The organism is Pseudomonas sp. 13B_2.1_Bac1 (genome assembly GCF_025466155.1).
Classification (GTDB): Bacteria; Pseudomonadota; Gammaproteobacteria; order Pseudomonadales; family Pseudomonadaceae; genus Aquipseudomonas; species Aquipseudomonas aylmerensis.
In genome coordinates this window covers 1-57,671 of the sequence record NZ_JANLOH010000018.1, presented here as the reverse complement: position 1 = coordinate 57,671, position 57,671 = coordinate 1, and the positions used below count along the sequence as shown (strand labels likewise).

48 protein-coding genes and 2 pseudogenes are annotated in these 57,671 nt (G+C 58.9%); 40 read left to right on the top strand and 10 right to left on the bottom strand.

Features of this window, described 5'->3' with window-relative positions; all coding sequences use genetic code 11:
• Window positions 1–140: 140 nt before the first annotated feature.
• Entirely contained in the window at window positions 141–902 is a 762-nt protein-coding gene (gene chbG / locus NTD80_RS04335) for a chitin disaccharide deacetylase (RefSeq protein WP_262132301.1), read from the top strand.
• Window positions 903–944: 42 nt separating this feature from the next.
• Entirely contained in the window at window positions 945–2,771 is a 1,827-nt protein-coding gene (locus NTD80_RS04330; protein WP_262132300.1) for a hybrid-cluster NAD(P)-dependent oxidoreductase, read from the top strand.
• 747 nt (window positions 2,772–3,518) lie between these two features.
• Here the strand turns inward: NTD80_RS04330 and NTD80_RS04325 are convergent.
• Window positions 3,519–4,121, bottom strand: a complete 603-nt coding sequence (locus NTD80_RS04325; protein ID WP_262132298.1) for a helix-turn-helix domain-containing protein — start codon at window positions 4,119–4,121, stop codon at window positions 3,519–3,521.
• A 160-nt stretch (window positions 4,122–4,281) separates the two neighbouring features.
• Here NTD80_RS04325 and NTD80_RS04320 point away from each other — a divergent pair, with 160 nt between their 5' ends.
• Together NTD80_RS04320 and NTD80_RS04315 are read left to right on the top strand one after the other, a co-directional pair.
• Window positions 4,282–4,977 (top strand): B3/4 domain-containing protein, encoded by a 696-nt coding sequence (locus NTD80_RS04320; RefSeq protein ID WP_041021433.1) that lies wholly within the window; start codon window positions 4,282–4,284, stop codon window positions 4,975–4,977.
• A 29-nt stretch (window positions 4,978–5,006) separates the two neighbouring features.
• A complete protein-coding gene (locus tag NTD80_RS04315) occupies window positions 5,007–5,900 on the top strand; it encodes a dihydrodipicolinate synthase family protein (RefSeq protein ID WP_262132297.1) in 894 nt (297 codons plus the stop codon).
• 55 nt (window positions 5,901–5,955) lie between these two features.
• On the opposite strand, the gene NTD80_RS04310 is transcribed toward NTD80_RS04315, so the two are convergent.
• On the bottom strand, window positions 5,956–6,438 hold the full coding sequence (locus NTD80_RS04310) for a DinB family protein (RefSeq protein WP_027616437.1): 483 nt from the start codon (window positions 6,436–6,438) through the stop codon (window positions 5,956–5,958).
• Window positions 6,439–6,676: 238 nt separating this feature from the next.
• Between NTD80_RS04310 and thrC the strand changes: the two genes are divergently transcribed.
• From thrC to NTD80_RS31280, 13 genes and pseudogenes are all read left to right on the top strand, one after another.
• Complete coding sequence (thrC, locus tag NTD80_RS04305) at window positions 6,677–8,080, top strand: threonine synthase (protein ID WP_262132294.1); 1,404 nt, start codon at window positions 6,677–6,679, stop codon at window positions 8,078–8,080.
• Between the two features lie 14 nt (window positions 8,081–8,094).
• A complete protein-coding gene (locus NTD80_RS04300; RefSeq protein WP_262132292.1) occupies window positions 8,095–8,532 on the top strand; it encodes an Lrp/AsnC family transcriptional regulator in 438 nt (145 codons plus the stop codon).
• 117 nt (window positions 8,533–8,649) lie between these two features.
• Window positions 8,650–9,699, top strand: a complete 1,050-nt coding sequence (locus tag NTD80_RS04295; RefSeq protein WP_262132291.1) for a homoserine dehydrogenase — start codon at window positions 8,650–8,652, stop codon at window positions 9,697–9,699.
• 2 nt (window positions 9,700–9,701) lie between these two features.
• Complete coding sequence (locus NTD80_RS04290) at window positions 9,702–11,120, top strand: aldehyde dehydrogenase family protein (RefSeq protein WP_262132290.1); 1,419 nt, start codon at window positions 9,702–9,704, stop codon at window positions 11,118–11,120.
• Between the two features lie 51 nt (window positions 11,121–11,171).
• Window positions 11,172–12,374, top strand: coding sequence for a trans-sulfuration enzyme family protein (locus NTD80_RS04285; RefSeq protein ID WP_027616441.1), 1,203 nt, complete (start codon window positions 11,172–11,174; stop codon window positions 12,372–12,374).
• A gap of 142 nt (window positions 12,375–12,516) precedes the next feature.
• Window positions 12,517–12,834, top strand: a complete 318-nt coding sequence (locus NTD80_RS04280; protein WP_027616442.1) for a DMT family transporter — start codon at window positions 12,517–12,519, stop codon at window positions 12,832–12,834.
• Window positions 12,835–13,007: 173 nt separating this feature from the next.
• Window positions 13,008–13,790: a transporter substrate-binding domain-containing protein gene (locus NTD80_RS04275; RefSeq protein ID WP_027616443.1), complete on the top strand. Its 783-nt coding sequence runs from the start codon at window positions 13,008–13,010 to the stop codon at window positions 13,788–13,790.
• 51 nt (window positions 13,791–13,841) lie between these two features.
• Complete coding sequence (locus tag NTD80_RS04270) at window positions 13,842–14,570, top strand: ABC transporter permease (protein ID WP_027616444.1); 729 nt, start codon at window positions 13,842–13,844, stop codon at window positions 14,568–14,570.
• A complete protein-coding gene (locus NTD80_RS04265) occupies window positions 14,567–15,277 on the top strand; it encodes an ABC transporter permease (RefSeq protein ID WP_027616445.1) in 711 nt (236 codons plus the stop codon). Before NTD80_RS04270 ends, NTD80_RS04265 begins: the two co-directional genes overlap by 4 nt.
• A gap of 52 nt (window positions 15,278–15,329) precedes the next feature.
• On the top strand, window positions 15,330–16,091 hold the full coding sequence (locus NTD80_RS04260; protein WP_027616446.1) for an ABC transporter ATP-binding protein: 762 nt from the start codon (window positions 15,330–15,332) through the stop codon (window positions 16,089–16,091).
• 12 nt (window positions 16,092–16,103) lie between these two features.
• The gene (locus tag NTD80_RS04255) at window positions 16,104–16,607 is read left to right on the top strand and encodes an Lrp/AsnC family transcriptional regulator (RefSeq protein WP_051550466.1); all 504 of its coding nucleotides are present in this window, start codon (window positions 16,104–16,106) and stop codon (window positions 16,605–16,607) included.
• 32 nt (window positions 16,608–16,639) lie between these two features.
• Window positions 16,640–17,674 (top strand): annotated as a pseudogene (locus tag NTD80_RS31285) (cache domain-containing protein); the annotation flags it as partial.
• Between the two features lie 93 nt (window positions 17,675–17,767).
• Window positions 17,768–18,532 carry a methyl-accepting chemotaxis protein gene (locus NTD80_RS31280; protein WP_373682479.1) on the top strand — a complete coding sequence of 255 codons (765 nt, stop codon included), beginning with the start codon at window positions 17,768–17,770 and terminating at the stop codon, window positions 18,530–18,532.
• 27 nt (window positions 18,533–18,559) lie between these two features.
• Here the strand turns inward: NTD80_RS31280 and NTD80_RS04245 are convergent, their stop codons facing one another.
• Window positions 18,560–19,195: a LysE family translocator gene (locus NTD80_RS04245; RefSeq protein WP_027616449.1), complete on the bottom strand. Its 636-nt coding sequence runs from the start codon at window positions 19,193–19,195 to the stop codon at window positions 18,560–18,562.
• 371 nt (window positions 19,196–19,566) lie between these two features.
• Complete coding sequence (locus NTD80_RS04240; protein WP_262132278.1) at window positions 19,567–20,481, bottom strand: LysR substrate-binding domain-containing protein; 915 nt, start codon at window positions 20,479–20,481, stop codon at window positions 19,567–19,569.
• Between the two features lie 247 nt (window positions 20,482–20,728).
• Between NTD80_RS04240 and NTD80_RS04235 the strand changes: the two genes are divergently transcribed.
• From NTD80_RS04235 to pgm, 4 genes are all read left to right on the top strand, one after another.
• Window positions 20,729–21,751: a zinc-dependent alcohol dehydrogenase family protein gene (locus tag NTD80_RS04235; RefSeq protein WP_016975808.1), complete on the top strand. Its 1,023-nt coding sequence runs from the start codon at window positions 20,729–20,731 to the stop codon at window positions 21,749–21,751.
• Window positions 21,752–22,456: 705 nt separating this feature from the next.
• The gene (locus NTD80_RS04230) at window positions 22,457–23,881 is read left to right on the top strand and encodes a hypothetical protein (RefSeq protein ID WP_262132277.1); all 1,425 of its coding nucleotides are present in this window, start codon (window positions 22,457–22,459) and stop codon (window positions 23,879–23,881) included.
• A complete protein-coding gene (locus NTD80_RS04225; protein WP_262132276.1) occupies window positions 23,878–25,284 on the top strand; it encodes a PLP-dependent aminotransferase family protein in 1,407 nt (468 codons plus the stop codon). The genes NTD80_RS04230 and NTD80_RS04225 overlap by 4 nt, the downstream gene beginning before the upstream one ends.
• A gap of 104 nt (window positions 25,285–25,388) precedes the next feature.
• Window positions 25,389–27,032, top strand: a complete 1,644-nt coding sequence (gene pgm, locus NTD80_RS04220; protein ID WP_120448547.1) for a phosphoglucomutase (alpha-D-glucose-1,6-bisphosphate-dependent) — start codon at window positions 25,389–25,391, stop codon at window positions 27,030–27,032.
• 66 nt (window positions 27,033–27,098) lie between these two features.
• On the opposite strand, the gene NTD80_RS04215 is transcribed toward pgm, so the two are convergent.
• Window positions 27,099–27,794 carry a pirin family protein gene (locus tag NTD80_RS04215; RefSeq protein ID WP_262132275.1) on the bottom strand — a complete coding sequence of 232 codons (696 nt, stop codon included), beginning with the start codon at window positions 27,792–27,794 and terminating at the stop codon, window positions 27,099–27,101.
• Window positions 27,795–28,012: 218 nt separating this feature from the next.
• Here NTD80_RS04215 and NTD80_RS04210 point away from each other — a divergent pair, with 218 nt between their 5' ends.
• Window positions 28,013–30,466, top strand: coding sequence for a UvrD-helicase domain-containing protein (locus NTD80_RS04210; RefSeq protein ID WP_262132274.1), 2,454 nt, complete (start codon window positions 28,013–28,015; stop codon window positions 30,464–30,466).
• 60 nt (window positions 30,467–30,526) lie between these two features.
• On the opposite strand, the gene NTD80_RS04205 is transcribed toward NTD80_RS04210, so the two are convergent.
• On the bottom strand, window positions 30,527–30,799 hold the full coding sequence (locus tag NTD80_RS04205; RefSeq protein WP_065905103.1) for a DUF1652 domain-containing protein: 273 nt from the start codon (window positions 30,797–30,799) through the stop codon (window positions 30,527–30,529).
• 257 nt (window positions 30,800–31,056) lie between these two features.
• Here NTD80_RS04205 and NTD80_RS04200 point away from each other — a divergent pair, with 257 nt between their 5' ends.
• The 4 genes from NTD80_RS04200 to NTD80_RS04185 are packed head-to-tail and all read left to right on the top strand — an operon-like array spanning window position 31,057 to window position 34,830.
• Complete coding sequence (locus tag NTD80_RS04200; protein WP_065905104.1) at window positions 31,057–31,866, top strand: helix-turn-helix transcriptional regulator; 810 nt, start codon at window positions 31,057–31,059, stop codon at window positions 31,864–31,866.
• A gap of 49 nt (window positions 31,867–31,915) precedes the next feature.
• Window positions 31,916–33,322: an NAD(P)/FAD-dependent oxidoreductase gene (locus NTD80_RS04195; protein WP_262132271.1), complete on the top strand. Its 1,407-nt coding sequence runs from the start codon at window positions 31,916–31,918 to the stop codon at window positions 33,320–33,322.
• 26 nt (window positions 33,323–33,348) lie between these two features.
• Window positions 33,349–33,690, top strand: a complete 342-nt coding sequence (locus tag NTD80_RS04190; RefSeq protein WP_120448550.1) for a cupin domain-containing protein — start codon at window positions 33,349–33,351, stop codon at window positions 33,688–33,690.
• A gap of 60 nt (window positions 33,691–33,750) precedes the next feature.
• Window positions 33,751–34,830, top strand: coding sequence for a polyamine ABC transporter substrate-binding protein (locus NTD80_RS04185; RefSeq protein WP_065905109.1), 1,080 nt, complete (start codon window positions 33,751–33,753; stop codon window positions 34,828–34,830).
• Window positions 34,831–35,145: 315 nt separating this feature from the next.
• Here the strand turns inward: NTD80_RS04185 and NTD80_RS04180 are convergent, their stop codons facing one another.
• The gene (locus NTD80_RS04180; protein WP_262132269.1) at window positions 35,146–35,931 is read right to left on the bottom strand and encodes a helix-turn-helix transcriptional regulator; all 786 of its coding nucleotides are present in this window, start codon (window positions 35,929–35,931) and stop codon (window positions 35,146–35,148) included.
• Between the two features lie 199 nt (window positions 35,932–36,130).
• On the opposite strand from NTD80_RS04180, the gene NTD80_RS04175 reads away from it, so the two are divergent.
• The 9 genes and pseudogenes from NTD80_RS04175 (at window position 36,131) to NTD80_RS04135 (ending at window position 47,174) form a co-directional block, all read left to right on the top strand.
• Complete coding sequence (locus tag NTD80_RS04175; protein ID WP_065905113.1) at window positions 36,131–37,495, top strand: APC family permease; 1,365 nt, start codon at window positions 36,131–36,133, stop codon at window positions 37,493–37,495.
• Between the two features lie 9 nt (window positions 37,496–37,504).
• Complete coding sequence (locus NTD80_RS04170; RefSeq protein WP_262132265.1) at window positions 37,505–38,608, top strand: P1 family peptidase; 1,104 nt, start codon at window positions 37,505–37,507, stop codon at window positions 38,606–38,608.
• 366 nt (window positions 38,609–38,974) lie between these two features.
• A complete protein-coding gene (locus tag NTD80_RS04165) occupies window positions 38,975–40,408 on the top strand; it encodes a serralysin family metalloprotease (RefSeq protein ID WP_065905116.1) in 1,434 nt (477 codons plus the stop codon).
• Between the two features lie 49 nt (window positions 40,409–40,457).
• Window positions 40,458–40,826, top strand: coding sequence for a protease inhibitor Inh/omp19 family protein (locus tag NTD80_RS04160; RefSeq protein ID WP_262132263.1), 369 nt, complete (start codon window positions 40,458–40,460; stop codon window positions 40,824–40,826).
• Window positions 40,827–40,927: 101 nt separating this feature from the next.
• On the top strand, window positions 40,928–42,679 hold the full coding sequence (locus tag NTD80_RS04155; protein ID WP_201144375.1) for a type I secretion system permease/ATPase: 1,752 nt from the start codon (window positions 40,928–40,930) through the stop codon (window positions 42,677–42,679).
• Window positions 42,676–43,977 (top strand): HlyD family type I secretion periplasmic adaptor subunit, encoded by a 1,302-nt coding sequence (locus tag NTD80_RS04150; protein ID WP_262132262.1) that lies wholly within the window; start codon window positions 42,676–42,678, stop codon window positions 43,975–43,977. Before NTD80_RS04155 ends, NTD80_RS04150 begins: the two co-directional genes overlap by 4 nt.
• A gap of 2 nt (window positions 43,978–43,979) precedes the next feature.
• A pseudogene (locus NTD80_RS04145) lies at window positions 43,980–45,305 on the top strand (TolC family outer membrane protein); the annotation flags it as partial.
• Between the two features lie 188 nt (window positions 45,306–45,493).
• Window positions 45,494–46,924, top strand: a complete 1,431-nt coding sequence (locus NTD80_RS04140) for a lipase (protein WP_262132259.1) — start codon at window positions 45,494–45,496, stop codon at window positions 46,922–46,924.
• A gap of 85 nt (window positions 46,925–47,009) precedes the next feature.
• A complete protein-coding gene (locus tag NTD80_RS04135) occupies window positions 47,010–47,174 on the top strand; it encodes a hypothetical protein (protein WP_162946084.1) in 165 nt (54 codons plus the stop codon).
• A 42-nt stretch (window positions 47,175–47,216) separates the two neighbouring features.
• Here NTD80_RS04135 and NTD80_RS04130 read toward each other — a convergent pair whose 3' ends face one another.
• Window positions 47,217–47,441 carry a YgdI/YgdR family lipoprotein gene (locus tag NTD80_RS04130; RefSeq protein ID WP_065905126.1) on the bottom strand — a complete coding sequence of 75 codons (225 nt, stop codon included), beginning with the start codon at window positions 47,439–47,441 and terminating at the stop codon, window positions 47,217–47,219.
• A gap of 185 nt (window positions 47,442–47,626) precedes the next feature.
• On the opposite strand from NTD80_RS04130, the gene NTD80_RS04125 reads away from it, so the two are divergent.
• The 3 genes from NTD80_RS04125 (at window position 47,627) to NTD80_RS04115 (ending at window position 52,669) form a co-directional block, all read left to right on the top strand.
• Complete coding sequence (locus NTD80_RS04125; RefSeq protein ID WP_262132256.1) at window positions 47,627–49,276, top strand: VRR-NUC domain-containing protein; 1,650 nt, start codon at window positions 47,627–47,629, stop codon at window positions 49,274–49,276.
• Window positions 49,273–51,537 (top strand): ATP-dependent DNA helicase, encoded by a 2,265-nt coding sequence (locus NTD80_RS04120; RefSeq protein WP_262132255.1) that lies wholly within the window; start codon window positions 49,273–49,275, stop codon window positions 51,535–51,537. Before NTD80_RS04125 ends, NTD80_RS04120 begins: the two co-directional genes overlap by 4 nt.
• A 190-nt stretch (window positions 51,538–51,727) precedes the next feature.
• The gene (locus tag NTD80_RS04115) at window positions 51,728–52,669 is read left to right on the top strand and encodes an alpha/beta fold hydrolase (RefSeq protein ID WP_262132253.1); all 942 of its coding nucleotides are present in this window, start codon (window positions 51,728–51,730) and stop codon (window positions 52,667–52,669) included.
• Here the strand turns inward: NTD80_RS04115 and NTD80_RS04110 are convergent.
• Entirely contained in the window at window positions 52,632–54,098 is a 1,467-nt protein-coding gene (locus NTD80_RS04110) for a sensor histidine kinase (RefSeq protein WP_106803900.1), read from the bottom strand. The two genes, NTD80_RS04115 and NTD80_RS04110, sit on opposite strands and share 38 nt — an antisense overlap.
• Window positions 54,095–54,805 (bottom strand): response regulator transcription factor, encoded by a 711-nt coding sequence (locus NTD80_RS04105; RefSeq protein ID WP_065905138.1) that lies wholly within the window; start codon window positions 54,803–54,805, stop codon window positions 54,095–54,097. The genes NTD80_RS04110 and NTD80_RS04105 overlap by 4 nt, the downstream gene beginning before the upstream one ends.
• Before the next feature lie 453 nt (window positions 54,806–55,258).
• Here NTD80_RS04105 and msrB point away from each other — a divergent pair, with 453 nt between their 5' ends.
• Complete coding sequence (gene msrB, locus NTD80_RS04100) at window positions 55,259–55,759, top strand: peptide-methionine (R)-S-oxide reductase MsrB (protein ID WP_262132252.1); 501 nt, start codon at window positions 55,259–55,261, stop codon at window positions 55,757–55,759.
• 35 nt (window positions 55,760–55,794) lie between these two features.
• Window positions 55,795–57,558 (top strand): cytochrome c biogenesis protein DipZ, encoded by a 1,764-nt coding sequence (locus NTD80_RS04095; protein WP_262132250.1) that lies wholly within the window; start codon window positions 55,795–55,797, stop codon window positions 57,556–57,558.
• Window positions 57,559–57,671 lie beyond the last annotated feature (113 nt).

Sequence of the window (57,671 nt, the reverse complement as noted above, 5' to 3'; positions counted from 1 at the left end):
TCAATTAACGACGGCATCAAAAAACGCTGACGATTTCAAAACATCAGCGGTTGCCCCCTGATAAATCAACCCCCCTAGACTCTGCCTCTCCACCTTGGCCCGCTATTCAGAGGAATATCGAAAATGATGAGAGGAGCAAAATGAAAAAAATCCTAATCGTTAATGCTGATGACTTTGGCATGAGCAAAGGCCAGAACTACGGGATCATTGAGTCCTATAATAACGGCATCGTCACGTCGACAACCGCCATGGTTACCTCTCCTTATGCGTTACACGCAGCGGAACTGAGTCAGCTGAACCCAGGTTTAGGTATCGGGCTTCACTTTGTTTTGACCTATGGACGTCCGTTAACGGCGATGAAAAGTCTGGTTAATGAAGTCGGAGAGCTAGGTAAATGGTTGTGGGAATATGCAGAAAAGGGATTGCTGGAACCCGCAGAAATAGCAGTCGAATTAAATGCGCAATTTGAGCGGTTTATAGACGTTTTTGGGAAAGTCCCTACACATTTGGACAGCCATCATTTTGTGCATATGCTGCCAGAAATTTACCCCGTGGTTGAGCGCTTCGCCAGCAGTAAGTCATTGCCTATACGGATAGGCCGCGCCGAAGCTAAAAAATTTAATATTCAAGTCAATACTTCCCGCAGTACCCATTATTTCGATTCCAGTTTTTATGGAGAGGCCGTTTCAGAGGCGCTTATTCTGCAAATACTCGAAAATGCCGATAAGAGAGGTGATAGGAGTCTTGAGATAATGTGTCATCCTGCATTTTTAGATGATGTCATTCTAAAGAGCTCGTATTGCCATCCTCGAATTAAAGAAGTTGATATTTTGACCTCCCCGACGCTGAGGAAAGAAATAATATTCCGCGGATATAGCTTAGAAAGCTACTCCTCCATCTAACAGTCTCATTGCAGCCTAAAATATCCGGAGGATCAGGTAAACATGACAAACAAACCTTTTTTAACTGGAATAACATTTTATCCTGTTAAATCGGCCGGTGGAATCAGCCAGTCACAGGTGTGGGTTGAGAAGCAGGGGATTGCGTTCGATCGCCGCTTTATGGTGGCGCGTGAAGATGGCGCGATGCTAACAGCCCGCGAATTTCCACAGCTACTTAATATAACCGTCACGCTATTTGCGGAGGGGTTATATTTAACCTGTGCGCAATGCCAACGTCTGGTTCTAAAGTATTCAGATTTTATGATGCTCGAGGCTAACACCAATGTGTTCAAAGATAACTTTGTTGCCTTTACTACCACGGATGAGGCAAATCAATGGTTTTCGGCTATTTTGGGTGCCCCGGTGCAACTGCTTTATACCGGTGAACAATCAAATAGAACGCGTGAAGCTATTCCATTCAATATCAGTTTCGCTGACGGTTACCCTTTACTCATTATCAGTGAGGCCTCTCTGGCGGCGCTGAATGAGCGCAGCATTGAGCGTTTCTCAATGACGCATTTTAGACCTAACCTAGTAGTCAGTGGAACGCACGCTTTTGATGAAGATAGCTGGAAGCGAATACGTATTGGTGAGGTTGTTTTTGAAGGGGTTAAACCCTGCACGCGGTGTATTCTTACAACCATCGATCCGAAAAGCGCAACCTTCGATGCAAAAAAAGAGCCGCTGAAAACACTGGCTGAATTCAGAAGCGATGACAAAGGAAATATTAAATTCGGACACAATCTTGTTGCTCTCAACGAAGGAGTTATTAGGGTAGGGGATGTTATCGAGGTTTTAGAAGAAAAGCCCCGGGAGGTATTTAACGCCAGCGCCAGTAAAAACCCAAGTCTGATGTGTGTTAAGCGGGAGAACATCTCTCACGATATTTGTACCTTCTGGTTTGAATCTGGGAATGGCAATTCACTTCCCTCATACCTTCCAGGACAACATATTCCTATAACGCTTAAAATAGACGGTCAGTATTTCACGCGTCGCTATACGCTATCGTCAACGCCTTCGCGCGCAGGATTATATGCAATATCGGTAAAGCGAGCACCCGATGGACGTATCTCGAACTGGTTACATGACCATTTGCAGGTGGGGCACAAGCTAGCGATGGAATCACCGACCGGTGAGTTCTATCTCGATATTACTGCTGATAAGCTGTTATTGCTTGCAGCGGGCAGCGGCATCACACCGATGATTTCTATGCTGCGTTACCTTCATGATAATAAAAGGCATATCGATATATGTCTCTACTATCAATGCCGCACTCGGGAAGATATTGCTTTTAAATCAGAGATTGATCATTTTCAAAGTGTTAATCCTAATCTAAAGGTTATTATTGCATTAACCCGGCCTGATGCGTTGTGGGGTGGCCCAAAGCGACGCTTGGATGCTCAGATGCTCAGCGAGATCCCTCAGATAAACGATCGGCAGGTATTTGCCTGTGGTCCTGATGGGTTCATGAAGTGTGCTAAGCACGAATTGAAAATGCTCGGTATGCCTGAGGCGCATTATCATCAAGAAACGTTCAATGTTGCTATTACTCCTCAAGTCGAGTTCAGGCCTGTTGATTTGATAGTCAATGGTGCTGCCTTCTTAGGTGACAATCAGCATCCTTTATTGCGTCAGGCTGAGCAAGCGGGCGTACAACTACCTTATGGGTGTCGTGCAGGGTTTTGTGGGCAATGCAAAGTTAGAGTCATTTCTGGCCGCGTTGACCAACAAAGTGCAACAGCGTTATCTGCAGAAGAACAGCTGAGCAATCATGTGTTGGCCTGCTGTGCGGTTCCATTAACAGACTTGGTAGTAGAATTCGTGACTTGATGTATAGGAATCTTAAACTACCAGTTCATGGAGCAAATACTGCTTTTTGCGCATGTCGAACACCGACTACCACGCGTTCATTTGCAACGAACTCTTGCTCCAGGTGCGGCGCTTCGATGGTGTGTGGTACCGCACGTAAAGGGAAGCCCTCAGGGAGTCAGTTCTGGGCGGGCTCCAAGTTTCCTGCCTGTAAGGGCACACGAAGCTAGCCCTTCGTTTTGTAGTCAGCCTCTGTCGGCGGTACCAGGTGCCAATTTCGAATATGCCTACCGTCGTAAGACTTCACGCCAGCTACAGTCGATGAGAGGCATGCGGCTTATTAGCCGATACTTTAGACGCCAGAACTTGGAAGGGGGGCGCTCTTGCTCGACATCCTCTCTTCCAAGTAGAGACCAGGGACTTCTCCATCGCCGTGTTTGCCGGGTTCGGTCAGCAAGCGGATGAGGGCTTCGGTGAGTTTTCGTTTGAAAACAGAGGCGTTATCTGGAAGCTTCGGTGGGGGCTTACAGGCTATCGGGATCCCCAAAAAACATTTTGACTAGGCTCTAGGACGATATTTTCAGGCAGAAAAATATCAAATATGCCCCCAATTTTGCCCCCAGTTGCATGCGATGCACTCGCAATTGCGAGTGCACGCCCTGGCGGTGATGCTACGTGGGGCTTGATGGCTTTCGGTGGCGCAGCCCTTTTGAAATTGGCTGGTTCGCCCGCCTTACACATGCTCACTGGCTGCGAGTCTGCCGGTATCTACTGATGCATCTCCGTCACGGACATGGTGAACACCAACTTGGATCTGCCAGCGTTGGAATAGGAATGAGGTACATCGGTTTTCGCCACTGCCGAACTCCCCGCAGGGATGACCAACTCTGTTTCCCCTACCACGCATTTCAGCGTGCCTTTCTCCACATGAAACAGTTCAAGCGTGCCCTGAGGATGCCCCTGTGAAGCGAAAGATTCGCCTGGATGCATTTCCCAACGCCACAGCTCGATCATATTAGGGCCGGACGTTCCCGCCAGGAGGCGCGCCGTTCCTCCCAGGTCACCGGTCCAGAGCGTGGGGATGTCTTGGCTGTCGATGATATGGGCGGATGGGGCTTCGGTCACATTGACGATGTCTGCAACAGACAGTCCAAGCGCGGCGGCGATTTTGCAAAGGATGCCGATACTGGGGTTCGCCGTACATTTCTCTATTTCGACAACCATTCCTTTGCTCACGCCAGCACGGCGGGAAAGTTCATCCAGCGTGATCTTCTGTGTTTTGCGTGCCTGTTTAAGTGTGCGCGCAACGGCCAGGCTGACGGCATGAGCATCAGCGCCAGGGGTACTCGACAGGCTGGTATTGGTGGTCATTGATGAAGGTCATGAGAAAAATGTGCTGGGATTCTCGGCCTTTATAAGTAGCTCCGTCAATCGGATCAGCCGTTATAGTAGATGGTAATGGTCATTATATTGACTTTATTGGTCGTCGCTGACTAGCATGAAATGACATTTAGGTTCCTGGAGGTTTTTGATGCTGTCCGTACTGCCGTTAATCGATCAAGCCGTTGCCGAGCTGGCGCCGGAGTTCAGGGCCCTGAGTATCGTGGTGGAAGCTGCACCACTGGCTCATCCTGAGGTGGCCCAGGCTGCGCTGGACCGTGCTTGCAAGGCTGTGCAGGAAGGTGGGCCAAGCTGGGGAGAAGGCCATCTGGCTGCATGGGCTGAGACCTTTCGAAAGTTTGGGGCCAAGCCGCAGCGCACACCTTGTTCAGCTGAAGCGCTGCGTAAACGAGTTTTACGTGACGGCAGCTTGCCTAGCCTGGATCCCATCGTCGATCTCTACAACGCAATCAGCATTGAGTACGCCATCCCGGTTGGCGGGGAAAACATTGAAGCCTATGTGGGCTCCCCACGGCTCGTAGTCGCTGATGGCACTGAGCCTTTTGACACGATGAAAGAGGGGGCTGCTGCCTTCGAGTATCCGGATGCCGGCGAGGTTGTCTGGCGCGATGACAAAGGCGTGACCTGCCGTCGCTGGAATTGGCGGCAAGGTGTCAGGACCCGTCTCGGTGCTGACGCGAGGAGCATGTGGTTCATTCTGGAGAGTCTGCCGGCGATGCCGCTTGAAGCCCTGACGGAAGCGGGGGACAAACTCATCGAAGGGTTGCAGCAAATGATGCCAGGCGTCCAGATCGAAAGCTCACTGATTGGTCCTGGGGCCAAATAGTCCATAGACCACTGCAAGGAGTGATGACGATGTTTACCGGTCTTAGTGCATTTTCTCTGACCCCTATGGATGAGCAGGGTGTGGACGAAAATGCTTTTACTTGTCTTGTGCAGCAATTGGTGGCAGCTAAAGTAGATTCCATCGGGGCTCTAGGATCCACCGGAAGCTATGCGTATCTTTCTCGAGCCGAACGTTCTCGAGTTGCTCAGTTGGCAGTAGAGGCCGCGGAGGACGTGCCTGTGATGGTGAGCATCGGCGCGCTGCGTACACGCGACGTTTTGCTGCTGGCTGAGGATGCGCAAGCCGTAGGGGTCAAAGCCTTGCTGCTGCCACCCGTGTCATATCAAAAACTGACTCAGGACGATGTGTTCTCGATGTACGAAATGGTTTCGGCCAACGTCTCAATCCCGCTATGTGTCTATGACAATCCTGGTACCACTCATTTCGAATTTACCGATGAGTTACACGGGCGTATTGCAGAGCTACCCAATGTCAGCTCAATCAAAATCCCTGGCGTCCCCGAGGCGCCACATCTGGCCAGGGAGCGTGTGGAGCGCCTGCGGAAATTGATTCCGAGTCACGTGACTATTGGAATAAGCGGCGATGCGTTTGCCGCTGTTGGAATGAATGCCGGCTGCGATGCCTGGTATTCGGTCATGGGCGGTTTGTTCCCCAATACGGCGCTCGCCATCACACGAGCAGCATTGTCAGGTGTCGCCTTTGAGGCTATGCGCCTCTCCGAATCCTTGAAGCCGCTTTGGGCATTGTTCAGCCAATTTGGCGGTAGCTTTCGCGTGATAGCCACTGCAGCGGAGCTACGCGGCATTACTCACTCTCCGAGCGTGCCTTTGCCGCTTAGAACCATCGAAGGGGAAGGACGCAAGCAAATTGCAGCGGTGATAGACGCGCTCGAATTGAGCTGAGCACTGCGGTGAACACTCTGCCTCATCATGGTTGAGGAGGCAGAAATCCAACTGCCTACAGTTTCAAAAACGTTGTGAAATGATCTTGGTGTCCCTCCAGGATTTCCCTGGGTAGGATCGTGCTAACACTTCCTCGATGCTGCAGGCCATGAGAAAGCACATGAGCAAGGATTTGTTCTTTGGTCATGTTGCCGGGTTTGCCATCCTTGAAAATAAATTCCACCGGTTCAGACAGCTCCTTTGCAGTGACTGATTTCGTGTAATCGACAAACCATTGATTTGCCGCTGTGAAAGCCTCTTCCAACTGACGAATGTCTTGCCGCTGCTCAGTGACGACGTCGTCAAATTCCTCCGGTTTTCCCTGCAGTCTGGCGATGAATAGTTGGTCCACAATATTGATGTGCCTGAGCCAATAACAGGCCTTCTCCATTTCCACAGGAAACGACTGCGAAATGGGCGCTTTCAAGCACCTGAATAACACATCCTCAGACCATGCCTTGTACTGATAAAGCGAGTGCAGCAGATTCTTAGCACACATGGTGTTCTCCCATTTCTAAGCATTGTCGGCCCTCGCACATCCCATGGGCTTGGACAAAAGGGGGGTTCGTGTAACGGGAACGGAATACCGTTAGCGAGATATAATAGTCGATATATTGACTTTTATGGTCATTGGTATGAAGCTGGATCAAAGGCGATTAACGCTACCGCATTGAATTCCGCAGAAGCCCCAGCTTGCAGGCGGCCGGCTCGGAAATGGCTTGAGGGTGTCTTGGATCATGAAATACGTCAGCACACGGACCCCTGGTAGAACGTACGAATTCAGCGAGGTGCTGATGGGGGCGTACGCGCCTGACGGTGGTTTGTACGTGCCGCACAAGGTTCCCCGCTTCAAAAAGGAGGAGCTCTCAAAGCTCGAATGGTTGCCCTTCCATGAATTGGCTCGCTACGTAATCGAGCCCTTTCTGGGGGGATGGATCGAGCAGGATCTGTTGTCTCGGATGCTTGAGGAGATTTTTGATTGTTTTAAAAGCAACGCAGTGACACCGCTGTACCAGACCGCAAGTAACGAGTGGATACTCGAATTGTTTCATGGGCCGTCAGGCGTCTACCAAGACGTTGGCCTTCAGTTGATGTCTCGCTTTATCGATCATGATTTACTCAGGTCTGGTAAGAAGGCGCTGATTATAGGTTGTACAGGTGGAGATACTGGCGCCGCAGCAATAAAAGCATTTTCGGGAATGAAGGGCGTTACGTTGTTGGTATTGCATCCTTCCATGGGGTTAACGGCGGAGGATCGCATACGCTTACTGAGTACGCACGAAGATAATGTTGTGAATGTTGCGGTCGACGGAGACTATTCTGATTGTCATCGTTTGTGTGAGCAGTTCCTGAAACACAGTAATAATGCACGGCAGCATCTTATTTCGTTCAACTCAGTGCATTGGGTTCGCGTACTTGCGCACCTCTCCTTCTATTTCTATTCTGCTCTTCAGCTCGGTGCGCCTAAAAGAGAGATTGCTTTCAGTGTCCCGACTGGAAATTTTGGCGCCCTGTACGCTGGTTATATTGCCAAGCAAATGGGACTGCCGATTCGACAGCTTATCGTTGCCACGAATACTAACGCCGGACTGCATAACTTTCTCCAATCAAATCTGTACAGTCGAAATGAAATTCGTGCTACCAAAATTCCCACGATGAATGTTTCATTAGCCTCTAATTTTGAGCGCCTACAGTGGAGCATTTTAAATCGATGCGGAGAAAAAGTAGCTCGTAATATGCAGTTGCTAGAAGGCGAGGGAACTATTCAGTTAGCGCAGGATGAATGGTTGGAGGCACGCAAACTGTTTGACTCACTGGCTGTGGACGATGCAGACGCATTCAGTTGTATTCGTGAGGTCTTTGCAGAGAGTGGATATCTGGTCAGTCCCAATACCGCCATCGGCTTGCGCGCTGCACGTGTAAGCAGACGCAGCTTGATGATCCCCATGATTTGCCTGGCAACCACACATCCGTCGAAAGTTGGCACTGCAACCCAAAAGTCAGAGATTGTTGGCCACCTAAATACAATTGGTGTTCCTGTAGTTGCTGAACAAGACTGTACTTCAATTCCCAACGACGTCAGGTCGCTGATCTCACTGGTCAGGGCATTATCAAAAGACACGGAGTCTCACTCGTTATAAGTCCGGAGCCAGAGATGAAACGTGTTTTAGATAAAGTTGATGAAAAGATTTTGGAGGAGCTGACTCGCAATGCACGGTTGGCCCACAACGATATTGCCCTAAAAGTCAATTTGTCCAGGAACGCAGTCAGGCTGCGGATTGAGCGATTGGAGCGCGATGGGTATGTCCGAGGCTACACAATTATTAAAGGTATGCCTTCAGCTGATGCAGGACCCATTAATGCATTAGTCTTCGTTTATCGTAAGGATCGTATGCGAGATTCAGAAGTTGTTCGTTCCGTTGGTGCAATGCCTGAAGTTATTTCCTGCAATGTGATGAGTGGCGACCTCGATATTGTACTGACGGTTCAGGCGATGAATGCAGATCGTATCCACAGGGTATGGAGTGAGATCTCGACGCTGCCGGGAGTCCTGAATACCGTAACGTCTTTTGTTCTGTCGAGCACAAAATAGCAAGTTGCGCTGTTGTACGAGCATTTTGCTCGCAACAACGTTCTGTTTGCCATATTCGTAAAGTTAAGTTGGCGGCTTACTATCTCAGCACCACAACATAACAATGAGAACCCTGTCGTGACTGAATACAAAATTGCGTTGCTTGGATTTGGTGGCGTTAACCGCGCGCTGACCCAGCTTATTGCCGATAAGAATTCGCGTTGGGCCGATGAATTAGGTTTTACCTTGAAGATTGTCGGTGTCAGTGACCTTTACCTCGGTTCGATCATTAACAAAGACGGCCTGGACGCTCGTGAATTGGCAGCAGTGCCTGCTGCTAAAGGCAGTTTCAGGACCCTGGCCGGCGGGACTGCTGAGCCGGCAAACGAAACCGTTATCCGCTTCTCTGGCGCCGATATTGTCGCTGAGGCAACGTTCACCAATCCTGTGGATGGTGAACCGGCTACGACCTTCTGCCGCTGGGCTCTGGAAAAGGGCGTCAGTGTCGTGACCACGAACAAAGGGCCCGTGGCGCTGCATGCACAAAGCTTGAAGACGCTGGCCGATAGCACCGGCGCCCGCTTTGAATTTGAAGGTTCTGTCATGAGCGGGACCCCGGTTATCCGTTTGGCCAAGGAGTCACTGGCAGGCGCGGAAATCACCGGCTTCAAGGGGATCCTCAACGGTACTTCAAACTTTGTCCTCTCCAGCATGGAGACGGGGTTGGACTTCTCCAGTGCCGTCGCAAAAGCGCAGGAATTGGGGTATGCCGAAGCTGACCCAACAGCGGATGTAGAAGGGCACGATGTGCGCTTGAAGGTTGTCATCCTCGCCAATGAACTGCTAGGCGCAAAACTCAAACCAAGCGACGTCCTGTGCAAAGGGATTTCTCAAATCACGGCCAAGGATATTGCCGAGGCGACGAAAGCAAATGCCCGCTGGAAGCTGATTGGCAGCGCAGAGAAACGGAGCGATGGTTCGATTTCAGCATCAGTGAGTCCGAAGCTCTTGCCGGCGAGCGACGCGCTCTCAGCCGTGAGCGGAGCCACCAACGCAATTACCTTCAACACGGCCATTCTCGGTCCCGTCACTGTAGTGGGTGCGGGGGCAGGTCGTTTTGAAACCGCATTTGCCTTGCTCGCCGACATCGTAAGCATCCACAACCACAAAACCACGTCAGGTAAGTAATCATGAATAGCTTGAGTCTCTCGCTCGCTGCTGATTATAAGGCCATTACGGTGCTCAGCCCGTTTGACGGCAGCAAAGTGGGTGAAGTGGCAGACATACCCGCATCATCCGCTACCACGATAGTTGACACCGCCATTTTAGGTGCCTTGATTGCCAAGGATCTGCCGCGCCATGAGCGTGCGCGTATCTTGGAAAAGGCCGCAAGCTCAGTCGAGCGTGACAAGGACTCCTTTGCCAAACTGATCGTCGCGGAGTCAGGAAAAACGCTGAAGCAGGCGCGAAAGGAGGTGTTGCGATGCGTCAATACCTTGAAGTTGTCCGCCGAAGAAGCCAAGCGCAATGCCGGTGAAGTCATTCCTTTTGACGCCTATGTCGGGTCTGAATCTCGTCAGGGCTGGTTCACCCGTGAACCGTTGGGCGTCATCGTTGCCATCACCCCTTACAACGACCCGCTTAACCTGGTCGCGCATAAATTGGGGCCTGCCATTGCAGGAGGAAATGCAGTTGTTCTCAAGCCGTCTGAGCTCACACCGCTATCAGCGATCAAGCTGGTGGAGTGCTTGATCGACGCGGGTCTGCCTCCGGTTGTTGCCACCGTCGCAACAGGCGGCGCCGCCCTGGGCAAGGCTCTTGTGGCCCACCGTGCGGTGCGCATGGTGTCTTTCACCGGCGGCTTTGTCACGGGTGAGCAGATCGCTCGTACAGCTGGCCTCAAGAAGCTAGCGATGGACCTTGGCGGTAATGCGCCGGTCATCGTGATGGCTGATTGTGATTTGGATGAAACCGTTGATTCATGCGTGTCGGGGGCTTTCTGGGCGGCCGGACAAAACTGCATCGGTACCCAACGGATCCTCATTGAGGCCTCACTCTATGAAGCCTTCAAAACGCGCTTTGTTGAACAGACCTCTAAGTTGATCGTCGGCAACCCTGCTGATGAGCAGACGGACGTAGGGCCGATGATTACCGAGGCGTCAGCCAAGCGTACCGAGGAAGTGGTCAATGACGCCATTGCCAAAGGCGCCACGTTGTTGTTTGGCAACACACGCAACGGCTCGCTCTATTCGCCTACCGTGCTGGAAGGCGTCGACCGCCAATGCAAGTTGTGGTGCGAAGAAGTGTTCAGCCCGGTGGTCATCCTCCAGAGCGTCGCCTCCCTGGATGTAGCGTTAGCGCTGGCTAACGAGCCTGAATACAGCCTGCATGCTGGGATCTTCACCAGCAATCTGAAGGTTGCAATGACCGCCGCTAAACGACTGGAGGCGGGCGGGGTGATGATCAACGACTCTTCCGACTACCGCTTTGATGCAATGCCTTTCGGCGGTTTCAAGTACGGGAGCATGGGCCGCGAGGGCGTACGTTTTGCTTACGAAGATATGACGCAGCCCAAGGTCATTTGCATCAACGGTGTGAGTGGAAGCTAAACAATTCGCTCAACTCAAGAATGAATTACACAACAATAACGAGGAATCGACATGCGCCCCGATAAGCACAACCTTTCGACATTATCTGCAGCGACACTTGCTGTTCATGGCGGCAATGTCGCGGATGTCACCAGTGGCGCCGTCCGTACGCCATTGGTTATGGCGAACTCCTATCTCTTGCCGGAAGACCCCGCGACCATGGACTGGTCGAGTCCGGATGGGCTCGTGTACACACGCAATCAAGGTCACAACCAGGTCTGCCTTGAGAAAAAACTCGCGGCCCTTGAAGGGTGTGAAGATGCGGTGGTATTCGCGACCGGTGTCGCGGCGTTGCACTCAGTGTTTTTTTCATTCCTGAAAAGTGGCGACCATGTCATTGTCAGTGACATCACCTACCAGGCGGTCTGGCGGCTTTTCGCCGAACTCCTGCCTGAGCGTTACGGCATTGAAGCCACCTTCGTGGATGTCGGTGACCTCGAATCGGTGCGTAATGCCATTCGGCCCAATACCAAACTGATCCACACTGAAACGATCGCCAACCCCACCACGAAAGTTGCAGACATTGCCGCATTGGCTGAAATTGCACACGCCCATGGCGCGCTGATCTCTGTAGATGCCACGTTCACGCCCCCTCCATTTTTCCGTGCAAGTCAACACGGCGTCGACTTTGTCATTCACTCATTGACCAAGTACATCAATGGTCATGGTGATGCCATGGGTGGGGTGGTGATCGGCTCCAACCAGTTGATCAACAAGATCAAGAACGATGCCTTGGTTGACCTCGGTGCGACCATTTCTCCGTTCAATGCATGGATGATAATGCGCGGATCGGTCACGTTGCCTCTGCGTTTAAAGCAATTGCTGAACTCGGCCGAGAAGTTGGCTCACTTTCTGGACAACGACGATCGGATTGCCTACGTCTACTACCCCGGTTTGTCCTCCCATCCACAGCACGAGTTGGCGCGCCGGCAATTTGCGGGCAAGGGCTATGGTGCAGTGATGGCGTTTGCCGTAGAGGGTGATCCTGATGCCCAGAACCGCTTTGTCTCGAACCTGCGCATCATCACGTCGGCCGTTTCATTAGGGCACGACGAATCACTGATCGTGCACGTAGGTGCAGAGGGTCGAGGTGGCTTTGACAAGTACCCCGAAGAGTTCCGCCAGTACGGTCATTTGCGCTTTTCAGTCGGATTGGAAGATCCAGATGACTTGATCAAGGATATTGCGTTCGCGCTGGACGCAACATTCAAGTGATTGAGTTGAAAACATCACGAAACTAGGGTTTGGTCAACCCGTCTTTACCCCCGTCCTCGCGGGGGTCTTTTTAATAACGTTGACGTTTTAATTGCGTCTGGCGCGAACAGTCTATGCGTTTTTTATCGTTTAGGAGTTGCTCATGGCTTGGGTGAGTTTGATCATTGCAGGAGTATTTGAAGTGGTGTGGGCTTTTTCGATGAAGCAATCTGAAGGGTTTACGCGATTAGTGCCCACGGTCATTACATTTGTAACCGTAATTGCCAGTTTTGCGCTGTTGTCCTTCTCGATGAAGAGCTTGCCGCTGGGTACGGCATACACCATCTGGACGGGGATCGGCGCTGTGGGAGCTTTTGCTGCAGGTATTTTCTTCATGGGTGAACCCGCCACGCTGTTGCGTATCGTGGCCGCCGTATTGATTGTCAGTGGACTGTTAATGATGAAATTGGTGTCTGCTTGAAAGGCGAGCATTTTGCTCGTGATAACGTTCAATTTGCCATATTCGTAAAGTCGCCGTACTCAGGTAACGTTCAAGTCGAGACGCAGGTCTCGCTAAATAATAACGAGCGTCATGGTTAATGCTGTCGGATGTTTACTGCCCTTAATCCAACTACAATATCTAGGGATGTAATTATGATTTCGCTAAAGAAGCTATGTTTAGTAATGGGCTTGGCGTTGTGCACAAGTGCAGTGTCTGCCAAAGAATACTCCACCTTGCGTTTCGGCGTAGATGCCAATTACGCGCCGTTTGAGTCCAAGGCCGCCGATGGCAGCCTCAAGGGATTTGATATTGACTTGGGCAACGCGATTTGCGCCAAGCTTTCAGTCAAATGCATCTGGGTGGAAAGCGATTTTGATGGCCTGATTCCAGGCCTCAGGGCCGGCAAGTTCGACGGTATCCTGTCATCCATGACCGTGACGGCCACTCGTGAAAAAGCCATTGATTTTTCAAGCGAGCTTTTCTCCGGATTCACGTCCTATGTGTTCAAGAAGGGGTCGGACCTGAGCACGGATGTGGCATCACTCAAAGGCAAAACGGTTGGCTATTTTCAAGGCAGTATCCAGGAAGCTTACGCCAAGGCCGTGCTGGACAAAGCCGGGATAAAAATCCAGTCCTATCAGAACCAGGATCAGGTGTATTACGACCTGGTAGCGGGGCGGCTGGATGCATCCCTTCAGGATGCGCTTCAAGCCCAACTGGGTTTTATCAACTCCCCCCAGGGCGCTGACTACGAAATGAGCCCGTCGGTCGAGAGCCCTTATCTTCCCTCCAAAACAGCCATCGGCATCGCCAAGGGCAATACAGAGCTCAAGGCCTTGCTGGATAAAGCGATCCAGGCTCTTCACGACGATGGCACCTATGATTCGATCCAGAAGCAGCATTTTGGCGATCTGAATCTTTACAGCGGCAAATAACCACCCGGCGCTCGTCCGCTGGATGGGCGTTTTCGCTATAGGTTGTTGATCATGTTTGAACCATTATTAGGCGCATTGGGGCTCTCTGCATTCAGCTTGCAAGGCTTCGGCCCGCTGCTGCTCGAAGGCACCTGGATGACCGTCAAGCTGTCCCTGTGCTCTCTTTTGCTTAGCGTATTGCTCGGGTTGATGGGCGCCAGCGCTAAACTGTCCAGTCTCAAGCTGCTGCGTATGCCCGCGCAGCTCTACACCACACTGATTCGTGGGGTGCCGGATCTGGTGCTGATGCTGTTGATTTTCTACAGTCTGCAAACCTGGCTGACGGTCATCACAGTGGCATTGGGCTGGCAGTACATCGAAATCAATCCCTTCGTCGCAGGAATCATCACCCTTGGTTTTATCTACGGCGCCTATTTCACCGAAACTTTCCGCGGCGCCATGCTGGCCGTACCCCGTGGACAGGTCGAAGCCGCTACTGCCTATGGGTTAAGTCGCGCCCAGCGTTTTCGCTTTGTGGTATTCCCGCAAATGATGCGGTTTGCCCTCCCGGGGCTGGGTAATAACTGGATGGTAATTCTTAAAGCCACCGCATTGGTGTCGATCATCGGCCTGGCTGATTTGGTAAAGGCTGCCCAGGACGCAGGAAAAAGTACCTATCAATTGTTCTTTTTCCTGGTACTGGCTGCACTGACCTATTTGATCATCACCAGCATCTCCAACTTCGTCCTGCGCTGTCTGGAAAAACACTACGCCGCGGGTTTACGGGAGGCAGTGCGATGATCGAACTACTGCAGGAGTACTGGAGGTCATTCGTCTACAGCGATGGCCAGCAAATCACTGGTCTGGCCATGACACTATGGTTGCTCAGCGCATCGCTTTTCATCGGCTTTATCGTATCTATTCCATTGTCCATCGCACGCGTGTCCCCCAGGTTTTACGTGCGCTGGCCAGTGCAGTTTTATACCTACCTGTTCAGGGGGACACCGCTCTACATCCAACTGCTGATCTGCTACACCGGAATCTACAGCCTCGCCGCAATACGCGCTCAGCCTGTGTTGGACGCATTCTTTCGCGATGCAATGAACTGCACCATTCTTGCCTTCGCTCTGAACACGTGCGCTTACACCACCGAGATATTTGCCGGGGCCATTCGCAACATCGCTCATGGCGAAGTCGAGGCGGCAAAAGCGTATGGCCTCTCGGGATGGAAACTCTATGCGTTTGTGATCATGCCGTCAGCCTTGCGTCGCTCGCTGCCGTATTACAGCAACGAAGTGATCTTGATGCTGCACTCAACCACGGTGGCATTCACCGCCACGGTGCCGGACATTCTCAAAGTTGCCCGTGACGCGAACTCAGCGACCTTTTTAACCTTTCAATCGTTTGGGATTGCGGCACTGATTTACCTGGCGGTCACCTTTGCGTTGGTCGGAGTGTTCCGAATTGCCGAACGTCATTGGCTGGCCTTTTTAGGGCCGACTCACTGAGCCCTGTATCTGACAGGGCCGCTCCCAACCCGCTTAGAGGATGATTGCGAAAATGTACAAATTGACGGTTGACGGACTACACAAGAGTTACGGTACCCATGAAGTACTCAAGGGTGTTTCCCTGCAGGCCAAAACGGGCGATGTCATTAGCCTGATCGGCGCGAGCGGTTCGGGAAAGAGTACGTTCCTGCGCTGTATCAATTTTCTCGAAACACCCAACGACGGTGCCATGAGTTTGGATGGCAAACCAATTTGCATGGTTAAAAATCATGCTGGATTACGTGTGGCGGATGACCGCGAGCTGCAACGACTGCGTACCCGCTTGGCCATGGTCTTCCAGCATTTCAACCTGTGGGGACACATGACCGTGTTGGAAAACATCACCATTGCCCCGCGTCGGGTGCTAGGCATCAGCAAAAAAGACGCAGAAGACCGTGCGCGGCGATACTTGGATAAAGTCGGCTTGCCTGCCCGTGTTGCCGATCAGTTCCCTGCATTTCTTTCCGGTGGTCAACAGCAGCGGGTAGCGATCGCCCGCGCCCTCGCCATGGAGCCCGAAGTCATGCTGTTCGACGAACCCACCTCGGCGCTTGACCCTGAGGTGGTGGGCGAGGTGCTCAAAGTCATCCAGGGGCTTGCTGAAGAGGGGCGCACCATGATCATGGTGACCCATGAAATGGGGTTTGCACGCAAAGTGTCGAACCAACTGCTGTTCCTTCATCAAGGACTGGTTGAAGAGCAGGGCGGACCTGAAATTCTGGATAACCCCAGAAGCGAGCGCCTGCAGCAGTTTCTGTCCAACGGGCTTAAGTGAAATGCTTTGGCTATGACCAGCGGAACAAAGAACCACGCGGCCCATGAGGGTTTGGGACGCATCGACGCGGCCATCGTCGACGTATTGCGCCGCAATGGGCGCATCACCTATAAAAAACTCGCCTCACTGGTGCACTTGAGCGAGAGCCCTTGTCAGCAACGCGTTCGCAAGCTGGAGAGGCTGGGCGTCATCCGCGGTTACGGGGCATTTATTGACGAGCGCAAGCTATTACCCGGTTTATCACTGGTGGTTCTAGTGACACTGGATGAGGGCAGGAGATGCAGCACGCAAAAGGTATTTGAGGCGCTTGTCAGTGCTTGCCCGCAAGTCATTGAGTGTCACTTGGTGAGTGGTGCGCTTGATTACTGCCTCCGAATACGCTGCCGGGATATGGAGCATTTCCGATCAATCACTGAATCATGGCTGGAGAGCACTGAACTGCACCTCGAGAAACTGGTGGCCTATCCACAGCTGGCCGTCATCAAGCCTTCATCGACGCACCTTGGTATCGAATAACAATTACAACACTTCACGCCTAGAGATAAACCATGATGATTGCGAACCTGAAGTTCAGTCATAAGGTATTGCTTGCAGCATCATTCGTTGTTGTCGCAGCGTTTTCGCTTTTTACGCTTTACAACGACTTGATTCAGCGCAAAACCATTCGCTCGAACCTTGAAAACCACCTAGAGGAAATGAGCAAGATCACGGCTGCAAGCGTTCAGTCCTGGCTCTCTGGGCGGGTACTTCTAATAGATCATGTTGCCCAGGCGGTTGCCAATGATCCCGCGTCGCAAAACATCACGCGGCTGCTGGAGCAGAGGTCGTTGCTATCGACGTTTACCTTCACTTATCTAGGCAGTCGTAACGGTAGTTTCGTCATCCGGCCAAAGGACGATCTACCTGCTGATTACGATCCTCGCACCCGGCCTTGGTATACCGACGCAATGGCTGCAGGAGGGACAACGCTGACTGAGCCTTACCTCGATGTGACGACAGGGCAACTGATGATGACCATTGCAACGCCGGTCAGTCAGGACGGCCAGCCGCTTGGAGTGGTAGGCGGGGATCTTACACTGGAGACGCTGGCGACCATTGTCAGCTCGCTCGACCTAGGTGGAATTGGCTATGCCTTTCTGGTCAACGCAGATGGCAGGGTGTTGGTTCATCCAGAAAAAGAACGGGTGATGAAGCAATTGAGCGATATTTACCCCCTGAACACGCCATCACTTAGCTCCCATATCAGCGAGACGGAGCAGGACGGAAAACCTCAAATTTTGATGTTCTCGCCGATCAAGGGACTGCCTTCGGTGAACTGGTATATCGGTTTGTCCATCGACAAAAGCAAAGCTTATGCGGCACTTGATGATTTTCGCACTTCCGCCATTTTGTCGATGGTTATTGCCGTTGCGACCACGCTGCTTTTGCTGGGCTTGCTTATTCGCGTACTGATGCGGCCCCTGAGGTTGATAGGTACAACCATGCGGGATATCGCCCAGGGAGAGGGCGACCTTACCCGCCGCTTGAGTGCGCATTCGAAAGATGAGTTCGGAGAACTGGCCGCAGACTTCAACCTTTTCGTGGAACGTATTCAGCACTCAATACGTGAAGTGTCTTCTGCTACCGAGCATGTCAATGAAGTGGCCAGGCGTGTAACGCAGACCTCTAGTGCGTCAATGTCGAACTCGGACGACCAGGCCAATCGCACCAACAGTATTGCGGCCGCGATTAACGAACTCGGCGCGGCGGCCCAGGAAATCGCGCGTAACGCGGGTGACGCTTCCCTTCAGGCGTCGGATGCCCGGTGCCAGGCTGAAGATGGCCGCGAGGTGGTGACCCAAACGATAAATGCCATGGGCGCGCTCTCTGGGAAAATCCGCACGTCATGCAGCAACATAGAGGCGCTGAATGGTAAGACCGAAAATATCGGTCGAATTCTTGAAGTCATCAAGGGCATTTCCGAACAGACCAACCTGCTGGCACTCAATGCCGCGATCGAGGCCGCGCGGGCGGGTGAAGCCGGGCGTGGGTTTGCTGTTGTAGCTGACGAAGTTCGCAGCCTGGCTTACCGCACGCAGACGTCAGCCCAAGAGATCCATACAATGATTGCAGAGCTTCAGATGGGCGCACGTGAGGCGGTACTCACCATGAACGAAAGCGAGCGCTACAGTAAGGACGGCGTGATTATCGCCAACCAGGCCGGTGAGCGGCTGGGCAGCGTCAGTCAGCGCATCGGCGAGATTGACGGAATCAACCAGTCGGTGGCGACAGCAACTGAAGAGCAAACTTCGGTCATCGGTTCACTGAACATCGACATCACCGAGATCAAAAACCTCAACCAGGAAGGGGTGGAAAACCTGCAGGCCACACTGCTTGCTTGTGACGATCTTGAACGACAAGCCACACGACTCAAGCAGCTGGTGGATGGCTTTCGAACTTAGGCCATCCCTACAAGAGCAGGCATTGAATCACGCGCGCGAGAACAGCAGCTTAAAACCTGCTGCGCCAAAGACCAACGCAAGGGTGCCTTCAATCCATCGGCGCGCCCTGCGATAACCCCGAATCATCGGTGCCGTGGAGAAAACGATCGCATAACCGCAGAAAATAGAAATGCTCAACACGGCACAGCCAGCCAGGATGATCATAACTGTTACAGGTGTCGCTTGTGGTCCCAGGCCGAGCGTCATCGTGGCGATCCAACCCAGTAATGCCTTTGGGTTGGTCAGGTGCATAAGCAAGCCCCGCCGGTAGAGGCCAAAACCCGAGATAGGCGGTGCTGCGCCCAGCGCTTTCTCAATTTTCTCGTCAGGTGTCAGGGCAGAACGTCCCGCTTTCAGGGCTAGGAACAGCAAGTATGCTCCGCCGACGATCTTGAGCACGAAGAGTGCCTCTGCGAACTGAAGCAAAATGGCCGAGACGCCTGTGGCGGCCATCGATCCCCAAAAAAAAGAACCACTGATCACTCCGGCTGCAAGCATCAGCGCAGGTTTTCTGCCTTGGTGCATGGCAACGCCCATGATCCGCATATTGCTGGGCCCCGGGCTTGCCGCTCCAACAATGTAGGCGGTAAAAACGAGTAGAAGGTGGTGGAAATCAAATGACATCAGTCGACCCTCGAGCTGCTTGTAATAGCTCGCAGCTTAAGTGTTCATAAGCTATTCGTCATTGGGTTCTTTAGCTGAATTTTCTGGCTTATTTGATTCTCATCTCGTGGGACTGGATCGCGCTCAATGGGATGTTTTCCATCGCCAACTTCCTGTAGTCCTACGCCGAGTTTGCCCCTGCCAATCCCGTCATCAGCGTGTGATTTTTCGAGATTTGGGCTGCTAGACCTTAGACTGGGGGCATCCTTTTCGAACCATCCAAAGCATGCCCTCAGATATGCCCCCAATGTAGCAATGCACTGGAGGTGGATGGATCTCCATGGTCCTTGAAAAGGCAGAAGTGATCGGATAAACAGCCCGCCATCCGGCCCCTAGAGACTCTCAGGGTCGCCAAAAAACATCTGAATCCGCGACCGCAACCACCGCTCCCCCGGATCATTATCCTGCGACCCTCGCCACGCCATGTGCAGTTCAAACGAGCGCACCGGCAACGGCGGCTCTTCGGCGCGCAGGCCACCGGCGGCGGTCAGGGCTTCGGCGGCGTAGTCGGGGACGATCGCGACAATGTCGGTGCCTGAGAGCAAGGTGCCCAGGCCGTTGAACTGCGGCACGGCCAGCACTACGTGGCGCTTGCGGTCGAGCTTTTCCAGTTCTTCGTCGATGAACCCGCTCAAGTCGCCGGCAAACGACACCAGCGCGTGGGGGCGGGCGCAGAAGTCGTCCAGGCTCAGGGAACCCGGCACGCTGTCGGCGCGCAGCAGTTTCGGCAGGCTGCGGCGCAGGACTTTGCGCTTGGCGTTGGCCGGCAGGTCGGCGGTGTAGCTGACGCCAATCGAGATTTCGCCGGAAGCGAGCAGGCCGGGCATCAGGATGTAGTTGACGCGGCGCACCACCAGCACGATGCCGGGGGCTTCGGCGCGCAGGCGCTTGAGCAGTTGGGGCAGCAGAGCGAATTCGACGTCATCGGACAGGCCGATACGGAAAACGGCGGTGCTGGTCGCCGGGTCGAACTCGGCGGCGCGGCTGACGGCGGTGGAAATCGAGTCCAGGGCCGGGGAGAGCAGGGCGAAGATTTCGACCGCGCGGGCCGACGGTTCCATGCTGCGGCCAGTACGTATGAACAGCGGGTCATCGAACAACCCACGCAGGCGCGACAATGCCGCGCTGATCGCCGGCTGGCCCAGGAACAATTTCTCGGCAGCGCGGGTCACACTGCGCTCATGCATCAAGGTTTCGAATACGATCAAGAGGTTAAGGTCGACACGACGCAGGTCGTTACGGTTCATCTTGTGTCCTGGAAGAGTCAGCAAACTTGACGAGAGCGGCCACATAGGAACAATGACCGGCATGAATCTTACGGGGAAAGGCTGGTACTCTGCACAGGATAATTGAGTTTTCCTACGATACTTGAGGTCAATTCCTCAGTTGCGGAATCAATAACAGACATGTCGACTATTAACGGCGACCGGTGGTCTTACCTGGAAAGCCCAGATAGAGTTCATGGCATTAGAGGTTACTTTGACGAGGTTTGCGATGTCCCGCACGATCCGTTTTCACAAGTTTGGTCCGGCCGAGGTGCTCAAATGCGAAGAGCATGCAGCCGCGCAGCCCGCACCGGGCGAAGTGCAGGTGCGTGTCGAAGCGATTGGCATCAGCTGGTATGACATTCTGTGGCGCCAGAACCTGGCGTCTTCCCATGCACGCCTGCCGTCCGGCCTTGGTCATGAGATGGCCGGTGTCGTGGTTGCCGTAGGCGATGGCGTGGATGACTTGGCCGTCGGCGATAAAGTCGCCAGTTTTCCGGCCGAGAGCCCCAATGATTACCCGGTGTATGGCGAACAGATCGTCCTGCCCCGTTCGGCCCTGACCCGCTACCCGGATGTCTTGAGCCCTATTGAAGCGAGCGTGCACTACACGCCGCTGCTGATCGCCTACTTTGCGTATGTGGACCTGGCACGCGTCAAGCCCGGGCAGTTTGCCCTGGTGACGGACGCCAGCCACTGCGCTGGTCCTTCCTTTGTGCAACTGGGCAAAGCCCTGGGTGTGCGGGTGATTGCCGCGACCAAGGACAGCGAAGAGCGCGAATACCTGCTGTCCCTTGGTGCGGAGAAAGTCATCGTCACCGAAGAACAGGACCTGCTGATGCAGATCAACAAGTTCACCGACAATCGCGGCGTGGACGTGGTGTTCGATGGCTTGGGCGGCCCGCAGATGTCGCTGCTCGGTGATGTGCTGGCGCCACGTGGCAGCCTGGTGCTCTATGGCCTGCAAGGTGGCAACCAGACGCCATTCCCGGCCTGTGCGGCGTTCCAGAAGAACATTCAGTTCTTTGTGCACTGCATCGGTAACTTCACCGGCAAGCCTGAGCTGGGCATCATCCAGGACCAGGTCGCCTTGCAGCGCGCCCTGCGGGATATCAACCAGCTGACTGCTGATCGCGTGCTGGTACCGCTGAAAACCACGGTGTTTCCATTCAATCAGTTCGTGGAAGCACACCGCTACATGGACGAATGCCCGTGCCGCGAGCGTGTGGCACTGCAGGTTGAAGCTGTTTAAGGCGTAGGAATATTCGCAAACGAGTGTTCCGGACCACTGGCGCATGGGGCAAATGCGCCATTTGACAGGGCTGAAGCCGCGCCGGCTTCAAGTTGATCACCCTGCATTTGAGCCCCTGATTCCTGGCTTTCCCCCTGACGCCGCGTTGAATTCCAGCGCGGCGTTGTTGTGTGCGCGTCATTAACGCCTGCGGCGTTGTCTATCTGCACTGGTTTTCGGCCAGCTTCTGTATCTATTAATCATTATTCCAGCGCTGATAATTGCCCTTCACTTTCATCTCAAGGACTGAGCAATGATTGACTATTTGATGTGTCATCCGCGAGAGCTTCGAACTCATCGCGCAGCCGAGACATGGTGCAGGGCGAGCGCTTACTTGCAGGGGAAGTTCACAGTGTGGACAGCAAGAAGTTGCTCGAATCAATTTGTCGGATGTTTCTTCAAGTTGTTGGGTAAAGGTGCGTAGGAGGGCGTAGGAATAGTCCTAGGATGGCCGCCTCGGCGCGCTTCGGCCCAGTAATAAAGGCTTTCTGTGCGCTTTCCAGGCGTGAGCCATGCCCGAGGAGATCCGTGTCGTTTTGTTGCGCGGTGCTAGTGTCTATTCATCGGTGCACCTGGCGGCGGGCGAACTTCTTATCTGCGCAATAGCTCAAGCAAACACTGTCAGCAGTTGCTTGAAACTGATATTTCAACTCAGGTAGTAGAATGATGAGCACTATTCACGAACAAGCCATGACGTATGTTTACCAGCAAGTTCTGCAACGCTTGATCGGGCACTTTAATCGCGCTGAACGTACTGCACTTCAATTGTTGATCCAGCGCATCGTGGTCGCGGCGGGTGGCATGGAACAGGTGGGGGATTACAAGGTGCTGATCGCCCACGGCGGCGGCGAGGTCAGCAGCTACACCCTGGCGTTGCTGCGCGCGGCGCAGCTGAGTATTGCCGGCCGGGCCCCGCGTACCTTTCACTTGCGGGTCGCGACGCTGCGCTACCCCGGCATGACCGAGAGCAGGCTCGACACCCTCAATCGAGGCTACAGCCGCCTGTTTCTCCACGACGACCCGCGCGTGGAGTTGTTGATGGTGGAAAACCACGACGTTCATCCCTTCAACCACCTTCGCCCGGCCAATGCCGCCGGGCGCGAAATCAGCCAGCGCAATCGGGTGATGGTGGGGCACATGACCTCCGGAGACTGTCGCGCGGCGCTGAGCAATGACACCTACCTGGCCTTGGGGGATTTCTACCAGCGGGCCAGCACCTGGCGCGGCGGTGTGCATGCGCTGGTCAGTGGCGATTCGCCACGCAAACAGAGCCACTTGCTTGCCTGGCTGAAGAAGACCGCGCTGGGCGCCGGTGTCGCTGCCCCCAAAGCCTGGCCCCAGTCGCTGAACGGCTTGTTCGCGCGCATGGAAGAATGGAGCGCCGCTTACTACGACGACCTGTACGGCGAAGAACATGCGCCTCGCGCCACCCCCAGTCTCGCCGGCCACCGCCACTTGGCGTACATCGGCATTGCCGACCTGCTCGATGGCGTCGACCCCCGGTCGTCGTCCTTGCTCACCGAGTTCATGGCCCACACCCCTGACGCCTTGGGCTTTCATTTCAGCCATCCGGCCTTTTCCTATCCCTTGCTGATGGCCCACCTGCGTGGGTTGCAGGCCGAGTGCCTGCGCGCGCTGGACTACGAAATGGGCGTTGAAGGTTTTATCCAGCAGGTGGCGCCGTTCATGCGCCGCCTGCACCTGAGCGAGGCGATGTTCGCCGAGGCTTGCACCGGTGATGGCCGCACCTTGTCGGCCACCCAGGCCAACCAGTTTTTCGGCCTGGATGAAACCCAGCTGAATTGCCTGTTGTTTTCGCCGTTTATCCATCATGGCGAACGGCTCGAATGCTATTTGCGCCAGTGCCATCCCGGCATGTTGGTGGCCCTGCCTGAGCTGCACAAACTGCTGCAGGGCAAGCCCTGCGCCGACATGCTGCAGCAGTGGGTGGTGGACACCAGTGGCTTGCCGCTGCCGTTGTTGCTGCACCTGTACCAGAAACGGCCGATGGTCATTACGGGCAGTAAACCGCGCGGCGCCCGCGCAACGGCCCGCAACCCTGCGCAGGCCCTGCAATTGTCCGGTCAATGAGCCTGCGCGGCGAGCGGCAGGCTGACTTCGCGTATCAGGCGGTCTATCGCTACATGATCAGCCTGATCAACCAGGTCAGTACCGATGCCCGGGTAAAACTGCCGTCCTTGCGCCAACTGGCCGGGCGCCTGAACGTATCGATCTCGACGATCCAATACGCATATTCGCTGTTGGAGAAGGAGGGCAGGGTCTATTCGGTGGCGAAATCGGGCTATTACGCCTGGCCGCTGTCGGTGAGCCCGTCGGCCTGTGCCGGCGGCGATTTGCTCGATCGGCTCTACGCGGCGGCCCGTCGCCCGGGCATGCTGGTGCTCAGCGGCGATGAGCCGGCATTGCTGGCATCCCTGGATAGCAGCTTGTTGCGTTTGGAGCGCGAGTTGGTGCGTCACTATCCGCATCCGTTGCAGCCGTGGTCGCAGCCGTGCGGCGTGTGGGAGTTGCGCGCGGCGTTGGCGGCGCGCTACACCACATCGCCCACGCGCTGCTGGCACGCCGACGAGGTGTATATCGGTGCGGATCTGCGCGGGGTGTTGGACATTCTGATCGAGGTGCTGGGCCTGCGGGGCACCACGGTGATTGTGGAGTCACCGTGTGATTGGCTGATCCTGCGTCTATTCCAGGATGCCGGGGTGCACCTCATCGAGCTGCCCTGGACGCCCGACGGACACCTGGACATGGCGACCCTCGATCAACTGTTACGTGATGAGCCTGTGCACCTGGTGTTGCTGTCCTCGGCGGTCAGCATGCCCTCGGGGGTGGCGATGTCGATCAGCGAACGCCTGGGCGTCGCGCAGTTGCTCGAGCAATACGGCTGCTGGCTGCTGGAGAACGACACCTTCGGCGAGCTGGGTTTCAAGGGGGCGCAAGCGCCCCTGCGGGAGTTGGTGAACCCCGAACGGTTGATCGTTTTTTCTTCGTTCGAGAAGGTACTGGGTGCGGAAGCCCCCTTTGGCTATCTGCTGTCCCGGCGCATGAGCAGTGAATTGCAGCGTCAGTTTCTGCTGCGTTCATTTCGCCTGTCATCGATCCGCCAGCGTGCCATTGCGCGCCTGTACCAGAGCGGCCGGATCGACCAGCACTTGCGCGCACTGCGCCAGCAATTGCGCGAGCAGGCGGCCGAAATGGGCCAGCGCCTGGACCAGCACTTGGGGGACCAGGTGACTTACCGCGCGCCCGCCGCCGGGGCGACGTTTTGGCTTGGCTGCACCCGACCGGTCGACATGCGCCAGGTGTTCCAGCGCCTGCTGACTGAGCACGTGGTGTTGGCCCCGGGTGAACTGTTCAGTGTCAGCGGCCTGCATCGCCAGCACCTGCGCATCAGTCATACCTTTGAGGGGCAAACCAACGTGGATATAGCCCTGGCTGCGTTGAGCGACGCGTTGCGGCAGGCAGAGATGGGGTGAGTGCATGAATTTTCTCTCAATGTTGTAGGATCGATACCGTCGCGCAGCAGTCGAACACTCAGTAAACTGCGACTTTTCCGATTCCTTCTTTCCGAGGTTCATGCATGACAATCAGTCCTTTTGCGGGCAAGCCGGCGCCAGCCCAGTTGCTGGTGGATATCCCGCGACTGGTCACGGCCTATTACACCGGCCAGCCTGATGCAGCAATCTCCACCCAGCGCGTGGCCTTTGGTACCTCCGGGCACCGGGGCTGCTCGTTCGACTTGAGCTTCAACGAATGGCATGTGCTCGCCATCAGCCAGGCCATCTGCCTGTATCGCGAAGCCCAGGGCATTAACGGCCCGCTGTTCGTCGGCCTGGATACTCACGCACTGTCGACGCCAGCCGGCGCCAGTGCCCTGGAAGTGCTGGCCGCCAATGGCGTGCACGTGATGCTGGCCGAAGGCGATGAGTACACACCAACGCCGGCGATTTCCCACGCCATCATCTGCTACAACCGCGGCCGTACCAGCGGCCTGGCGGACGGCATCGTGATCACGCCATCGCACAACCCGCCGCAAAGCGGCGGCTACAAGTACAACCCGCCCAATGGTGGCCCGGCTGATACCCACGTCACCAAGTGGATCGAAGCCAAGGCCAACGAACTGCTGGCGAACAAGCTGGCTGGCGTCAAGCGCATCACCCACGCGCAGGCCCTCAAGGCGGACACCACCCATCGCCATGATTACCTCAATAGCTACGTGGCTGACCTGGTCAATGTGATCGACATGGACGCCATCCGCAGCGCCGGCCTGCGCCTGGGCGTGGACCCGCTGGGCGGAGCAGGGGTGCGCTACTGGTCGGCGATTGCCGAGCATTACCGCCTGAACCTGGACGTGGTGAACACCGAAGTCGATTCGACGTTCCGCTTCATGAGCGTCGACTGGGATGGCCAGATCCGCATGGACCCGTCCTCCAGCTACGCCATGCAAGGCCTGATCGGCCTCAAGGAGCGCTTCGACGTAGCCTTCGCCTGCGACCCGGACCACGACCGCCACGGCATCGTGACCCCGTCCGGCGGCCTGTTGGCGCCCAACAACTACCTCGCGGTGTCGATCGACTATCTGTTCCAGAACCGTCCCGACTGGCGTGCCGACGCGGCCGTGGGCAAGACCGTGGTCAGCAGCGGCCTGATTGACCGCGTAGCCGCCCGCATCGGTCGACGCCTGTACGAAGTGCCGGTGGGCTTCAAGTGGTTCGCCGATGGGCTGTTCGAGGGTTCGCTGGGCTTTGGCGGTGAAGAAAGCGCCGGTGCCTCGTTCCTGCGCAAGGACGGCACGGTGTGGAGCACCGACAAGGATGGTTTGATCCCGGCGCTGCTGGCGGCAGAAATGACCTCGCGCAAAGGCCAGGACCCGAGCCAGATCTACCGTGGCTTGACGGATGCGTTGGGCGAACCCTTTGCCATTCGCGTCGACGCCAAGGCGACGCCGGCGCAAAAGGCCCTGTTGGGCAAGCTATCGCCGGAGCAGGTGACCTCCACCGAACTGGCCGGCGAAAGCATCCAGCAGATCCTCAGCCATGCGCCGGGCAACAACCAGGCGATTGGCGGCTTGAAAGTGATGACCGAAAACGGCTGGTTCGCCGCGCGTCCGTCCGGCACCGAGGACATCTACAAGATCTACGCCGAGAGCTTTATCGGCGAAGATCACCTCAAGCAGCTGGTAGAAGAGGCACAAGTGCTGGTTGACGGCGCTATCAGCGAATAACCTGCTGCAGGCGCCGGCTTGCCGGCGGTAGCGCTCGCAAGACCGCTTTCGCCGGCCGGCCAGAGGTCAAGCGAGGTCGACCAACACGATCTCGCTGTCTTCAATTGCCGTCACCTGCAACATCTGCTCATCTTCCACGGCAACCCCGTCTCGCGCTTGCGCACGCAAGCCATTGACTTCAATCACGCCCGTCGCCGGCACCAGATACGCCCGACGCCCTTGGTCCAGGCGGTATTGCGCAGTTTCCCCAGCCTTCAGATTGGCGGCTACCAGTCGTGCATCGGCGCGAATGCGCAGGCTTTCGCTGTCTCCGGCCTTGCCGCTGGCCAGCGTGACAAAGCCTTCTCGATCCCCTTTGGGGAACGGCTTGGCGCCCCACGATGGCGGCAAACCGGCCTCGTTCGGGATAATCCAGATCTGGAAGATCTTGGTGGGTGTCGCTTCCAGGTTGTATTCACTGTGGGCGATGCCGGTGCCGGCACTCATCACCTGCACGTCACCGGCCTCGGTGCGGCCTTTGTTGCCCAGGTTGTCGGCATGGCTGATGGCGCCTTCACGCACGTAAGTGATGATTTCCATGTCACGGTGCGGGTGCTGCGGGAAGCCGGTGCCAGGGGCGATGATGTCGTCGTTCCACACCCGCAGGTTGCCCCAGTGCATGCGTTTGGGATCATGGTATTCGGCAAATGAAAAATGATGATGGGCATCGAGCCAGCCGTGGTGGGCGCCGCCCAAGGTGGTAAAAGGTCGAAGTTCAAGCATGATCGTCTCCTGTTGATGGCGCCTATGATCCAGCAGGGCATAATCGATAAAAAGCGTAAAAAATGCCTGATTCCTATCAGTCGATTAGATTGGTAGCCGGCGCTTGTACTTTCAGTTCATCGCCTAACTGCATGACGGCAAAGCAATTGGTGGAACTGAACGGCAATTCCGGCGACCATGGCGACCTTGTTGAAACTCAGCTCATCGCAGGAGTCCGCGTGCCGCAACACAAGCCTGATCTGCCCCCTGAACTGCGCCCCCTGGCAGAAATGCCTCTGTTGAAACGCCTCGCCGCTCGCCTGTTTGGCCATGGCCTGACCCGATTGCGTGCCCAGCACCGGTTTTCCTGGTTGCACGGCCAGGCCGACGGTTTTCGCAGCGGCCATGAAGCAGGGGTGGAGTACGGCTATCGCGAGGGCAAGGCGGACGGCCTTGAAGAAGGCCGCCAAGTCCTGCTGATCCGCGACTTCCGGCCGGACGAGCACAGTGCGCCGGGCGTGGATGACAGCCTGTTCGACGATTGGCGCCTGCCGCTCACGGCCGATATCAAGAAGCGTATCAAGGCCGACGTTGCCCGACTCCTGCCGGCCCATGCCCTACCGAGCGCGGCGCAATGGAAGATGATCTTCAGCGATACGCCGTCAACCTCGGTGATTGCCGGCGCCGGCGCGGGCAAATCGACCTCGCTGGTGCTGCGGATTCTGCTGCTCACCCATTACCTGGGCTTTGAACTCAGCTCGATGACCGTCGTGACGTTCACCCGCGAGTCGCGCAAAGACTTCATCAACAAGCTCATGGAAATCCTCAACCTCTGGGGCCAACCCCTTGGTTTTAAAGAAGCCCAGGCCGTGGTGCGCACCTTTCATTCGCGCATCCTGCCGATGGTGCGCAGCCTGCCGGGTTTTGAGCGCCTGCAGGCGTTCGAAAACCTCAGCGCGGGTTTCGAAGAGGCTGACAGCAACCCGTTCGACCTGCGTATCGGTGATGCCCAGCGCCAGCAGATGAATGCCTGCTATCACCAGTTACATGGCCGCCACGCGCGATTTCGCGAGCTGATCACGCCGCTGGCCCGACAAGGCCTGCAACTCAAGGAGTTGGAGCGCGACCATCCGGATGTGCAGAAGCGCATGGCAGTGACCGAACTGGCTGCCAAGCGTGATGAAGAGCTCTGTGATGTGATCGAGGACCTGTGGTTCCGTGCCGGCGCGTGGCCGATCAAGGGCATTGAACCCAGCCGCCAGACCTTCGAAATCAATGGTGCGCAGTTTCACTGCCATGGCTATATCCCGGAGTTGGATGCCTGGGTAGTGCTGGGCTTCGACTCGCGGGAAAACGCGCAGATCAGCCGGCCGAATGCAAAATTGTCGGTGCGTGCAGAATGGGCGGTAAAGCGCACCCTGTTTCAAGCTTTCTGTCATAAGCCATTGATATGGTTGGATAGTTACGATTCGTCCAGGCGCCTTTTGAGCAGCCTCGCCGGTGACGCCAGTGCCGGGCCCGGCTTTGATTACAAGGTCAAGGGTGAGCTGGCCTCGGCGCCGTTGCTGGACAGCTTTGTCATGGCCGCGGGGTTTATCGAGAACCTGGGACTCGACGTGCCGACCGCCGTCGGCAACATGAGCTTTGCCAAGGACGATCCCGATCGCTTCTTCTTCGAGGCCCTGAGCATTTTCTGGAAAGCCCTGGAAGACCATCTGCTCGATCAATCCCCGCCGATCATGACCTACAACCGGATGTTTTCGCTGTTCGGCGAAAATACCCCGGAAAACCTCAAGCTGCTCAGTGATCCGCTGTTGCGCCCGATGTCGCACCTGATGATCGACGAGTTCCAGGATGTGTCGCCGCAGATCGTCTCGTGGCTCCGCGCCAGCCTGCGCGAGATCCGCAGTCGTGGCCCGGCGATGCATGTCGGGCGGGGGGCGCAACGCTCGTCGTTGTTGTGCGTGGGCGATGACTGGCAGTCGATCTACGGCTGGCGCGGCAGTTCGCCCAAGTACTTCATGGCATTCAACCAGGAGTTCCCGTCGCCGAGTGCCACGCGGGTGATGCTGGGTGAGAACTACCGCAGCCATCAGCACATCATTGATGCTGCCGAACACATAGTGCGGGCCGCACCGGCGATCCCTGGCAAGAAAGCCAAGGCGGCTGGCACACCCAAGGCGTTGGTGCCGGTCACCGTACTCGAACGTGACGACGCCGCCTTGGGTCGCAAGCTGCTGGAGCACTATCAGCAGGGCGATTCAGTACTGATGTTGTATCGAAAAAGTAGCGATAAGCTATTGATTCAAGAGCATATTCAGTCGGTAATTAATGTGGATTCTAGCTTGCCAGTCCAGGCGCGCCGGTTGAAACAGCTGACCTATCACAGCGCCAAGGGCCTGCAGGCGGATGCGGTATTCCTGCTGGGAGATTGCCAGCACGTGACCAGCTCGCCCTACAAGAACCAGGTCTATCGCATGGCGGGCCTGGGCAAGGACGGTGACAGCGAGCCCTATGACACCGCGCAAAAGGACGAAGTGCTGCGCCTGGCTTATGTCGGCATTACCCGAGCGGTGAGCCACTGCTATTGGTATGTGGAGAAACCGGAAGGTCCGGCGGTGAATGTGCCGAAGGCCTCGGAGCGGGTGGATGGCAGGAAAGCCTTCTTCGACGACCAACGAAACCTTGTGTAGGAGCCGGCTTGCCGGCGATGCCTACCCAGATTGTTGATCCACTGCTTGAGGGATGGGCTGTCAGGCCCGCAACGACAGCGGCGGCACGAATGACTCGAGTTCATCCTCCACCGCCTCGATGATGCGCTCCACGTCGGCGGCGTTCATCACCGTGGCACACGGGATGCCGGCAATGGCGATCAAGGTTTCGCCGCTGACACGGTCGAACAGGCGGGCGATCATACTGCCGGGCGCGTCCATGCTCGCCTCGAAGCCCATCGGGTGAAAATGCCAGCGCATCAACTGGCAGGCGTTGGGGAACGTCACTTTGTTCATATTGCCCACCTTGTACATTGAGCGCTTCCTTTAGCTCGCGGCAGGGAGCCATGACCTTCACTGGTCGTGGCGTCGGAGAACTTCAAAATAGCATTCGTTCGTAAGCCCAAGGTGACTTTTTTCGGCCCGTTCGGCGGTTGTTTTCGATTCGTTTGATATGGATCACGGCTTACAAGAAATTAGGCAAAAGGCCATTAGTTAGAAGTTGCCACCGTCCATTGAACGCACCGCGAAAATTCGGCAATCTCCAGGGTTTACCCGCCGCAGAGCACTCTATGCCCGACCTCAGCCCCGACGATGACAGCCAGTGTTCCCACGCCACGCGTGAACTGGTGCTGCGCCACCACCTGTGCTGGCGGCATCGGGACCTGGACGGGGTGATGTCCTATTACCACGCGGATATCCAGTACCACGACTTCTTCCAGAACCGCGTGGTCGGCTATGCCGAGTTGCGTGAGTACCTGCAGGCCAGCATGCCCCGCGAAGCGGACGAGGCGATTGAACACTCCGATCGCATTCGCGCCGATGGCGACACCGCGTTTATCCAGTACCGCATCACGCTGCGGGGCAGCCAGGGCCTGGTGTCGTTTCGTACCAGCGAGGCCATCACGGTGCGGGACGGGTTGATCTGGCGGGTCAATGAATACGCGTCGCTGGTGCATGAACAGCCGACGCAGGCGACGCGACCCACGGTCAGCCGCCTGGGCCTGTCGCCCCAGCAATTGGGGCACATGGCCAATGACCTGCAGCAATACTTCGAGCGCAAGCAACCCTACCTGGACCCGGAGCTGGACTTGCAGCGGGTTGCCAAGGAGTGCGGCTACAGCCGCAATCAGATTTCCTACCTGCTGAACCAGGTGCTGGGGCAAAGCTTCTACCGCTACGTCAACCAGGCGCGGCTCCAGCATTTGCTCGCAGCCCTGGACAGCGCGGTGCCGCCGATCAAGGTCGATGACCTGGCGTTTGCGGCCGGTTTCAATTCGCTGTCGGCGTTCTACAGCGCGTTCCGCCAGCACACCGGCCAATCGCCCAAGGCCTACGTCAAACAAATTTCCCTGCGTGCACGCGCGCAAGACAGCCAATAACGCCGCGCTCTAGGATCCAGCCTATCGAAACGAGGTAGGGGAGCTTGGCATGCCGGCATGGCGCAATATCAGTTTATGGATGGACCAGCTCGACGACCCGCTGACCGCGCGGCCCTCCCTTGAGCATGACCTGGACGTCAATGTCGCCATTATCGGCGCCGGTTACACCGGCCTGTGGACCGCCTATTACCTGAAACGCCAGGCGCCTGAACTGAAAATCGCGATCATCGAGGCGCAAACCGCCGGCTTCGGTGCCTCCGGCCGCAATGGCGGCTGGCTGATGGGCAACCTGCTGGGTGAGGACCGGCTGCTGGCAGGTCTGGCGCCCGAACAACGGCGCGCCTCGTTTGACCTGTTGCACGCCATTCCCGACGAAGTGGCCCAGGTGCTGGCCCATGAAGGCATCGACTGCGACTACCGCAAGGGCGGCGCGTTGTACTGTGCCGCGCGCTACCCCGAGCAGGAAGGCAGCCTGCGCCGCTACTTGGATAAATTGCATGCCCAGGGTCTGACGGAGGCCGACTATCGCTGGCTCGACCCGCAGCAATTGGCCGAGCAGATTCGCATCGCCAAGCCCTATGGCGGTATTTATGCACCGCATGTCGCCACGATCAACCCGGCCAAGCTGGTGCGCGGCCTTGCGCGGGTAGTAGAGGGCATGGGCGTCGCGATCTACGAAAACAGCCCGGTCACCCACTGGCAATCCGGCAGCCTGCGCACCGCCAAGGCCAGTGTGCGCGCCGCCTGGGTGGTGCCGGCTGTCGAGGGGTACGCCACGACGTTGCCGCCTCTGGGCCAGTACCAATTGCCGGTACAGAGCCTGATCGTTGCCACCGAGCCGCTGCCTGCCAGCACCTGGGATCAAATCGGCCTGAACCATGGCCAGGCATTCGGTGAAAGCAGCCGCCAGGTCACTTATGGCCAGCGTTCGGCGGACAACCGCCTGGTGTTCGGCGCCCGTGGCGGTTATCAGTTCGCCGGCAAGTTGCGGCACAACTTCGATTTGACCGACAGCGAGGTCGAGCTGCGTCGCTACCTGTTCGGCGAACTCTTCCCACAGCTCAAGAACGTGCGGATCACGCACTCCTGGGGCGGCAACCTCGGCATGTCGCGCCGGTTCCGCCCGCACATGCTCTGCGATCACAAGACCGGCATCGCGCTGTCCGGCGGCTATGGCGGGGAGGGCGTCGGTGCGACGAACCTGGGCGGCCGCACCTTGGCCGACTTGATCCTGGGCCGCGACACGCCGCTGGTCCAGCAACCCTGGGTGATCCGCGAGCGCGGCCTGGACGCGCTCAAGGCCTGGGAGCCGGAACCCTGCCGCTGGCTGGGGTACAACGCGATCATTCGCAGTTTTGTCCATGAAGACCAGGTGTTGGCCAACCCCAACACCGCGCCCTGGCGCCGCAAGCTGGCGACCGGCATGGCCGAGTTCATGGAAGGTTTCATGCACTAAGTCGTTTCACTCACACGGGAAAACCCATGAGCATCACTCAATTCAAAGACACGCTGAATGCCCACTTGCCCGACGCCTCACCGGTGGCCGTGCCGTTGGGCGAGCCCATCGCCGTGGCCTCGACCCTGAGCGTGGAGCGCAACGACGGCGTCGAAACCGGCATCTGGGCGTGCACCCCAGGCCGCTGGCGTCGGCAGATCAAATCCCAGGAGTTTTGCCACTTTATCCAGGGCCGCTGCACCTTTACCCCGGACGACGGAGAAACCATTCACATAGAAGCCGGCGACGCACTGATGTTGCCAGCCAACAGCACCGGTATCTGGGATATCCAGGAAACCGTGCGCAAGACCTACGTATTGATTCTGTAACGCTTTGATCCTTGATCGCCTGCCATAAAAACAGCCCTAAAACCGCCAGGAAATCGAACCATGAAAGCCATTGCCCTGTTGCCCTTGATGTTGGTGGCCTCTATCAGCCAGGCCGCCGAGACGGTGAAAATCTACAACTGGTCGGACTACATCGCGCCGGACACCACCAAGAACTTCCAGAAAGAAACCGGCATCGGTTTTACCTACGACGTCTACGACAGCAACGAAACCCTGGATGGCAAGTTGATGACCGGTAAATCCGGCTACGACGTGGTGTTTCCGTCCAACCACTTCATGGCCCGCCAGATCCAGGGCGGCGCGCTGAAGAAGCTCGACAAGAGCCAGTTGCCGAACTGGAAGAACCTCAACCCGGTGCTGCTCAAGGCCCTGGAAAACAATGACCCGGGCAATGCCCACGGCTTCCCGTACCTGTGGGGCAGTACCGGCATCGGCTACAACATCGACAAGGTCAAGGCGGTGCTGGGCGATAACGCGCCAGTGGATTCCTGGGACTTGATCTTCAAGCCCGAGAACATGGCCAAGTTGCAGAAGTGCGGGGTGGCGATCCTCGATAACGGCCCGGAATTGTTGCCCGCCGCGCTGAACTACCTGGGCCTGCCGCACCACAGCAAGAAGGCCGAAGACTACAAGAAAGCCGAAGACCTGCTGATGAAAGTGCGGCCTTACGTGGCGTACTTCCACTCCTCGAAATACACCGCTGACCTGGCCAATGGCGATATCTGCGTGGCCGTCGGTTTCTCCGGCGACATCCTGCAAGCCGAAAGCCGAGCCAAGGAAGCCAAGAACGGCGTGAACATCGGCTACAACATTCCCAAGGAAGGCGCCGCCATCTGGTTCGACATGGTCGCCATGCCCGCCGATGCCCCCGACGAAAAAGCCGGCTACGCGTTCATGAACTACCTGTTGCGCCCGGAAGTGATGGCCAGCATCACCAACTACGTGCACTACGCCAACGGCAACCAGGCCGCCGACAGCCTGGTGGACCCGGCGATCAAGGCCGACACCAAGGTCTACCCGAGCCCCGAGATGATGGGCAAGCTTTTCGCGCTGGAAGCCATGCCGCTGAACATCGACCGGATTCGGACGCGGGTGTGGAACACCATTCGTACCGGGCGCTGAAAAATTGGCGGTGGAGTGGCTACTGCGGCAAGCCTGTTTAGTGTGGTGAACCGGGTTGTTGTGGCGAGCGGGTTTATTGTGGCGAGCGGGCTTGCCCCGCGTTGGGCTGCGCAGCAGCCCCAAAACCAGCCTCAGAGGAGTACCTGATACACCGCATGCTCACTGAATGGGGCTGCTTCGTAGCCAAACGCGGGCGGTGCGACGATTCGACAAGCCCGCTCACCACAAAAGAAGGGAAAAGCCAGCTTCTGCATAGGGCCACCATCAAACCCCACCTCACACAACACCCCGCCCATTCACCCCTGAGCCCCTGGCTCAGGGATTTTCCAGATCATGCCCCAACGACTGTATAAACAACGAAAACAGCTCCGGCTGTGAAGAAATATCCAGCTTCGCGTACAGATGCCGACGGTGCACCTTCACTGTGTCCGGCGAGATGTTCAACCTTTCCGCCATAGCCTTGGAAGAGAACCCGCGCAATACCAGGCGGGCGATTTCCAGTTCGCGGTCCGACAGCACGCCGCAGCCGAATTGGCTCAGTGCATCGCGGATCTGGCTGTCCATGGCCGGCGCGCGCTGGGTGCTCTGCTGCCAGTGCTGTTGCATCAATGGCAATACCCACGCCGCCAAGGTAGTCATCAGCCCGGTCTCATCGGCGCTGAAGCGCCTTTGCATCCCCAGCGACAACGACAACGTGCCCGCCCCAGGCAGTTGCAGGATGAATTGCACCTCGTCTTCCAGCACGTTGTCGTGGAAGTAATTGAGGAAGTATTCACTCTGGCGAAAATGGTCCGGCGCCACTTCTTCCAGGCGGTACACGCCGCTGGCGTAGCCTTCGCGGCAAGCCTGGAAGAACGGGTCGAGCAGGTACAAGCCATTGAGGTACACCAGCATCGACGCCGGCTTGCTGCTGGGCTGGGCGTCGTATTCTTCCAGGGCCTGGGGGGCACCCTCCACGGGATAGTAAATCGCCAGGGCGTTATCGAACGGCAAACACTGGTGCAGCAACAGCACCAGCTGTTTCCAGAAGCGCTCGGTGCCGATGTATGCGACGGTGCGGCCCAGCCCTGCGTGCATGCCGACTTCCCGGAACAGGCTCATGTAACAGGCTCCCGCCAGCAAAAGATCGGCCAAGGGTTCGGCTTTTGTCGGGTGCCGTCAAGGGGAGTACGCCAATAGGGGAATTGGCTGACATAAACCCAGCGTTTACCTTCGCCATTATCCAGTGGGAAACATATCCCGCGATATTCAGACTTTTCGTTTCTGCCTCACACCAAGAACAACGACAGAGGATAACGATATGAGCACTTCACCCACGCCCGACGGCGTGCTGAAACCGACCCTGAGTGTCTTCGATGTGGTGGCTATCACCGTGTCCGCGGTGACGCCCGCCAGTTCCGTCTTCGTGATTGCGCCCTTTGCCATCCAACAGGCCGGCAGCGGGGTGTTCCTGGCGTTCGTGATGGCCGGGCTGCTGGCGCTGATGTTCGCCTTTTGCTACGCCGAACTGGGCCGTGCCCACAACAGTGCGGGCGGTGAATATGTGTATGCCAAGCGGGTGTTTGGGGGGATGGCCGGCTATGCGACGTTTCTGACGGTGCTGGTGATGTTGCTGTTTATCCCGCCGGTATTGGCCACGGGCGCCGCGACCTACCTGAACAACGCGCTGGGCACGCATTTCGACGCACAGACCGTCGCGCTGGTGATCGTGGTGTGCAGTTACGCGCTGGGTATCCTCAATATCAAGCTCAATGCCTGGATCACCGGTACGTGCCTGCTGTTGGAAGTCGCGGCGTTGCTGGTGATCGTGGTGATCGGCTTTGGCAACCCGGTGCAGCCCGCCAGTGTGCTGTTCCAACCGCAGATTGTCGAAAACGGCGTGTTGCACCTGGCGCCCTGGGCCTTGGTGATCGGCGCGGTGGGCATTGGTCTGTTTTCCTACAACGGCTATGGGCCGGCGGTGTTGCTCGCCGAAGACATGAAGTGCGGCGGCAAGGGCGTGCACAAGGCGGTGTTGTGGTCCCTGGGGCTGGTGGTCGTGATCGAGCTGGTGCCGATCACCGCGCTGTTGATTGGCGCGCCGTCGCTGAGCGCGATGATCAGCAGCCCGGACCCGATCGGCTATCTGCTGACCAGCCATGGCAACGAAACCCTGTCGCGACTGGTCAGCGCGGGGATCTTCCTGTCGGTGTTCAACGCCATCGTCGCCATCGTGATCCAGATCGGTCGCGTGGTGTTCAGCAGCGGGCGGGATGCGCTGTGGACGCCTACCATCAATAAGCTGTTCACCCGCATCCATCCGCGCTGGGATTCGCCGTGGCTGGCCACGCTGTTCCTGGCGATCCCGTCGGCGCTGCTGAGCTTCAGCTCCAACCTGGCCGATCTCACCTCGTTCAGCGTGCTGCTGATCATGCTGGTGTACCTGGTGGTGGCGTTGAGCGCGTTGATGAGCCGCGTACTGCTGCGCGACCGCGAGCACCCTTATCGCATGCCGCTGTGGCCGCTGCCGGCGCTGGTGGCCGTGCTGGGCGCCGGGTACCTGTTGGTGACCTTGCTGGTGGCAGCCTCGGTGCGCGACATCATGATCATCATCGGCTTGCTGGCCTTGTCGGTGATTCTGTATTGCATCAGTGGCCGGTTGAGTCCGGCGTTCCAGAAATTGTAAGGAGTGGTTATGCGTGCACGTCAACTAGGCATCACTTTGGGGCTGGGCGTCCCCGGCGAGTTGAATGCCATCACCGATGTACCCGGGGTGCGGGTCGGCCACAGTACGCTCAACACGCGCATTGATGGCAAGCAGGTGCGCACCGGGGTGACCGTGGTGCAGCCACGGGCCGGGGAGGCGCGCCAGCAACCGTGCTTTGCCGGTTACCACGTGCTCAACGGCAATGGCGATGCCACCGGCCTGGAATGGATCAGCGAGGCGGGCCTGTTGACCACGCCGCTGGCCATCACCAACACCCACAGCATCGGCATTGTGCGCGACACCCTGATCGCCCTGGAGCGCGAGCGCCTGGCGGACCCGGCGGTGTACTGGTGCATGCCGGTGGTGATGGAAACCTACGATGGCCTGCTCAATGACATCTGGGGCCAGCACGTAAAGCCTGCGCATGTGCGCGAGGCGCTGGATAACGCCGCCGGTGGCCCGGTGCAGGAGGGCGCCGTCGGCGGGGGCACCGGGATGATCTGCCATGAATTCAAGGGGGGCATCGGCAGCGCCTCGCGTTGCTTGCCGGCGGAGCAGGGTGGCTGGACCGTCGGCGTGCTGGTGCAGGCCAACCATGGTAAGCGCCAGGAATTACGCGTCGACGGCTACCCGGTGGGGCGCCAGCTGCTGGATATCCCCTCGCCGTTTGCCGAGCGCGGCACGCCGGGGATGGGCTCGATCGTGGTGATCATCGCCACGGACGCCCCCTTGCTGCCGCATCAGTGCCAGCGCCTGGCACAACGCGCATCCATCGGCATCGCGCGCACCGGCGGCGGTACCGAGGATTCCAGCGGCGACCTGTTCCTGGCGTTCGCCACCGGCAACCACGACTTGCCGCCCGCCGATTACGCGCGCAAGGACCTGCCGCTGAGCAGCGCACTGCAGATGGTCAACAACGATCATATTTCGCCGCTGTTCAGCGCTGCCGCCGAGGCGGTGGAGGAAGCCATCATCAATGCGATCCTGGCCGGGGAGGACATGCTGACCGACGCCTGCGTGAAAGTGCCTGGACTGGGCGCCGATACGCTGTTGGAAGCACTCAGCAAGACCGGCTGGCGTCTGCCCCGGTAATACGGGACACTCAGGATTAATACGTTAAGGTAATGGCTATTTAGTGTTGTGAATGACACCCTGCCAATATATTGGATCCATTAATTAAGCAGGCCGCCCAAGTTGGGCGGCTTTACTGCTATTTAATATTTAAATAACCGGCGCTGTCTTTTGTCCGACAAAAACTCGCCGGCCCAATAAACACGGCCTTGAACTTCTGAAAGTTGCTGGCGTGCCACTGTTTTGCCAAAGAAATACAAGTGGACGAAAGATTTCAAGTTGTGTCAGTTTTCTTACGCCTTCAAAAGAGGCGAGTGATAGGACGATCTCGCCCGCGGGGTTCCTATCGATCAAAACTGATGCATTTGCAAACAAGGAAGTACGTTTATGTCAAAAGTAAAAGAGCAGGCTATTGTGTCGGCAGCGCAAGTCAGCACGGCGTATTCGCAAATCGATAGCTTCAGCCATTTGTATGACCGTGGCGGCAACCTCACGGTCAATGGCAAACCGTCCTATTCCGTCGATCAGGCAGCCACCCAGCTGCTGCGCGACGGCGCTGCATACCGGGACGTGAACGGTAACGGCAAGATCGACCTGACCTACACCTTCCTGACCTCGGCTTCCTCGAGCACCCTGAACAAACACGGGATCTCGGGTTTCAGCCAGTTCAACGCCCAGCAGAAAGACCAGGCGGTGCTGGCGATGCAATCCTGGTCGGACGTGGCCAACGTGACCTTCACTGAGAAGGCCACCGGCGGCGATACCCACATGACCTTCGGCAACTACAGCGGCGGCCAGGACGGCGCGGCGGCCTTCGCCTACCTGCCCGGCACCGGCGCAGGCTACGACGGCACCTCGTGGTACCTGACCAACAGCAGCTACACGCCCAACAAGACTCCGGACCTCAACAACTACGGCCGGCAGACCCTGACCCACGAAATCGGCCACACCCTGGGCCTGGCTCACCCTGGCGACTACAACGCCGGGAATGGCAACCCGACCTACAACGACGCGACCTATGGACAGGACACGCGCGGCTACAGCGTCATGAGCTACTGGAGCGAGAGCAACACCAACCAGAACTTCAGCAAAGGCGGGGTCGAGGCCTATGCGTCGGGCCCGTTGCTGGACGACATTGCGGCGATCCAGAAGCTCTACGGTGCCAATTACAACACCCGCGCCGGCGACACCACCTACGGCTTCAACTCCAACACCGGGCGTGATTTCTACAGCGCCACCTCGAATGCCGACAAGCTGGTGTTCTCGGTGTGGGACGGGGGCGGCAACGATACCCTGGACTTCTCCGGTTTTACCCAGAACCAGAAGATCAACCTCAATGAGGCGTCGTTCTCCGATGTCGGCGGCCTGGTGGGCAACGTGTCCATCGCCAAGGGCGTGACCATCGAGAACGCGTTCGGCGGTGCCGGCAACGACCTGATCATCGGCAATAACGCGGCCAACGTGATCAAGGGTGGTGCCGGCAACGACATCATCTACGGCGGTGGCGGTGCCGACCAACTGTGGGGCGGCGCGGGCAACGACACCTTTGTGTTCGGCGCCAGCTCCGACTCCAAGCCGGGTGCGGCAGACAAGATCTTTGACTTTACCTCGGGTTCGGACAAGATCGACCTCAGCGGCATCACCAAAGGCGCGGGCCTGACCTTCGTCAATGCCTTCACCGGGCATGCCGGCGATGCTGTACTGACCTACGCGGCAGGCACCAACCTGGGGACCCTGGCGGTCGACTTCTCCGGTCACGGCGTGGCGGATTTCCTCGTCACTACCGTAGGCCAGGCGGCCGTCAGCGACATCGTGGCGTGATGCACGAGCGCGGCGCTTCGGCGCCGCGCTTTGAGGATGGAGCCGCTTGATGAAAGGTTTTTTTCAATCGATCGCCTGCGCTGTGCAGGTGATAGTCGTGTCGGCAGGAGCCCACGCAATGGCGAGCAGTCTTGTATTACCCAGCAGCGCCCAACTGGCGGGGCACTGGCAGTTGCACCAGGCGGATCAGGTCTGCGCCCTCGACCTGCTGGAACAGGCCAACGCCCTGGGCGGCGACGTGGCGTGCGTGGCGCAATGGCTGGGGGACACCCCCCGGACCTGGTCGCCAACCCCCGACGGCATCTGGCTGATGAATGCCGAAGGCAGCGGGATAACCCATTTGAATCGCCAGAAAGAAGGCGAATACCAGGGGCGCACGGCGTCCGGTGCCGTGGTGGTATTACACCGCGCGCCTTAGTTGCCGTTATAACGCTATAACCCAAGTTTATTAGTTGACCGCTCCTGATCGGGGTGCGGGCAACTATTGCGTGTCGTTTGGTTCAAGGAAGATAAACCACTATGGCCAAGCCCATTGCCGTGGCGCCTTTATTCAAGGCGCTGGGTGAATACAAGAGCATCCTGATCAGTGTCGGCTGTTTTACCGCGCTGATTAACCTGTTGATGCTGGTGCCGTCGATTTACATGCTGCAAGTGTATGACCGCGTGCTGTCCTCGCAGAATGAAACCACCCTGGTCATGTTGACGCTGATGGTCGTGGGGTTCTTTGCGTTTATAGGCACACTGGAAGTTATCCGCAGTTTTATCGTGATCCGTATTGGCAGCCAGTTGGAACGCCGTTTCAACTTGCGCGTGTACAAGGCCGCCTTTGAACGCAACCTGCAACGCGGTCAGGGGCATGCCGGCCAGGCGCTGGGCGACTTGACCCTGTTGCGCCAGTTCATCACCGGCCCGGCGCTGTTCGCGTTTTTCGATGCGCCGTGGTTTCCCCTCTACCTGCTGGTGATTTTCCTTTTCAACGTGTGGCTCGGGGTCCTGGCCACGGCGGGTGCGGTGCTGCTGATCGGCCTGGCGTGCCTCAACGAATACCTGACTAAAAAGCCCTTGGGCGAGGCGGGCGCCTATTCCCAGCAATCGAGCCAACTGGCCACCAGCCATTTGCACAACGCCGAGACCATCCAGGCCATGGGCATGCTCGGTGCCCTGCGCAAACGCTGGTTTGCGGTGCATTCGCAATTTCTGGGGTTGCAGAACACCGCCAGCGACACCGGTTCGGTGATCACGTCCTTGAGCAAATCCCTGCGCCTGTGCCTGCAATCACTGGTGCTGGGGCTGGGCGCATTGCTGGTGATCAAGGGCGATATGACTGCCGGGATGATGATCGCAGGCTCCATCCTGATGGGCCGCGTGCTAAGCCCCATCGACCAGTTGATCGCGGTGTGGAAACAGTGGAGTTCGGCCAAGTTGGCCTACCAGCGCCTGGACGATCTGCTGCGTGAATTCCCTCCCGACAGCGAGCCGATGAAACTCCCGGCGCCGCAGGGCCAGGTGAGCTTCGAGCAGGTCAGCGCGGGGCCACCCGGACGGCGCACGCCGACCCTGCATCAGGTCAGCTTCACCCTGGGCGCCGGCGAAGTCCTCGGCGTGCTCGGTGCCTCCGGTTCCGGCAAATCCACCCTGGCCCGCGTGCTGGTGGGGGTGTGGCCAACGCTGGGCGGCACCGTGCGCCTGGATGGCGCCGACATCCATCGCTGGGACCGCGAAGACCTCGGCCCGCACATTGGCTATCTGCCCCAGGACATTGAATTGTTCAGCGGCAGCATCGCCGACAACATCGCGCGTTTTCGCCAGGCCGATCCGGCCTTGGTCGTGCAGGCTGCGCAACAGGCCGGCGTACATGAGCTGATTCTGCGCCTGCCGCACGGCTACGACACGCTGCTCGGCGACAACGGCGGCGGCCTCTCTGGTGGGCAGAAGCAGCGTGTGGCCCTGGCCCGCGCCCTGTATGGCGGGCCGCGCCTGATCGTGCTGGATGAGCCCAACTCCAACCTCGACACCGTCGGCGAAGCGGCCCTGGCCAGCGCCATTGTGCAGATGAAAGCCCAAGGCAGCAGCGTGGTACTGGTCACCCATCGATCTTCGGCATTGGCCCAGGCCGACAAATTGCTGGTGCTCAACGAAGGCCGCCTGCAGGCGTTCGGCCCGAGCCAGGAGGTGTTGCGCGCATTGTCCGGCCAGCCGGAAGCGCCGAAGGAAAGGCCCGGTGTGAGTTTCAGTCGTCAGTATCAAGCGGGAAGGAATCCAGGTGCATGAGCAGTCTCACTTTTGAACAACGTGACGCGCGGTTCTTCGTGCGCATGGGCTGGTTGCTGACCGTGGTCGGTGCCGGTGGATTTTTCCTCTGGGCCAGCCTGGCGCCGCTGGACCAGGGCATTCCGGTGCAAGGCACCGTCGTGGTCTCGGGCAAGCGCAAAGCGGTGCAAACCTTCAGCCCGGGCGTGGTCAGCCGGATTCTGGTGCGCGAGGGCGAAACGGTTAAACAAGGCCAGCCGCTGTTTCGCCTCGACCAGACCCAGAACCAGGCTGATGTGCAGTCGCTGCAAGCCCAGTACCGCCTGGCCTGGGCCAGCGTGGCGCGTTGGCAGAGCGAGCGCGACAACCGTTCCAGCATTCACTTTCCCGCGGAGCTGAGCAGCACCCCCGATCCGGCCCTGGCCCTGGTGCTGGAAGGCCAGCGCCAACTGTTCAGCAGCCGCCGCGAAGCCTTTGCCCGTGAACAGGCGGGGATCCGCGCGAACATCGACGGCGCCACCGCGCAACTCGGCGGCATGCGCCGGGCGCGCAGCGACCTGACCGCCCAGGCCCAATCCCTGCGTGATCAACTGAGCAACCTGCAGCCGCTGGCCGACAATGGCTACATCCCGCGCAACCGCCTGATGGAATACCAGCGCCAGCTGTCCCAGGTGCAGCAGGACCTGGCGCAGAACACCGGTGAAAGCGGCCGCGTCGAGCAGGGCATTCTCGAGTCGCGCCTGAAACTGCAGCAGCACAGCGAGGAATATCAAAAGGAAGTGCGCAGCCAATTGGCCGACGCTCAACTGCGCAGCCTCACGCTGGAACAGCAACTCACCTCGGCCGGGTTCGACTTGCAACACAGTGAAATCAACGCGCCGGCCGATGGTATTGCCGTCAACCTCGGCGTGCATACCGAAGGCGCCGTGGTGCGCGCCGGTGAAACCCTGTTGGAAATCGTGCCGCAGGGCACGCGCCTGGAAGTCGAGGGGCATTTGCCGGTGCACCTGGTGGACAAGGTCGGCACGCACCTGCCGGTCGACATCCTGTTCACCGCCTTCAACCAGAGCCGCACACCGCGCGTGCCGGGGGAGGTCAGCCTGATCTCCGCCGACCAGATGCTCGATGAAAAAACCGGTGCGCCGTATTACGTGCTGCGCACCACGCTCAGCGAGGCGGCCGAGCAAAAACTGCAGGGCCTGGTGATCAAGCCGGGCATGCCGGCCGAGATGTTCGTGCGCACCGGCGAGCGCTCGCTGCTCAATTACCTGTTCAAGCCGCTGCTGGACCGCGCCGGCTCCGCGCTGACCGAGGAATGAGCATGAGATCGCTGCTTATTGCCGTGTTATTCAGCTGCGCCAGCGCTCATGCCGCCATGGGCCCGTTCGACGTCTACGAGCAGGCCCTGCGCAACGATCCGGTGTTTCTCGGCGCCATCAAGGAGCGCGACGCCGGTCTGGAGAACCGCACCATTGGCCGCGCCGGGCTGCTGCCCAAGCTGTCCTACAACTACAACAAGGGCCGCAACAATTCCCAGGCCACCTTGCCTGACGGGCGCGGCGGCAATTATCACGACGACCGCAACTACAACAGTTACGGCTCGACCTTCAGCCTGCAGCAGCCGCTGTTCGACTACGAGGCCTACGCCAACTACCGCAAAGGCGTGGCCCAGGCGTTGTTCGCCGATGAAAGCTTTCGCGACAAGAGCCAGGCGCTGCTGGTGCGGGTGCTGACCTATTACACCCAGGCGCTGTTTGCCCAGGACCAGATCGACATCGCCCGCGCCAAGAAGAAGGCCTTCGAACAGCAGTTCCAGCAGAACCGGCATCTGTTCGAGCAGGGCGAGGGCACCCGCACCGATATTCTCGAAGCCGAGTCGCGTTATGAGCTGGCCACGGCCGAGGAGATCGAGGCGCTGGACGAGCAGGACGCCGCCCTGCGCGAGCTGGGGGCGTTGATCGGAGTACAGAGCGTCAACATCGACGACCTGGCGCCGCTGAGTCCTGGCTTCGCCGCCTTCAGCTTGAGCCCGGCCAACTACGACACCTGGCACGAGTTGGCGATCAGCAATAACCCCACGCTGGCGTCCCAGCGCCAGGCCCTGGAAGTGGCGCGCTATGAAGTGGAGCGCAACCGCGCCGGGCACCTGCCGAAAGTCACCGCCTATGCGAGTTCGCGGCAGCAGGAGTCGGACAGCGGCAACACCTACAACCAGCGCTATGACACCAACACCATCGGCGTCGAAGTCAGCCTGCCACTGTATGCCGGTGGCGGCGTCTCGGCGTCCACTCGCCAGGCCAGCCGCGCCATGGAGCAGGCCGAGTACGAGCTGGAGGGCAAGACACGCGAGACCTTGATCGAACTGCGGCGCCAATTCAGCGCGTGCTTGTCCGGGGTGAGCAAGTTGCGCGCGTACCAGAAGGCGCTGACGTCGGCCGAAGCGTTGGTGGTGTCGACCCGGCAAAGCATCCTTGGCGGTGAGCGGGTCAATCTTGATGCGTTGAATGCCGAGCAGCAGCTGTACAGCACACGCCGAGACCTGGCCCAGGCGCGGTATGACTACTTGATGGCCTGGACCAAGCTGCATTACTACGCCGGCAACTTGCGCGACACCGACCTGGCCAAGGTAGACGAAGCCTTCGGGCCCAAGAGGGCCGAGCCTCCCGCTGCAGACAAGCCCCCTGTGGCAAGCCGACTCCCTGTTGCAAACAAACCGCCTGAGGCAAGCCGACCCCCTGTGGCGAGCGGGCTTGCCCCGCGTTGGGCTGCGCAGCAGCCCCAATAAAACCACACGCACAATCTCCGGCCAATTCCAACAACAAGAGAGACAAGACCATGGGTGTATTTGACTACAAGAACCTCGGCACCGAAGCCAGCAAAACCTTGTTCGCCGATGCCACCGCAATCACGTTGTATACCTATCACAACCTGGATAACGGCTTCGCGGTCGGCTATCAGCAACATGGCTTGGGGCTCGGCCTGCCGGCCACACTGGTCGGGGCGTTGCTCGGCAGCACAGACTCCCAGGGAGTGATCCCCGGCATTCCCTGGAACCCCGACTCGGAAAAGGCCGCCCTGGACGCGGTGCACGCAGCCGGTTGGACGCCAATCAGCGCCAGCGCATTGGGCTACGGCGGCAAGGTGGATGCGCGGGGTACTTTTTTTGGCGAGAAGGCCGGCTACACCACGGCCCAGGCCGAAGTGCTGGGCAAGTACGATGACGCCGGCAAACTGCTCGAGATCGGCATCGGTTTTCGTGGCACCTCGGGCCCTCGGGAAAGCCTGATTACCGACTCCATCGGCGATCTGGTCAGCGACCTGCTCGCCGCGCTGGGTCCCAAGGACTATGCAAAAAACTATGCCGGCGAAGCGTTTGGCGGTTTGCTCAAGACAGTGGCCGACTATGCCGGCGCCCATGGCCTGAGTGGCAAGGATGTGCTGGTCAGTGGCCACAGCCTGGGCGGCCTGGCGGTCAACAGCATGGCCGACCTGAGCACCAGCAAATGGGCGGGTTTCTACAAGGACGCCAACTACCTGGCCTACGCCTCGCCCACCCAGAGCGCCGGCGATAAGGTCCTGAATATCGGCTACGAAAACGACCCGGTGTTCCGTGCGCTGGACGGCTCCACCTTCAACCTGTCGTCCCTCGGCGTGCATGACAAGGCCCACGAGTCGACCACCGACAACATCGTCAGCTTCAACGACCACTACGCCTCGACGCTGTGGAATGTACTGCCGTTTTCCATCGCCAACCTGTCGACCTGGGTGTCGCATTTGCCCAGCGCTTACGGCGACGGCATGACGCGTGTGCTGGAATCGGGGTTCTACGAGCAGATGACCCGTGACTCGACGATTATCGTCGCCAACCTGTCCGACCCGGCGCGCGCCAACACCTGGGTCCAGGACCTCAACCGCAATGCCGAGCCGCACACAGGCAATACCTTCATCATCGGCAGCGAAGGCAATGACCTGATCCAGGGCGGCAAGGGCGCGGACTTCATCGAAGGCGGCAAGGGCAATGACACGATCCGCGACAACAGCGGGCACAACACCTTTTTGTTCAGCGGGCATTTTGGCCAGGATCGGATTATCGGCTACCAGCCGACCGACAAGCTGGTGTTCCAGGGCGCCGACGGCAGCACCGACCTGCGCGACCACGCGAAGGCCGTGGGGGCCGATACGGTACTGAGTTTTGGCGCCGACTCGGTGACCCTGGTCGGGGTCGGGCTGGGCGGCCTGTGGAGCGAGGGTGTGCTGATCAGTTGAGGAGGGCGCGACGGATTATCGGCGGTTCATGCGTTTAACGGTTACCTGCGAGGTGTATCGCCGGTTGCCGTACGAGGGTTTGAGCATGTCCCGACTTCGATTGTTGCTGTGTGCCGTGGTGTTGGGGTTGAGTGGGTGTGCGGTGTACCCGGCCTATCCGGGCCCATGTTGCTACCGCCCGTACTACCACTCCTACTATTACCATCCTTACTATCGCCCGTATTACTACCATCCGTACTACCGGTATTGATCGGTCCCAACAAAAAGCCCCGCATTGCGGGGCTTTTTCATCTCAGTCTTCCTTGCGCACCGTGGCGACGTCATCGGCCTTGACCCGGATGTGCTTGCCGGCAATGTCGGTGAATTCGTAGAAACCGTCGGCGGTCTTGGTCTTGGGGGTGTCCTTGGTCAAATACTGCGTGCCGTTTTGCAGCGTCACTACGGTTTGCGTCGCGCAACCGGCCACTAGCAGAAAAGTGAGTGCAACCAGTGGCAGACCCAAATTCTTCATGTTCATAACCCTTACCTTTAACCCTGAAAAAACCACGCCAGGGGCGTGGGCCACAAATGTTACGCCATCGACTCACCCATCTGATCACTTTTATACAAAAAGTTGCCTGCGCCATTTATCTATTAGCGATTGCCACCAGGCTTTTGCGACGGCACTCTGTATGCATAAACAGTATTTGATCAAAGCGCGCCATGGCCAATCCCCTCGAAGACCCGCTCTATTACCTGCATAACTTCCGCCAGGTCCTGCAATGGCTGGAGCAACGCTATGCCGACCTGCTGGATACTGACGAACAGCATTTCATTCAGCAATTTGACAGGTTGCCGCAAGCCTCCCAGGCGTTGCTGGTGCGCATGGTGATGCGCAAGGGTGTGCATTTTCGAGCAGGCAAGCTCAATTACCTGGAGGTCGGTTGTCCGCATGCCGCCGCCGAGCCGTTGCTGGAACTGGGCTGGGTGGATGGGCAGTGCCTGCTGGCCTTCGAGGAGCTGTTCGCCTTGCTGCAAAAAAGCGAACTGCTGGGCACCTTCAAACCCTGGATCGAGCAGCCCAGGGGCAAGAAAGCCGATTGGCTGGAGGGCCTGGCCGCCCAGTTCAGCGAGGCACGCAGTTTTGCCGACTGGTGCCCCGACCTTGCCGACCGCCTGTACAGCCTCACCGTCATGGAATTGTGCGACCGCCTGCGCCTGATGTTCTTCGGCAACCTGCACCAGGACTGGTCCGAGTTCGTGCTGGCTGACTTGGGCATCTACACCTACGAAAAAGTCGAGTTCTGCGCCGAGTCCCGGGGCTTGCGCAGTCGCGACGACGTGCACGGGTTCCTGTTCCTGCACCAATGCCAGCAAGCCTTTGAGGCCGGCGAAGCATTGGCGCAGGTGCTGGCGCAAGTGGCGACGCTGCACACCGACAACCCGTGGCTGGAAAAACGCCGGGCCAAGCTGCTGTTCCAGATCGGCCAGTATTGCGAGCGCAGCGCCGAACTGGACCTGGCGCAGCAGATCTACCGGGGCTGTGCCTATCCGGGCGCCCGCGCGCGGCTGATTCGCGTATTGGAACGCCAGGAGGACTACGCCCAGGCCATGGCCCTGGCGAGTGCCGCGCAACAGGCGCCGGAAAGCGCCGCCGAGCAGCAGCACCTGTTGCGCGTATTGCCACGCCTGCGGCGCAAGCTCGGCGCGCCGCCGTTGCCCAAGGCCAAGCCTCGCCCCGTTACGCGCCTGGACCTGGCCCTCGCGCTGCCCGAGCCGTTGATGTCGGTGGAGTACTGCGTGCAGGCGCACCTGAGCGAGCCCGATGCGCCGGTGCACTACGTCGAGAACGGGCTGATCAATTCATTGTTCGGCCTGTTGTGCTGGGACGCGATCTTCGCGCCGCTGCCGGGTTCGTTTTTCCACCCGTTCCAGCGCGGCCCGGCGGACCTGCACAGCGAAGACTTCCACCCGCGCCGCGCGGCATTGTTCGCTGCGTGTTTTGCGCAACTGCAGGATGAAGGCTACAAGACCACCATCCGCCAGCGCTTTAGTCAAAAATGGGGAATCCAGTCACCCTTCGTGTTCTGGAACCTGCTCAGTGAGGAGTTGCTGGAGCAGGCATTGGCCTGTTTACCGGCCGAGCACCTGCGCTACTGGTTCGAGCGGCTGTTGCTGGATATCCGCGCCAACCGCACCGGGATGCCGGACCTCATCCAGTTCTGGCCGGCGCAAAAGACCTACCGCATGATCGAGGTCAAGGGCCCCGGCGACCGCCTGCAGGATAACCAGCTGCGTTGGCTGGAGTTCTGCGGTGAATACCAGATGCCGGTCACCGTCTGCTATGTGCGCTGGGCGGAGTACGCCGCTTGAGCTATACCGTGGCCGTGCGCGCCTTGTGTGAGTTCACCGCCAAGGTGGGCGACCTCGACCTGCGGTTTACCCCATCGCCGAGCGCCCAGGAAGGCATTCTCGGCCATCGCACCGTGGCCTCGCGGCGCAGCGCGCACTATCAGAACGAAGTGGCCCTGGAGGGCGAGTACCAGCAGCTCAGGGTACGGGGCAGGGCGGACGGCTACGACCCGGACGCCAATCGCCTGGAAGAGGTCAAGACCTATCGCGGTGATCTCGACGCCCAGCCCGCCAACCATCGGCAGCTGCATTGGGCCCAGGTCAAGGTGTATGGCTGGCTGATGTGCCAGAAGCTCGGCCTCAGCGAGATCGACCTGGCGCTGGTGTATTTCGACATCGTCGGCGAGGGCGAAACCCTGCTCAACCAGCGCTTCCAGGCCGCCGAGCTGGAGCCGTTCTTCAACCGGCAATGCGCACTGTTCCTCGGCTGGGCCGAGCAGGAAATGCAGCACCGCGACGCGCGCAACCTGGCGGCGCAAAGCCTGGCCTTTCCGCATGCCGACTTCCGCGCCGGCCAGCGCACCCTTGCCGAATCGGTATACAAGGCGGTCAGCACCGGCCGCTGCCTGATGGCCCAGGCCCCCACGGGGATCGGCAAGACCATCGGCACGGTCTTCCCGATGCTCAAGGCGCTGGCGCCGCAGCAGCTGGACAAGGTGTTTTTCCTGACTGCCAAGACTCCGGGGCGCAAACTCGCGCTCGACGCCTCCCAGGTGCTGTTCGACAGCAGCCCCGACCTGCAATTGCGCGTGTTGGAGCTGGTGGCGCGCGACAAGGCCTGCGAACACCTGGACAAAGCCTGCCATGGTGATTCCTGCCCGCTGGCCAAGGGTTTCTATGATCGACTGCCCGCCGCGCGTACTGCCGCGTCCAAGGTGCGCCTGTTGAACCAGCGCAACTTGCGCGAGGTGGCCCTGGCCCATGAGGTATGCCCGTATTACCTGAGCCAGGAGATGGCGCGCTGGGCCGACCTGGTCGTCGCCGACTACAACTACTATTTCGACTTTGGCGCCATGCTGTTCGGCCTCGCCCAACTCAACCAATGGCGAGCGGCGGTGCTGGTGGATGAAGCCCACAACCTGGTGGAGCGTGCCCGTTCGATGTACAGCGCAAGCCTCGACCAATACAGCCTCAAGACCCTGCGCGATATCGCCCCCGAGCCCCTGAAAAAGCCCCTGCAGCGCCTGAACCGTGAATGGAATGCGCTGCACAAGGACCAACTGGCGCCGTACCAGGCCTATGCCGCCCGCCCGGAAAAACTCCTGCAGGCCCTGAGCCTGTGCGCCAGTGCCATGGGCGACTATTTCAATGACCATCCCGAGGCGCTGGCGGGTGACCTGCAAGCCTTCTACTTCGAAGCGCTGCAATTTGCCAAGGTCGCCGAGCTGTTCAACGAGCACTTCATTTTCGATATCAGCAAGCGCCAGTTCAGTGGCAAGCGCAGCAGTTCAACCCTGTGCCTGCGCAATGTGGTACCCGCCGAATTCATCCGGCCCCGGTTGACGGCGGCGCGCAGCAGCGTGCTGTTTTCCGCGACATTGAGCCCGCGCCACTTCTACGCCGACTTGCTGGGCCTGCCGGCGGACACCGCCTGGATCGACGTCGAATCACCGTTCAAGGCCGAGCAGCTGCGTGTGCGCATCGTCGATGCCATCTCGACCCGGTTTGTGCACCGCGACGCCTCGCTGGAACCCATCGTCGAACTGATCGCCCAGCAGTTCGCAGAGCAACCGGGCAACTACCTGGCGTTTTTCTCAAGCTTCGATTACCTGCAGCAGGTCGCACAGCGGCTGGCCGAGCGACACCCGCACATTGCGCTCTGGCAGCAGTCACGCGGCATGGCCGAAGCCGAGCGCCAGGCGTTTCTCGACCAGTTCACCGAGCACAGCCAGGGCATCGGCTTCGCCGTGCTCGGCGGCGCATTCGGCGAGGGCATCGATTTGCCCGGCGCCCGCTTGATCGGCGCGTTTATCGCCACCCTGGGCTTGCCGCAATTGAACCCGGTCAATGAGCACATGAAAACGCGCATGGGCGCAATTTTCGGCGCCGGCTACGACTACACCTATCTGTACCCCGGCATTCAAAAAGTCGTGCAGGCCGCGGGCCGGGTGATCCGCAGCCAGCATGACCGTGGCGTGGTGATGCTGATCGATGACCGCTTCGGCGAAGCGCGTGTGCGCCAGTTGTTGCCGCGCTGGTGGGCGCCGGCGACGGTAACCTGAGCGGCTGGCCACGCGCGAGCGCCTGGCCTGGGAATGTGCCTGCCCGCCGTTGGGGCGGCGTTGATGACCGCGCATTTGGCGCAAATGATGCTGGTGCAAATCCTGTGGCTCTATCACTCTGCCTGGGCGCCACTCCACGCGCCTGTGTCGCGCTGAAGCGCCGAGCGAAACCTACACAAGGAGGCCAGTGATGAACGCTATCGAGCAGGACAGGATCCAGGTCAACGGGATTGAGTTGAGTGTGTACATCGCCGGCCCGGAGCAGGGCCGGCCGATCTGGCTGCTCCACGGTTTTCCCGAATGCTGGCATTCCTGGCGCGAACAGATCCCCGCGCTGGCGGCGGCTGGGTTCCGGGTGGTTGTCCCGCAAATGCGCGGGTACGGCCAATCAAGTTCGCCGCCCGAGATTGCCGATTATGACGTGCTCACGCTGTGCGCCGATATCCAGCAGGCCATGGATCACTTCGGCCATGCACAGGTGGTGATGGTCGGCCATGACTGGGGCGCCGTGGTGGCCTGGCACCTGGCACTGCTCGAACCCGAGCGCATAACGCACTTGGTCACGTTGTCGGTGCCGTTTGCCGGGCGTGCGCGGCGGCCGGTGATCGAAATCCTGCGTGAGCTGTACGCCGACCGCTTCAACTACATCGTGTACTTCCAGCAACCCGGCGTCGCCGAGCAGGAGCTGGACGCGGATATCGAACGTACGCTGCGCTTGTTCATGCAGGATGAAGACTTGTTTTTGCAGAAACGGTCCGCCGACTCAAGCTTGTTCGACGGTGCGCAGCCCCCTGGTCCGCTACCGGCGTGGTGTTCACGAGAGGACCTGGACGTCTACGTGAAGACCTTCGCCGAGCATGGCTTTCGTGGCCCGCTGAACTGGTACCGCAACTTTGAGCGCAACTGGCAACGCAGCGAGTTCCTGGCCGGCCGGCAGGTGCTGCAACCGACGCTGTTCCTGATCGGCGACCGCGACCCCGTCGGCGTGTTTGAAGCCCACACCCTCAAGCGCATGCCGGAGTCGGTGCCGAACCTCGAGCAGCAGGTCCTGGCCAATTGCGGTCACTGGATCCAGAACGAGCAAGCTCAGCGGGTCAACGCGTTGATGCTCGGGTTTCTAGCGAAAACGTAAAGGTCGCGCCGTGCCCTGGGCGGTCGACCAGTCGAATGCTGCGCCCGTGCAATTGCAGGATGCGGTGCACGATGCGCAGGCCCAGGCCACCGTCGCGCCGCGCGCCGCCGATGGTGAAGGCGCGCAGGAACAAGCCTTCACGCAGTTCGGCGTCGATCCCCGGGCCACTGTCGCTGACGGTCACCGCCACGCCATCGGCGGCCGGCGACAGGATCACCTCGACTTCGCCATTCACCGGTGTATGGCGCAAGGCATTGTCCAGCAGGTTGGTGAGCACGCGTTCGATCAGGCCCAGGTCCGCCAGCACGGTGGGCACCTGCGGGGGTAGGGTAGCAGTCAGGGTGATGGCGCGCGCCTCGGCGGTGAGTTCGAATTTCTGAAAGATGTCCTGCACCAGGTCCGGCAGGGAGAAACCTTCGATCACTGGCTGCACAAAGCCGTGTTCCAGGCGCACCAACTCCAGCAGCGACTGGGCCAGGCCACCGACCTTGCGACTCTGGTCCAGGGCAATGCCGAGGTAGCGCCGGCGCTCTTCGGGGCTCAGGCTGGCGTCCTTGAGCGTCAGGGTTTCCAGGTAGCCATGCAGGGACGCCAGCGGCGTGCGCAGGTCATGGGAGATGTTGGCGACCATTTCCCGGCGTTCCTGGTCCTGATGGGTGATGGCCCGCCATTGTTCGCCCAGGCGGTTTTCCATCTGCACAAAAGCGTGGTCGAGCACGGCGATTTCGTCGCCACTGTCGAGTTCCGGGGTGGCCGATGCCTGGGTTTTCGGCGCACCGTTGATATCGAACTGACCGACCTTGTCGGTGAGCTGGCGCAACGGCCGGGTGATCCATGCGAAGGCGATGAGCCCCGCCAGCAGGCACAACAGGGCCACCAGGCCGATGGACCACAGCGCGATCTTCAGCGCCATGCCCGTGGCATCCTTGGCGTCGTACACATCATGGGCTTCGCCGAGCAGCACCACGTAGAGGAAGCCGGTTTGCTGGCCGTTGGCCTTGAGCGGCGCGGCGCTGAACACCTTGCGCCCGTCGACGCTGCGCGGGTCATCGCCAAGGATCGGCAGCATGGCGCCGCTGAGGAAGCGCCGGATCGGTGCCAGGTCAACCTGGTCGCGCAGCAGGTGGCCGCTGGGTGCGGCATTGCCGACCACACGGCCGTCGATGTCGAGCAGGTACACCTCGACACTCGGGTTGACCAGCATCAACTGGCTGAACAGGTTGCGCACGGCGTCGGGCTTGAGGCCATCGGCGTCCATCAACTGCGTGTCACGGGCGATATGTGCGGCCAGGTCACGGGACAGGCCTTGCACCACTTCCAGCTCGTGCATGCGGTTGGAGCGCACTTGCAGCCAGGCCGAGGTGCCACTGCAGATCACCAGCAGCACGGCGAACACCACCGACAGGCGCTGGGTCAGGGTCAGCTTCATGGCGGGCTCTCGGCGAACTTGTAGCCACGGCCCCACACCGTGAGGATGCGCGCGGGATTGGCCGGGTCGGCCTCGACCTTGGCGCGCAGGCGGTTGATATGGGTATTCACCGTGTGTTCATAGCCTTCGTGGCTGTAGCCCCACACGGCGTTGAGCAGGTCCATGCGCGAGAACACCTTGCCGGGCTGGCGCGCGAAGAAATACAGCAGGTCGAATTCCCGTGGAGTGAGGTCCAGGCGCTGGCCTTGCAGCGTCGCGTCACGGGTCAGCGGGTTGATGAACAACTGGCCGAGGTCGAGGCTGCCGGCGTCCATCTTCAGGTTGCGTGCCATCGCATCGACCCGGCGCAACAGCGCCTTGACCCGCGCGACCAGCTCCGGCATCGAAAACGGTTTGGCCAGGTAGTCATCCGCGCCCAGCTCCAGGCCGAGGATGCGGTGCAGTTCGCTGGAGCGCGCGCTGGTGATGATGATCGGCGTGTAGCGCGTCATGGCGCGGGCGCGCCGGCAGATTTCCAGGCCGTCGACGCCGGGCAGCATCAGGTCGAGTATCAATGCGTCCCAACCGCCTTGCTCAAGCAGGCGCAGGCCTTCGTCGCCGTCGGCGCTGTGCACCACCTCGAACTGCTCATCGCGCAGGTGCAGGCAGATCAGGTCGGCAATATGCGCATCGTCCTCGACCACCAGGACACGTTTGGGCTGATCCATGTAAGAGAAACCTTCGCTTGTCGTTCGCGCATTGTGCGGCTTTTGCAACAGTGTAGTTATCACGAATTGTTTAACTCTGCGTGAGGATTCCGCGACCGTAAATCCTCCAACATCCGCTTATCGAAAGAGCGCGGGTTGTGGTGGTTCTGGTTTTGGCTGTGGCAGGGGGGCTGGCAGTGGCAGTGACAGGGATTATGGTTGTGGCAGTGATTCTGGCAGTGGTTGTGGTTGTGGCGAGCGGGCTTGCCCCGCGTTGGAGTGCGTAGCGCTCCCGTTTTTTTGGGGCCGCTGCGCAGTCCAACGCGGGGCAAGCCCGCTCGCCACAGAAGCCCCCTTACTACAGAGCCTGCTTACCACAGAGACCTGCCCACCACAGAAACCTGGCTACCACACAAGCCCGCGCACTACAGGGTAATCGTCGCCCAATGGACGGTATGGATCGAGGAGAACAGCATGTATTCACGTCGACAAATTCTGCTGGCCGGTGGCGGCCTGGGTGTCGCGGTCCTGGCGGGTGGCCTGTTGAGACAGATCAACCTGGTCACCGCAGCCGAGGCCGCCGAGACGTTCGAGGTCAACCACACCGACGCCGAATGGCGCAGGCTGTTGACCGCCGAGCAATACAACGTCCTGCGCGAGGAGGGCACCGAACGCCCCTACACCAGCGCCCTCAACGACGAGCACCGTGCGGGCACCTTCGCCTGTGCCGGGTGTGCGCTGCCACTCTTCTCCTCGGCAACCAAGTTCAACAGCCACACCGGCTGGCCGAGTTTCTGGCAACCGCTCGACAACGCCGTGGCCAGTCACACCGACACCTCCTACGGCGTGGTGCGCAAGGAAATTCACTGCCGCCGGTGTGGCGGCCATCAGGGGCACGTGTTCGATGACGGCCCGCCCCCCACCGGCTTGCGCTATTGCATGAATGGTGCCGCCATGACCTTCACTGCGGCTTAAGCCGATGTTTACTTATCTGTCTAAGGGAAGATCCCATGTGGCTTCTGGTTCTCGCGTATCTGGGCGGCGTGCTGACAATCGTCAGCCCGTGCATCCTGCCTGTTCTGCCTTTTGTCTTCGCTCGCACCGGGCAGCCGTTTTTGCGCAGTGGCTTGCCGCTGTTAGCGGGGATGGCGGTGACGTTCGCCCTGGTCGCCTCGCTGGCGGCGGTGGGCGGCGGCTGGGTGGTGCAAGTCAATCAGTACGGGCGCTGGCTCGCGTTGCTGTGCGTGGCCCTGTTCGGACTCACGCTCCTGTTGCCGCAACTGTCCGAGCGCCTGACGCGTCCGTTGGTGGCGGCCGGCAGTCGCCTGTCGGAAGCCGCCGGGGCCGATGCCAGGCCGCGTCCGGGCGCCTCGTTCCTGATCGGCGTGGCCACCGGCCTGCTCTGGGCACCCTGCGCCGGGCCAATCCTCGGGTTGGTATTGACCGGCGCCGCGCTGCAGGGCGCCAGCATCGGTACTACCTTGCTCTTGCTGGCCTACGCCGCCGGTGCTGCCACCTCCCTGGCTTTGGCGCTACTGGTCGGCGGTAAAGTCTTCGGCTTCATGAAGCGCTCGCTCGGTGCCGGCGAATGGCTGCGCCGTGGCCTGGGTGCCTTGATGCTGGCCGGCGTCACGGCCATCGCGCTGGGCCTCGACACCGGCGTGCTGGCGCGGCTGTCGACCGCGTCCACCGGTGGCCTGGAGCAAAGTCTGGTGAACACGCTGAGCGCCAAGCCTGAGCAGAAGGGCGGGGCGATGATGGCTGGGGGCGCAATGATGGCCGCCGCCAACCACAGCGACACATTGCCGATCGAAGGTGCGCTGCCTTCGCTGGACGGCGCCGTGCAGTGGCTCAACAGCCCACCGCTGACCGCCGAAGGGCTCAAGGGCAAGGTGGTGCTGGTGGATTTCTGGACCTACTCCTGCATCAACTGCCTGCGCAGCCTGCCGTATGTCAAAGCCTGGGCCGAGAAGTACCACGACCAGGGCCTGGTGGTGATTGGCGTGCATGCGCCGGAGTTTGCCTTTGAGCGCGACGTGAACAATGTCACCCAGGCGATGAAGGACCTGGGGATCACCTACCCGGTGGCCATCGACAACAACTACAAGGTCTGGCGCGCCTTCAACAACCAGTACTGGCCGGCGCATTACTTTGCCGATGCCAAGGGCCAGATTCGCTATCACCATTTCGGCGAAGGCGACTATGCCGAGTCGGAGCGAGTGATCCAGCAGTTGCTGCGTGAGGCCGGCGCACAGAACGTCGCCAGTGGCCTGATCGAGGCCGACGCCAAGGGCGTGCAACAGGCGCCGGACATGAACGAGGTGCAGTCGCCGGAAACCTACCTGGGCTTCCAGCGCGCCGAAAACTTTGTCACCACCGGCACCCTGGCCACCAACCAGGTGGCGAACTACCCGGCGGCGGCCGGCAACCTGGCCCTGAACAACTGGACCCTGGAAGGCCACTGGAATGTCGGCGGCCAGCAAGCCACCCTCGACCAGGCGAATGGGCGGATTGTCTACCGCTTCCATGCCCGCGACCTGCACCTGGTGCTCGGCCCGGGCGCCGATGGCAAGCCAGTGCGCTTCAAGGTCAGCATCGACGGCCAGGCACCTGGCGATGCCCACGGCACCGACATCGCCCCGGATGGCAGCGGCACCGTCACCGAGCAACGCCTGTACCAATTGGTGCGCCAACCCGGCGCCGTCAAGGACCGCACGTTCACCATCGAATTTCTCGACCCGCACGTGTCGGCCTACGCCTTCACCTTCGGCTAACTGTTATGAATTGATAACCCCGTCAATGTGGGAGCGGGGGGGGGGGGGGGGGGGGGGGGGCCCGCGGGGGGGGGGGGGGGGGGGGGCCGCCCCCCCGCCCCCCCCCCCCCCCC

Coding starts and splice junctions, on each gene's coding strand:
- NTD80_RS04285 (WP_027616441.1), top strand. CDS start 11,172: ATGCGCCCCGATAAGCACAACCTTTCGACATTATCTGCAGCGACACTT.
- NTD80_RS04200 (WP_065905104.1), top strand. CDS start 31,057: ATGCCCGACCTCAGCCCCGACGATGACAGCCAGTGTTCCCACGCCACG.
- NTD80_RS04095 (WP_262132250.1), top strand. CDS start 55,795: ATGTGGCTTCTGGTTCTCGCGTATCTGGGCGGCGTGCTGACAATCGTC.
- NTD80_RS04260 (WP_027616446.1), top strand. CDS start 15,330: ATGTACAAATTGACGGTTGACGGACTACACAAGAGTTACGGTACCCAT.
- NTD80_RS04185 (WP_065905109.1), top strand. CDS start 33,751: ATGAAAGCCATTGCCCTGTTGCCCTTGATGTTGGTGGCCTCTATCAGC.
- NTD80_RS04170 (WP_262132265.1), top strand. CDS start 37,505: ATGCGTGCACGTCAACTAGGCATCACTTTGGGGCTGGGCGTCCCCGGC.
- NTD80_RS04330 (WP_262132300.1), top strand. CDS start 945: ATGACAAACAAACCTTTTTTAACTGGAATAACATTTTATCCTGTTAAA.
- NTD80_RS04320 (WP_041021433.1), top strand. CDS start 4,282: ATGCTGTCCGTACTGCCGTTAATCGATCAAGCCGTTGCCGAGCTGGCG.
- NTD80_RS04280 (WP_027616442.1), top strand. CDS start 12,517: ATGGCTTGGGTGAGTTTGATCATTGCAGGAGTATTTGAAGTGGTGTGG.
- NTD80_RS31280 (WP_373682479.1), top strand. CDS start 17,768: ATGTCGAACTCGGACGACCAGGCCAATCGCACCAACAGTATTGCGGCC.
- NTD80_RS04245 (WP_027616449.1), bottom strand. CDS start 19,195: ATGTCATTTGATTTCCACCACCTTCTACTCGTTTTTACCGCCTACATT.
- NTD80_RS04110 (WP_106803900.1), bottom strand. CDS start 54,098: ATGAAGCTGACCCTGACCCAGCGCCTGTCGGTGGTGTTCGCCGTGCTG.
- thrC (WP_262132294.1), top strand. CDS start 6,677: ATGAAATACGTCAGCACACGGACCCCTGGTAGAACGTACGAATTCAGC.
- NTD80_RS04235 (WP_016975808.1), top strand. CDS start 20,729: ATGTCCCGCACGATCCGTTTTCACAAGTTTGGTCCGGCCGAGGTGCTC.
- chbG (WP_262132301.1), top strand. CDS start 141: ATGAAAAAAATCCTAATCGTTAATGCTGATGACTTTGGCATGAGCAAA.
- NTD80_RS04315 (WP_262132297.1), top strand. CDS start 5,007: ATGTTTACCGGTCTTAGTGCATTTTCTCTGACCCCTATGGATGAGCAG.
- NTD80_RS04325 (WP_262132298.1), bottom strand. CDS start 4,121: ATGACCACCAATACCAGCCTGTCGAGTACCCCTGGCGCTGATGCTCAT.
- NTD80_RS04275 (WP_027616443.1), top strand. CDS start 13,008: ATGATTTCGCTAAAGAAGCTATGTTTAGTAATGGGCTTGGCGTTGTGC.
- NTD80_RS04205 (WP_065905103.1), bottom strand. CDS start 30,799: ATGTACAAGGTGGGCAATATGAACAAAGTGACGTTCCCCAACGCCTGC.
- NTD80_RS04160 (WP_262132263.1), top strand. CDS start 40,458: ATGAAAGGTTTTTTTCAATCGATCGCCTGCGCTGTGCAGGTGATAGTC.
- NTD80_RS04150 (WP_262132262.1), top strand. CDS start 42,676: ATGAGCAGTCTCACTTTTGAACAACGTGACGCGCGGTTCTTCGTGCGC.
- NTD80_RS04180 (WP_262132269.1), bottom strand. CDS start 35,931: ATGAGCCTGTTCCGGGAAGTCGGCATGCACGCAGGGCTGGGCCGCACC.
- NTD80_RS04105 (WP_065905138.1), bottom strand. CDS start 54,805: ATGGATCAGCCCAAACGTGTCCTGGTGGTCGAGGACGATGCGCATATT.
- NTD80_RS04225 (WP_262132276.1), top strand. CDS start 23,878: ATGAGCCTGCGCGGCGAGCGGCAGGCTGACTTCGCGTATCAGGCGGTC.
- NTD80_RS04115 (WP_262132253.1), top strand. CDS start 51,728: ATGAACGCTATCGAGCAGGACAGGATCCAGGTCAACGGGATTGAGTTG.
- NTD80_RS04310 (WP_027616437.1), bottom strand. CDS start 6,438: ATGTGTGCTAAGAATCTGCTGCACTCGCTTTATCAGTACAAGGCATGG.
- NTD80_RS04195 (WP_262132271.1), top strand. CDS start 31,916: ATGCCGGCATGGCGCAATATCAGTTTATGGATGGACCAGCTCGACGAC.
- NTD80_RS04175 (WP_065905113.1), top strand. CDS start 36,131: ATGAGCACTTCACCCACGCCCGACGGCGTGCTGAAACCGACCCTGAGT.
- pgm (WP_120448547.1), top strand. CDS start 25,389: ATGACAATCAGTCCTTTTGCGGGCAAGCCGGCGCCAGCCCAGTTGCTG.
- NTD80_RS04125 (WP_262132256.1), top strand. CDS start 47,627: ATGGCCAATCCCCTCGAAGACCCGCTCTATTACCTGCATAACTTCCGC.
- NTD80_RS04135 (WP_162946084.1), top strand. CDS start 47,010: ATGTCCCGACTTCGATTGTTGCTGTGTGCCGTGGTGTTGGGGTTGAGT.
- NTD80_RS04215 (WP_262132275.1), bottom strand. CDS start 27,794: ATGCTTGAACTTCGACCTTTTACCACCTTGGGCGGCGCCCACCACGGC.
- NTD80_RS04190 (WP_120448550.1), top strand. CDS start 33,349: ATGAGCATCACTCAATTCAAAGACACGCTGAATGCCCACTTGCCCGAC.
- NTD80_RS04230 (WP_262132277.1), top strand. CDS start 22,457: ATGAGCACTATTCACGAACAAGCCATGACGTATGTTTACCAGCAAGTT.
- NTD80_RS04300 (WP_262132292.1), top strand. CDS start 8,095: ATGAAACGTGTTTTAGATAAAGTTGATGAAAAGATTTTGGAGGAGCTG.
- NTD80_RS04240 (WP_262132278.1), bottom strand. CDS start 20,481: ATGAACCGTAACGACCTGCGTCGTGTCGACCTTAACCTCTTGATCGTA.
- NTD80_RS04130 (WP_065905126.1), bottom strand. CDS start 47,441: ATGAACATGAAGAATTTGGGTCTGCCACTGGTTGCACTCACTTTTCTG.
- NTD80_RS04255 (WP_051550466.1), top strand. CDS start 16,104: ATGACCAGCGGAACAAAGAACCACGCGGCCCATGAGGGTTTGGGACGC.
- NTD80_RS04290 (WP_262132290.1), top strand. CDS start 9,702: ATGAATAGCTTGAGTCTCTCGCTCGCTGCTGATTATAAGGCCATTACG.
- msrB (WP_262132252.1), top strand. CDS start 55,259: ATGTATTCACGTCGACAAATTCTGCTGGCCGGTGGCGGCCTGGGTGTC.
- NTD80_RS04155 (WP_201144375.1), top strand. CDS start 40,928: ATGGCCAAGCCCATTGCCGTGGCGCCTTTATTCAAGGCGCTGGGTGAA.
- NTD80_RS04140 (WP_262132259.1), top strand. CDS start 45,494: ATGGGTGTATTTGACTACAAGAACCTCGGCACCGAAGCCAGCAAAACC.
- NTD80_RS04270 (WP_027616444.1), top strand. CDS start 13,842: ATGTTTGAACCATTATTAGGCGCATTGGGGCTCTCTGCATTCAGCTTG.
- NTD80_RS04265 (WP_027616445.1), top strand. CDS start 14,567: ATGATCGAACTACTGCAGGAGTACTGGAGGTCATTCGTCTACAGCGAT.
- NTD80_RS04165 (WP_065905116.1), top strand. CDS start 38,975: ATGTCAAAAGTAAAAGAGCAGGCTATTGTGTCGGCAGCGCAAGTCAGC.